At 57.1% G+C, this 56,474-nt stretch carries 50 protein-coding genes, 2 tRNA genes and 3 pseudogenes (2 of these 55 running past the window's edge); 25 read left to right on the top strand and 30 right to left on the bottom strand.

Going from position 1 to position 56,474, the window contains the following annotated elements; translation table 11 throughout:
• From ABQ278_RS10635 to ABQ278_RS10625, 3 genes and pseudogenes are all read right to left on the bottom strand, one after another.
• Positions 1-30: pseudogene (locus ABQ278_RS10635) on the bottom strand (transposase); its annotated part reaches 264 nt to the left of the window's first position; the annotation flags it as partial.
• A gap of 447 nt (positions 31-477) precedes the next feature.
• Positions 478-2,265, bottom strand: coding sequence for a signal peptide peptidase SppA (gene sppA / locus ABQ278_RS10630; RefSeq protein ID WP_349319567.1), 1,788 nt, complete (start codon positions 2,263-2,265; stop codon positions 478-480).
• Positions 2,266-2,412: 147 nt separating this feature from the next.
• Positions 2,413-3,318 carry a rhodanese-related sulfurtransferase gene (locus ABQ278_RS10625; RefSeq protein ID WP_349322145.1) on the bottom strand — a complete coding sequence of 302 codons (906 nt, stop codon included), beginning with the start codon at positions 3,316-3,318 and terminating at the stop codon, positions 2,413-2,415.
• 236 nt (positions 3,319-3,554) lie between these two features.
• On the opposite strand from ABQ278_RS10625, the gene ABQ278_RS10620 reads away from it, so the two are divergent.
• Positions 3,555-3,628 (top strand) — tRNA-Gln (locus ABQ278_RS10620).
• Between the two features lie 25 nt (positions 3,629-3,653).
• On the opposite strand, the gene ABQ278_RS10615 is transcribed toward ABQ278_RS10620, so the two are convergent.
• Positions 3,654-4,733, bottom strand: coding sequence for an IS630 family transposase (locus ABQ278_RS10615; protein ID WP_023447558.1), 1,080 nt, complete (start codon positions 4,731-4,733; stop codon positions 3,654-3,656).
• Positions 4,734-4,906: 173 nt separating this feature from the next.
• The gene (locus tag ABQ278_RS10610; RefSeq protein WP_349319566.1) at positions 4,907-6,265 is read right to left on the bottom strand and encodes an IS1182 family transposase; all 1,359 of its coding nucleotides are present in this window, start codon (positions 6,263-6,265) and stop codon (positions 4,907-4,909) included.
• A 165-nt stretch (positions 6,266-6,430) separates the two neighbouring features.
• On the opposite strand from ABQ278_RS10610, the pseudogene ABQ278_RS10605 reads away from it, so the two are divergent.
• A pseudogene (locus ABQ278_RS10605) lies at positions 6,431-7,732 on the top strand (IS701 family transposase); the annotation flags it as partial.
• Between the two features lie 174 nt (positions 7,733-7,906).
• On the opposite strand, the gene ABQ278_RS10600 reads toward ABQ278_RS10605, so the two are convergent.
• Together ABQ278_RS10600 and ABQ278_RS10595 are read right to left on the bottom strand one after the other, a co-directional pair.
• Positions 7,907-9,334 carry a DUF6880 family protein gene (locus ABQ278_RS10600; RefSeq protein WP_349319565.1) on the bottom strand — a complete coding sequence of 476 codons (1,428 nt, stop codon included), beginning with the start codon at positions 9,332-9,334 and terminating at the stop codon, positions 7,907-7,909.
• A gap of 51 nt (positions 9,335-9,385) precedes the next feature.
• Positions 9,386-10,453, bottom strand: coding sequence for a phosphatidylinositol-specific phospholipase C1-like protein (locus ABQ278_RS10595; protein ID WP_349319564.1), 1,068 nt, complete (start codon positions 10,451-10,453; stop codon positions 9,386-9,388).
• Between the two features lie 240 nt (positions 10,454-10,693).
• Here ABQ278_RS10595 and ABQ278_RS10590 point away from each other — a divergent pair, with 240 nt between their 5' ends.
• Both ABQ278_RS10590 and ABQ278_RS10585 read left to right on the top strand, forming a co-directional pair.
• A complete protein-coding gene (locus tag ABQ278_RS10590; protein WP_349319563.1) occupies positions 10,694-13,432 on the top strand; it encodes a TonB-dependent receptor in 2,739 nt (912 codons plus the stop codon).
• A 91-nt stretch (positions 13,433-13,523) separates the two neighbouring features.
• Positions 13,524-14,666: an aminotransferase class I/II-fold pyridoxal phosphate-dependent enzyme gene (locus ABQ278_RS10585; RefSeq protein ID WP_349319562.1), complete on the top strand. Its 1,143-nt coding sequence runs from the start codon at positions 13,524-13,526 to the stop codon at positions 14,664-14,666.
• Here ABQ278_RS10585 and ABQ278_RS10580 read toward each other — a convergent pair.
• The 7 genes from ABQ278_RS10580 to ABQ278_RS10550 all read right to left on the bottom strand — a co-directional run bounded on the left by ABQ278_RS10580 (position 14,633) and on the right by ABQ278_RS10550 (position 24,359).
• Complete coding sequence (locus tag ABQ278_RS10580; protein ID WP_349319561.1) at positions 14,633-15,997, bottom strand: phosphoesterase; 1,365 nt, start codon at positions 15,995-15,997, stop codon at positions 14,633-14,635. The genes ABQ278_RS10585 and ABQ278_RS10580 overlap by 34 nt on opposite strands.
• A 112-nt stretch (positions 15,998-16,109) precedes the next feature.
• Complete coding sequence (gene alr / locus ABQ278_RS10575; RefSeq protein ID WP_349319560.1) at positions 16,110-17,420, bottom strand: alanine racemase; 1,311 nt, start codon at positions 17,418-17,420, stop codon at positions 16,110-16,112.
• Positions 17,417-18,934, bottom strand: a complete 1,518-nt coding sequence (locus ABQ278_RS10570; protein ID WP_349319559.1) for an amidohydrolase family protein — start codon at positions 18,932-18,934, stop codon at positions 17,417-17,419. The genes alr and ABQ278_RS10570 overlap by 4 nt, the downstream gene beginning before the upstream one ends.
• Positions 18,935-18,969: 35 nt before the next feature.
• On the bottom strand, positions 18,970-20,001 hold the full coding sequence (locus ABQ278_RS10565) for a cyanophycinase (RefSeq protein WP_349319558.1): 1,032 nt from the start codon (positions 19,999-20,001) through the stop codon (positions 18,970-18,972).
• 316 nt (positions 20,002-20,317) lie between these two features.
• Complete coding sequence (locus tag ABQ278_RS10560) at positions 20,318-21,478, bottom strand: carbohydrate porin (RefSeq protein ID WP_349319557.1); 1,161 nt, start codon at positions 21,476-21,478, stop codon at positions 20,318-20,320.
• Positions 21,479-21,567: 89 nt separating this feature from the next.
• Complete coding sequence (locus tag ABQ278_RS10555) at positions 21,568-22,104, bottom strand: N-acetyltransferase family protein (protein WP_349319556.1); 537 nt, start codon at positions 22,102-22,104, stop codon at positions 21,568-21,570.
• Complete coding sequence (locus tag ABQ278_RS10550; protein WP_349319555.1) at positions 22,101-24,359, bottom strand: S9 family peptidase; 2,259 nt, start codon at positions 24,357-24,359, stop codon at positions 22,101-22,103. The genes ABQ278_RS10555 and ABQ278_RS10550 overlap by 4 nt, the downstream gene beginning before the upstream one ends.
• Positions 24,360-24,487: 128 nt before the next feature.
• On the opposite strand from ABQ278_RS10550, the gene ABQ278_RS10545 reads away from it, so the two are divergent.
• On the top strand, positions 24,488-25,372 hold the full coding sequence (locus ABQ278_RS10545) for a serine protease (protein WP_349319554.1): 885 nt from the start codon (positions 24,488-24,490) through the stop codon (positions 25,370-25,372).
• A gap of 7 nt (positions 25,373-25,379) precedes the next feature.
• Here the strand turns inward: ABQ278_RS10545 and ABQ278_RS10540 are convergent, their stop codons facing one another.
• On the bottom strand, positions 25,380-27,137 hold the full coding sequence (locus tag ABQ278_RS10540) for an acyl-CoA dehydrogenase (protein WP_349319553.1): 1,758 nt from the start codon (positions 27,135-27,137) through the stop codon (positions 25,380-25,382).
• A gap of 185 nt (positions 27,138-27,322) precedes the next feature.
• On the opposite strand from ABQ278_RS10540, the gene ABQ278_RS10535 reads away from it, so the two are divergent.
• Positions 27,323-28,585: a YceI family protein gene (locus tag ABQ278_RS10535; RefSeq protein ID WP_349319552.1), complete on the top strand. Its 1,263-nt coding sequence runs from the start codon at positions 27,323-27,325 to the stop codon at positions 28,583-28,585.
• Positions 28,582-29,499 (top strand): L-threonylcarbamoyladenylate synthase, encoded by a 918-nt coding sequence (locus tag ABQ278_RS10530; protein WP_349319551.1) that lies wholly within the window; start codon positions 28,582-28,584, stop codon positions 29,497-29,499. Before ABQ278_RS10535 ends, ABQ278_RS10530 begins: the two co-directional genes overlap by 4 nt.
• On the opposite strand, the gene yaaA is transcribed toward ABQ278_RS10530, so the two are convergent.
• On the bottom strand, positions 29,496-30,287 hold the full coding sequence (yaaA, locus tag ABQ278_RS10525; protein ID WP_349319550.1) for a peroxide stress protein YaaA: 792 nt from the start codon (positions 30,285-30,287) through the stop codon (positions 29,496-29,498). The two genes, ABQ278_RS10530 and yaaA, sit on opposite strands and share 4 nt — an antisense overlap.
• Before the next feature lie 196 nt (positions 30,288-30,483).
• On the opposite strand from yaaA, the gene ABQ278_RS10520 reads away from it, so the two are divergent.
• Complete coding sequence (locus ABQ278_RS10520; RefSeq protein ID WP_349319549.1) at positions 30,484-31,314, top strand: response regulator; 831 nt, start codon at positions 30,484-30,486, stop codon at positions 31,312-31,314.
• Positions 31,315-31,423: 109 nt separating this feature from the next.
• On the opposite strand, the gene ABQ278_RS10515 is transcribed toward ABQ278_RS10520, so the two are convergent.
• On the bottom strand, positions 31,424-32,854 hold the full coding sequence (locus ABQ278_RS10515) for an FAD-binding oxidoreductase (protein ID WP_349319548.1): 1,431 nt from the start codon (positions 32,852-32,854) through the stop codon (positions 31,424-31,426).
• 75 nt (positions 32,855-32,929) lie between these two features.
• Between ABQ278_RS10515 and ABQ278_RS10510 the strand changes: the two genes are divergently transcribed.
• The 7 genes from ABQ278_RS10510 (at position 32,930) to ABQ278_RS10480 (ending at position 39,890) form a co-directional block, all read left to right on the top strand.
• The gene (locus ABQ278_RS10510; protein WP_349319547.1) at positions 32,930-33,355 is read left to right on the top strand and encodes an NUDIX hydrolase; all 426 of its coding nucleotides are present in this window, start codon (positions 32,930-32,932) and stop codon (positions 33,353-33,355) included.
• Between the two features lie 262 nt (positions 33,356-33,617).
• Positions 33,618-33,758 carry a hypothetical protein gene (locus ABQ278_RS10505; protein ID WP_349319546.1) on the top strand — a complete coding sequence of 47 codons (141 nt, stop codon included), beginning with the start codon at positions 33,618-33,620 and terminating at the stop codon, positions 33,756-33,758.
• A gap of 391 nt (positions 33,759-34,149) precedes the next feature.
• Positions 34,150-36,519 (top strand): ATP-binding protein, encoded by a 2,370-nt coding sequence (locus ABQ278_RS10500; RefSeq protein WP_349319545.1) that lies wholly within the window; start codon positions 34,150-34,152, stop codon positions 36,517-36,519.
• A gap of 139 nt (positions 36,520-36,658) precedes the next feature.
• Positions 36,659-37,600, top strand: a complete 942-nt coding sequence (locus ABQ278_RS10495) for an SPFH domain-containing protein (RefSeq protein WP_349322144.1) — start codon at positions 36,659-36,661, stop codon at positions 37,598-37,600.
• Between the two features lie 9 nt (positions 37,601-37,609).
• Positions 37,610-38,098 (top strand): NfeD family protein, encoded by a 489-nt coding sequence (locus tag ABQ278_RS10490; RefSeq protein WP_349319544.1) that lies wholly within the window; start codon positions 37,610-37,612, stop codon positions 38,096-38,098.
• Positions 38,099-38,193: 95 nt separating this feature from the next.
• On the top strand, positions 38,194-39,003 hold the full coding sequence (locus tag ABQ278_RS10485; protein ID WP_349319543.1) for a class II aldolase/adducin family protein: 810 nt from the start codon (positions 38,194-38,196) through the stop codon (positions 39,001-39,003).
• 104 nt (positions 39,004-39,107) lie between these two features.
• On the top strand, positions 39,108-39,890 hold the full coding sequence (locus ABQ278_RS10480; protein WP_349319542.1) for a hypothetical protein: 783 nt from the start codon (positions 39,108-39,110) through the stop codon (positions 39,888-39,890).
• Here the strand turns inward: ABQ278_RS10480 and ABQ278_RS10475 are convergent.
• The 3 genes from ABQ278_RS10475 to ABQ278_RS10465 form a co-directional block, all read right to left on the bottom strand.
• Positions 39,887-40,417, bottom strand: coding sequence for a cytochrome c family protein (locus ABQ278_RS10475; RefSeq protein ID WP_349319541.1), 531 nt, complete (start codon positions 40,415-40,417; stop codon positions 39,887-39,889). The two genes, ABQ278_RS10480 and ABQ278_RS10475, sit on opposite strands and share 4 nt — an antisense overlap.
• A gap of 314 nt (positions 40,418-40,731) precedes the next feature.
• Positions 40,732-41,223: a methylated-DNA--[protein]-cysteine S-methyltransferase gene (locus ABQ278_RS10470; RefSeq protein WP_349319540.1), complete on the bottom strand. Its 492-nt coding sequence runs from the start codon at positions 41,221-41,223 to the stop codon at positions 40,732-40,734.
• 51 nt (positions 41,224-41,274) lie between these two features.
• Positions 41,275-42,255, bottom strand: coding sequence for a magnesium transporter CorA family protein (locus ABQ278_RS10465; RefSeq protein ID WP_018083077.1), 981 nt, complete (start codon positions 42,253-42,255; stop codon positions 41,275-41,277).
• 275 nt (positions 42,256-42,530) lie between these two features.
• Here ABQ278_RS10465 and ABQ278_RS10460 point away from each other — a divergent pair, with 275 nt between their 5' ends.
• Together ABQ278_RS10460 and ABQ278_RS10455 are read left to right on the top strand one after the other, a co-directional pair.
• Entirely contained in the window at positions 42,531-43,037 is a 507-nt protein-coding gene (locus ABQ278_RS10460; protein ID WP_349319539.1) for a response regulator, read from the top strand.
• A gap of 115 nt (positions 43,038-43,152) precedes the next feature.
• Positions 43,153-44,462, top strand: a pseudogene (locus ABQ278_RS10455) (sorbosone dehydrogenase family protein).
• Positions 44,463-44,516: 54 nt separating this feature from the next.
• Here the strand turns inward: ABQ278_RS10455 and ABQ278_RS10450 are convergent.
• The 3 genes from ABQ278_RS10450 to ABQ278_RS10440 form a co-directional block, all read right to left on the bottom strand.
• Positions 44,517-44,777, bottom strand: a complete 261-nt coding sequence (locus tag ABQ278_RS10450) for a hypothetical protein (RefSeq protein WP_018083080.1) — start codon at positions 44,775-44,777, stop codon at positions 44,517-44,519.
• Between the two features lie 60 nt (positions 44,778-44,837).
• Positions 44,838-45,830, bottom strand: coding sequence for a magnesium transporter CorA family protein (locus ABQ278_RS10445; RefSeq protein ID WP_349319538.1), 993 nt, complete (start codon positions 45,828-45,830; stop codon positions 44,838-44,840).
• 80 nt (positions 45,831-45,910) lie between these two features.
• Positions 45,911-47,152 carry a serine hydrolase domain-containing protein gene (locus tag ABQ278_RS10440; RefSeq protein ID WP_349319537.1) on the bottom strand — a complete coding sequence of 414 codons (1,242 nt, stop codon included), beginning with the start codon at positions 47,150-47,152 and terminating at the stop codon, positions 45,911-45,913.
• Between the two features lie 472 nt (positions 47,153-47,624).
• Here ABQ278_RS10440 and ABQ278_RS10435 point away from each other — a divergent pair, with 472 nt between their 5' ends.
• The 3 genes from ABQ278_RS10435 to ABQ278_RS10425 all read left to right on the top strand — a co-directional run bounded on the left by ABQ278_RS10435 (position 47,625) and on the right by ABQ278_RS10425 (position 49,590).
• Positions 47,625-47,930, top strand: coding sequence for a hypothetical protein (locus ABQ278_RS10435; protein ID WP_349319536.1), 306 nt, complete (start codon positions 47,625-47,627; stop codon positions 47,928-47,930).
• 356 nt (positions 47,931-48,286) lie between these two features.
• Positions 48,287-48,739: a hypothetical protein gene (locus tag ABQ278_RS10430; RefSeq protein ID WP_349319535.1), complete on the top strand. Its 453-nt coding sequence runs from the start codon at positions 48,287-48,289 to the stop codon at positions 48,737-48,739.
• A 41-nt stretch (positions 48,740-48,780) separates the two neighbouring features.
• Positions 48,781-49,590, top strand: a complete 810-nt coding sequence (locus ABQ278_RS10425) for an acyltransferase family protein (RefSeq protein ID WP_349319534.1) — start codon at positions 48,781-48,783, stop codon at positions 49,588-49,590.
• On the opposite strand, the gene ABQ278_RS10420 is transcribed toward ABQ278_RS10425, so the two are convergent.
• Together ABQ278_RS10420 and ABQ278_RS10415 are read right to left on the bottom strand one after the other, a co-directional pair.
• Positions 49,587-50,102: a dihydrofolate reductase gene (locus tag ABQ278_RS10420; protein WP_349319533.1), complete on the bottom strand. Its 516-nt coding sequence runs from the start codon at positions 50,100-50,102 to the stop codon at positions 49,587-49,589. The two genes, ABQ278_RS10425 and ABQ278_RS10420, sit on opposite strands and share 4 nt — an antisense overlap.
• The gene (locus tag ABQ278_RS10415; protein ID WP_349319532.1) at positions 50,102-50,908 is read right to left on the bottom strand and encodes a thymidylate synthase; all 807 of its coding nucleotides are present in this window, start codon (positions 50,906-50,908) and stop codon (positions 50,102-50,104) included. Before ABQ278_RS10415 ends, ABQ278_RS10420 begins: the two co-directional genes overlap by 1 nt.
• Positions 50,909-50,964: 56 nt before the next feature.
• Here ABQ278_RS10415 and ABQ278_RS10410 point away from each other — a divergent pair, with 56 nt between their 5' ends.
• The 4 genes from ABQ278_RS10410 to ABQ278_RS10395 all read left to right on the top strand — a co-directional run bounded on the left by ABQ278_RS10410 (position 50,965) and on the right by ABQ278_RS10395 (position 53,221).
• Positions 50,965-51,165 carry a hypothetical protein gene (locus ABQ278_RS10410; RefSeq protein WP_349319531.1) on the top strand — a complete coding sequence of 67 codons (201 nt, stop codon included), beginning with the start codon at positions 50,965-50,967 and terminating at the stop codon, positions 51,163-51,165.
• Between the two features lie 2 nt (positions 51,166-51,167).
• Positions 51,168-51,965 carry a ketol-acid reductoisomerase gene (gene ilvC / locus ABQ278_RS10405; protein ID WP_349319530.1) on the top strand — a complete coding sequence of 266 codons (798 nt, stop codon included), beginning with the start codon at positions 51,168-51,170 and terminating at the stop codon, positions 51,963-51,965.
• 147 nt (positions 51,966-52,112) lie between these two features.
• A tRNA-Thr gene (locus ABQ278_RS10400) sits at positions 52,113-52,188 on the top strand.
• A gap of 163 nt (positions 52,189-52,351) precedes the next feature.
• Positions 52,352-53,221, top strand: a complete 870-nt coding sequence (locus ABQ278_RS10395) for an integrase arm-type DNA-binding domain-containing protein (protein WP_349319529.1) — start codon at positions 52,352-52,354, stop codon at positions 53,219-53,221.
• A gap of 28 nt (positions 53,222-53,249) precedes the next feature.
• On the opposite strand, the gene ABQ278_RS10390 is transcribed toward ABQ278_RS10395, so the two are convergent.
• Both ABQ278_RS10390 and ABQ278_RS10385 read right to left on the bottom strand, forming a co-directional pair.
• Positions 53,250-53,993 carry a DUF3307 domain-containing protein gene (locus ABQ278_RS10390; RefSeq protein WP_349319528.1) on the bottom strand — a complete coding sequence of 248 codons (744 nt, stop codon included), beginning with the start codon at positions 53,991-53,993 and terminating at the stop codon, positions 53,250-53,252.
• Positions 53,994-54,030: 37 nt separating this feature from the next.
• Entirely contained in the window at positions 54,031-54,735 is a 705-nt protein-coding gene (locus ABQ278_RS10385) for a hypothetical protein (RefSeq protein WP_349319527.1), read from the bottom strand.
• A 51-nt stretch (positions 54,736-54,786) separates the two neighbouring features.
• On the opposite strand from ABQ278_RS10385, the gene ABQ278_RS10380 reads away from it, so the two are divergent.
• A complete protein-coding gene (locus ABQ278_RS10380; RefSeq protein ID WP_349319526.1) occupies positions 54,787-54,990 on the top strand; it encodes a hypothetical protein in 204 nt (67 codons plus the stop codon).
• 257 nt (positions 54,991-55,247) lie between these two features.
• Here the strand turns inward: ABQ278_RS10380 and ABQ278_RS10375 are convergent, their stop codons facing one another.
• The 3 genes in view from ABQ278_RS10375 to ABQ278_RS10365 are tightly spaced (each overlapping or abutting the next) and all read right to left on the bottom strand, a layout consistent with a single transcriptional unit that may run on beyond the window.
• A complete protein-coding gene (locus ABQ278_RS10375) occupies positions 55,248-55,580 on the bottom strand; it encodes an XRE family transcriptional regulator (RefSeq protein ID WP_349319525.1) in 333 nt (110 codons plus the stop codon).
• The gene (locus tag ABQ278_RS10370; RefSeq protein ID WP_349319524.1) at positions 55,577-55,936 is read right to left on the bottom strand and encodes a type II toxin-antitoxin system RelE/ParE family toxin; all 360 of its coding nucleotides are present in this window, start codon (positions 55,934-55,936) and stop codon (positions 55,577-55,579) included. Before ABQ278_RS10370 ends, ABQ278_RS10375 begins: the two co-directional genes overlap by 4 nt.
• Positions 55,882-56,474, bottom strand: partial view of an integrase arm-type DNA-binding domain-containing protein gene (locus ABQ278_RS10365; protein ID WP_349319523.1) — the 3' end only. Its footprint extends 826 nt past the window's final position; only the last 593 of its 1,419 coding nucleotides appear in the window; its start codon lies off the right edge, out of view; the stop codon is at positions 55,882-55,884. The genes ABQ278_RS10370 and ABQ278_RS10365 overlap by 55 nt, the downstream gene beginning before the upstream one ends.

Genomic DNA, 56,474 nt, shown 5'->3' with positions numbered 1-56,474 from the left:
GGAAAATTTATTCGTCGTTTTGTTTGTCATAGCCCTATCCTACTATTGAGTTAGGGCCTCCGGCAAACCCGGGGCGGTTCACCCCTCCGGTAGGCGTCGGATGATATTGATGTCATTCTGGTGCTCCATCAAACCGAGGAGGTAGCCATGTCTGAGATTTGTGTTTTGGCAATCGATCTTGCCAAGAGGGTATTTCAAGTTTGTGCGACAGATCGTTCTGGGTCGCCAGTGTTCAACTGTAGTGGTGTTATAAGACATCGGGTGGTCTCCTGATCAGGGGTTGGTCTCAGCAACCAAACCTTCCCATCAGGAGGGCATCACAGCCAACACGCACTCCTCTCCCGCCTCAGCGGGTTCGTTCAATCCTAAAAATATATACCGACAAAAATTCGTCCACACGGCCTAGAAGAGACAATCATAGTAAAAGCGCCCGTGGCTAATGCCAGGGCGCTTTTATTATGCTCTTTGAGCGGGGGCTTACCGTATCGTAGGCTGGTAAGGCTCCGGTGCAAGGATGGTGGCGCCTTGTTCGCGCAGGCGCTGGTCGGAGATTTGCGACATGACGGCTTCGGCCTTCGGATCGCTCATGGCCCAGCCGAGGAACGACAGAGCCTTGAGGCCGCTTATGCCGGCGTGAACGCTGTCACGCGTGGCGCCGAAAAGACCTGGCTGCGTGCCATAGTTCACCAAACGGAAGTCCGCCTTGCTGTCGATCTTGGCCAGCCCTTTGGCAACATCAACGGCGTCGTAGAAACCGCCGAGTTTATCGACCAGTTTCAGCCCCAGCGCCTGTTCGCCGGTCCAGACGCGGCCCTTGGCGATTTCGCGCACCGTAGCTTCGGGCAGTTTACGGCCGGTGGCGACGTGCGTGACGAAACCGTTATAGATCTCGTCGATCCAGCCGGAGATTGCCGCGCGCTGCGTCGAGCTGAAGTTTTGTGACTGGCTGAAGGCTTGGCTGTAATCGCCACCGACCGAGATGTCGCGGCTATCGATGCCAAAGCGGCCCAGGGCATCGCCGATGGCGAACTTACCGCCAAAGACGCCAATCGAGCCGGTGAGGGTGCTTGGATTGGCTACGATGGACGAGGCGCCGGCCGATACCCAATAGCCCCCCGAGGCGGCGTATTCGCCCATGGAGACGACGACCGGCTTGCCGGCGGCCTTGGCGGCCTGCATGGCCTGCGAAATCTGTTCTGATGCCGTATCCGAGCCGCCGGGCGACGACACCCGGAACACGATAGCCTTTACGCTCTTGTCCTTGGCGGCCTTGTAGAAGGCGCCGGCGATCTCGTCCGAGACCATATTAGATTCGCGGCTGGTCAGGCTGTTGCCGCTGCCGGCGCGGCCGGTCACGATCGCGCCTTCGCCATCGATCACCGCGATAACATCGCCACTGTAGGAGGGCGAAATCGTGCGCTCATAATCGGAGATATCCATGATCTTGGCACCATCCCCTGCACCCTTGAGCGCTGCATCCTCGGCTTCCTGAACCTGACCGAGCTTGTCGACCAGACCCAGCTTAAGCGCTTGCTCGGCGGCGTAGGGGCCGGCTTCCAGCGTCGTTTGCAACTTGCCAGCGTCGGCGCGGCGATCAGCCGCTACATAGCCGATCATCGACTTGTAGATGCTGCCCATCCAGCCCAGGGTGGCTTCGCGGTGGGCTGGGGTATAATCGCTGTAAAGATAAGGGTTGACCGCGTTCTTGAATTCGTAGCGCTGCTCATATTCCGCCTTGATGCCATATTTGTCGAAGGCGCGCTTGAGGAACATGGTCGAAGTCGAGATACCGGTGACCTGGAAGGAACTGTGCGGCTGCATCCATAGATTGCCCGAAGAGGCGCCGAGCATGTAGGAGGCCACGACCATGGTGTCAGGGTAAAGGCCCTGGCTGTGGGCAATCACCGGCTTGTTGGCGCGGCGGACGTAGATGATGGCGTTACGGATTTCTTCGGCAGCCGATGGCGACATGCCGCCTTCTGGCAGGCGAATGAACACGCCCTTGACCTTGGCATCGTCAGCAGCGTGATGCAGGGTGGTGACGACATCGAGCGTGGACAGGCCGCTGCCGGTGATGAAGGAGAGGGGCGAGTTTTGGCTTTGGTCGGTCATCTTCTGACGCAAATCCAGCGACAGCACGACGGCGTTCGGCACCGTGGGCTTCGAGGCAGCCACCACCCAGGCGATAAGGCCTATCGGCAAGGCGACAAAGACAAGGGCGAGGGCCGTAACGACCGCCGCCAGCGTGATAAAGAACTGTTTCATGCGTAACCCAAAGCCCCCCGTATCTATTCAACCTTGCAGCATAAACTTTAATGCCCGCAGGTCAAATGAAGTCGCTGTCATACTCGTGTGCGGAAGGGCCCTTGTGACTGTCCTGCATCCCTTATGTAGGGAGAGATACGTGATTGGCTAGAACTTGGTACGGCCGGGATGTTTGCGTGTTGCCGGACGATCGTGTGCATGTTGCGAGTCACCCTGACAGTGAGGACAGGACTGGCCCTTGATGTAGCTCGGCTGTTGCTGGTCGTCGGCCGTCAGGGCGTGGTCGCAATGCAGGCACAAGACTGCGGTTTGTGAGGGCTGAAGTTGGTGATCGACGGCAATGCGCTCGTCAAAAACAAAACATTCGCCATCCCAAAGCGATTGCTCTATGGGCACATCTTCGAAATATTGCAGGATGCCGCCTTGCAGATGATAAACGTCCTCGATGCCCTGATCGATCAGCCATGAGGTATATTTCTCGCAGCGGATGCCGCCGGTGCAGAAGGTGGCGACCTTCTTGCCTTTCAGCGCCTCGGCATTGTCGCGTGTCCATTGCGGCAGGTGCTTGAAATTGGGGATGTTGGGATCGATAGCCTTCTTGAACGTGCCCAGATTGACCTCATAATCATTGCGCGTATCGATAATCACCACGTCGTCACGGCTGATCAGGTCGTTCCAATCCCGCGGTGCCACGTACTGACCGAATTTTTTCATCGAAACCGGTTCGCCCAAGCCGATGGTTTCCTTTTTCAGCCGCACGCGCACCTTACCAAAGGGCTGGTAGGCAGCGTAGGATTCCTTCCAGATGATTTTGGCGCCGATCAGGTCGTTTTGCAGATAGTCTAGAAAGGTGTCGATGGCCTCGCGTGTACCTGCCATGGTGGAGTTGACCCCCTCGGCGGTGATCAGCAGCGAACCTTTGATGCCAAGCGCGCTCAGGCGCTCGAACAAAGGTTCGCGCATGGCTTCGAAGTGCGGGAAGTCGAAGAAATGATAAAAGGCGGCAATGACGAAGGTCGTGTCGCTGTCAGGGTTTTTCGCGGTCTCAAACATGGCGCGCACGTATCACATTTTACAGAAAGCGCCAATCGCCAATGCGTCAGAGCGTTGCGGCCTTCTGTCGCAAACCTGTAAGGCGCAACGGATTTTGAATTTGTTCACATAAAAAGGGCAAACAGAGGCATGTCTCGGCGAAAAAGTTGTTGCAGGGGATTGCTTTGCGTAAAACCTTGCGCTATCTCCACGCCTCTCGCGACGACATACTTTGCTTCGCGGGACCAGCTAGATGCTGGGGAATGGTGTAATGGTAACACTCCGGTTTTTGGTACCGTCATTCTAGGTTCGAGTCCTAGTTCCCCAGCCAATTCTGCTATTCTGAATTACCTGACCTAGTGTTGTGACTCTAACGCCTGTCGCCCCCTGGCGACCTTTTCAAGAATGTCTGTAGCGGATTTGGTCCAAACGAAGGGCTTTGGATCGGCGTTGTGATGATCGAGATAGTCTTGAATTGCGCCTTCGAGTTCGGCGACACTCTTGAACACGCCGCAGCGGATGCGATCGCCTGTTATCAAGCCGAAAAAGCGTTCGACCTGATTGAGCCAGGACGCCGAAGTGGGGGTGAAATGCATGTGGAAGCGAGGATGTTTGGCCAGCCATGCTTTGACCGCCGGATGCTTATGGGTGGCATAGTTGTCGGCGATCAGGTGCAGGTCGAAGCCCTTGGGCGTGCTGCGGTCGATGAGTCGAAGGAATTTGAGCCATTCCTGGTGCCGATGACGTTTCATGCATTCGCCGATCACCCTGCCGGTGGCGACATCGAGGGCGGCGAACAGTGTCGTCGTGCCATGCCGCTTATAGTCGTGGGTCATCGTTCCCGCCCGCCCCTTCTTCATTGGCAGGCCCGGTTGGGTGCGGTCCAGCGCCTGGATCTGTGACTTCTCATCGACCGAGAACACCAGTGCCCGGTCCGGCGGATCAAGATAGAGACCGACGACGTCCGTCACCTTCTCGACGAACTGCTTGTCGTTCGACAGTTTGAACGTCTTGGTCAAATGGGGCTTGAGCCCATGCGCGCTCCAAATGCGCTGTACGCTGGTGTGGCTCAGACCCACCGCCTTGGCAAGCGTGCGCGCGCTCCATTGCGTGGCAGCCGGTGGCTTCTGTCGCAGCGTCATCTCGACCACACGCGCAATGACTTCGGCGCTCAACGGCGTCTTACGGCCAGGCCGGGTCGCGTCGCGCCCAAGCCCATCGACACCCTGCTCAAGATAACGATCGCGCCAGCGGTAGGCCGTCTTCTTGGTCTTGCCCAGCGTCCGCACAATCGACGCCAAACTCGCCGCGTCCGCCCACATCAGCACGATCCGCGCACGCCAAACAAGCTTCTGCGGCGTGTTCCGGTCCGCCACCCAACCTTCCAACCGCACCCGAGCCTCAGGCGACAGCAACAGCCTTTTGTCCATGTCCATCGACACAAACTCGCATATTTGCAAGATCAAGGGAATCCATCCGTTGATTCCGCAACACTAGGAGCCCGTCCGAGTAACCAGTTTTGGGGTTAGGTATTTTTTGATTTGGTTCGGCAATATCGGGCCCGGCCATTTTTTCGTTGCTGCCAGTCTGTTCAGAAGGTGTTTTGTCTTTAGGTTGCCTTGGCGAGCTTCAGGATGTTGTGAACGGTACAGATCATTGCCCATTCGGCGGATACGTTTTCTATGCCTCGCATTAGAAACTGACGAAAGCCTCTGGCGTGTTTGATCTGGCCAAACACAGGTTCTACCGTCTGCTTTCGTAAACGGTATGGACTTTCATAGCCGCCTTCGCGCAATCGTTTGCGCATCTCTTCCGTTTTGGGCGTTTTGGCCCGGCCGCCATCCGCAGCCGGGCTGTTATGCTTTTGACGTCCGGTTGCAATAAAGGCGTCTATTTTCCGATTTTCCATGGCCGCTATATTGGCTTCGGAGCAATAGCCTGCATCAGCCGATAATTCGTCTGGAGCCTTGCCAGTATTGGCAATAATGGCGTCAACCATAGGCACCAACTGGGTGCAGTCGGCGGCGCAGTTGTTTAAGTCATGCGCCAATATGATCTGAGCCCTGGCGTCCACGGCCACCTGGGCATTATAGCCTTGGATAAATCCATCACGTCCCAGCATGATTTTGCTATCAGGGTCAGTGAAGTTCCGTTGTGTCTTATCGGATGGCATACCTTCGGGCGTTTTCGGCTTGGGTCCACGCTTCTTCCCGGATGATGCTGGTGGGCCGTCTGGATCTTCCGGGTCTTTTCCGGACTTTGCCGCTTCAGCCTTTTTGTTCTCAGACTTTGCTTTGGCCTCGGCCTCAAGGGCGGCTCGTGCCTCCTTGATTTTCGCCAGCCTCTTTTCCTTCGAAGTCATCCAGTCTGGCGTTTCATCGCCACGCTTGTCACCAAACTCTGCATCTTCAGCGGCATCTGCAGCTTCTGCGGACTTAAGCCAACGCGCAACCTCAGCTTCCAGGTCAACCTCGGCGGTCTTCATCCGACCGTAGCTCATAGCCTTATTTTTTGACGCATTGGCCTTCATCTTCGTACCGTCCACAGACACATGGTTTAAGGCAACAAGACCAGCCTTACGGCATAGCGTCAACACCTGCAGGAATAGGCCGGACAACGCGCTCAAGTGACGTTTGCGAAAATCGGAGATCGTCCGATGGTCAGGACGGTTCATCGCAGTAACCGCCATAAAATCTAACCGCTCATCACACGACCTTGCCAGGCGACGAGACGAATAAATACCCCGGCTATAACCATAAAGTAGCAGGGCCGTCATCATGCGAGGATCATAAGGTGGATAACCGCGATCCTCGCTGTAAACATCCAAAATAGAAGACAAATCAAGATCTTCCCTAACCATGTCTCGGATAAAGTGAGACAGGTGACCTGCGGGAACGAATTCGTCCACAGAAGGTGGAAGAAGCTGAAGTTGGTCAACTAGCCAGGGCCGGAATGTCTTGGTGCTCATAGGAAATGAGTAAATCACCAAGACACACAACTGTCGACCAAAAACCTCAAAAAGGCTGATTACTCGGACGTGCTCCTAGTCTTACTGAGTCACAAAATTGGGGGGGATTCGCGTTTTGGGGAAATGTGCTAGCCTCGTCGATTCATAGTTTTCAGGAGAGGCTGGATGAGTGACCTTAGCACGCGATTAAGTGAAGCATCGTTTTTGGATTATGTCCATAGTCTGGTTGATGTGATCGGCCATGCCGATCGCGCGGAGCCGTTGAAGGATTACTGCCTTGGTCTGATGCTGCCTGTTGATCGCAAGAGCGTAGAGCCCCTGGCCGCTGTGACTTCGCCTTCGCGGGTTTCGGCGAAACACCAATCTTTGTTGCATTTTGTTGGGCAGGCACCGTGGTCAGACGAGGCGCTTTTGGCGCGGGTTCGCGAGAGGGTGCTTCCGCAGATCGAGCAGCATGGACCGATCAAGGCCTGGATCATCGACGACACCGGCTTTCCCAAGAAGGGGAGGCACTCAGTTGGCGTAGCGCGGCAATATTGTGGTCAGCTCGGCAAACAGGATAACTGCCAGGTCGCCGTCAGCCTGTCGGTTGCGAACGCTGCGGCCAGCCTACCGATCGCCTATCGGCTTTATTTGCCTGAGACCTGGTGCGATGATCCAGAGCGGCGGCGTAAAGTGAAGGTCCCTGAGGAGATAGGCTTCCAAACAAAGCCGACTATCGCACTTGATCAGGTCCGCACCGCTAAGGCCGCCGGTGTTGCGCCTGGGGTGGTATTGGCTGACGCTGGCTACGGAGCGGATGGCACCTTCCGCGCTGGCCTGACCACGCTTGGCCTCACCTATGTCTTGGGTGTACAGCCGACACTCAGTGTCTGGCGTCCAGGGCAAGCTCCTTTGCCTCCAAAACCTTGGAGTGGCCGGGGACGACCACCGTCGTTGCTGCAACGTAATCCCGACCACGCGCCCATCTCGGCAAAGGCGCTGGCACGGGAGCTGCCGCCCGAGGTTTGGAAAACGGTCTGCTGGCGAGAAGGTACGAATGTGGACCTGAGTTCACGCTTTACCGCGCTTTGGCTGCACCCGGCCTCCCGCGACCATAAGCTGACAGAACCCCGCCCTGAGGAATGGCTGCTGATCGAATGGCCTGAAGGCGATGAAGCGCCGCTCAAATACTGGCTTGCTACCTTGCCAGCAGACACGTCACTCGAAGATCTCGTCAGCACCGCCAAATTGCGGTGGCGAATTGAGCGAGATTATCAGGAACTCAAGCAGGAACTAGGCCTTGGCCATTACGAGGGTCGAGGGTGGAGAGGCTTCCATCATCATGCAAGTCTCTGTATCGCCGCCTACGCCTTCCTAATCTCCCGACGGGAGGCCATTCCCCCCTCAGGGCCGAACATTGCCAAGAACCTCAAAAAGCTTGACCTTCCCCAAGGTTATCGACCCCGTGGATCCCCCAATCAGGCCGGAACGCCACGTCAGGGATTCGATTGCGACCATCCGACGATGTTTGACAGTCGCCCTCAGTCGAACCCTGCAGCGATGTCCATGTTGCACCAAGCCAACAATACCTGAGAATGCCACTTTATGACGCAGTAAGACTAGCTGACCTGTTTTATTCAGCTTCCTATTAAAAGGTTGTCAGGGCAGTGCTTTCCAGAAAGCGGTGCGACGTCCATAGAGGTTGCCGAGTTTTTTCAACCATGTCTCGTGCGTATCAAAACGTCCGAAATCATCGACATGACGCGCCAGGCTTTCAGCCTCCAGATAGGTGAGGCCGGCGGCGGTGTGGGCCGGTTCGCTGAACGATATCAGACTGGCTTCGACGATCTGCCGGTGCAGCAGCAGGGCGGCCAGCGGATAGCGTGACGACAAACGGTCGGCGGCAAAGGTCACGGCTTCTGCGCTGTTACCGTCTATCTCGGATAGGCGATTGATCACGAGTTGCGCCGCGCGTTCCAGCGAGGGCCAGCGCACCAGCAGATCAAGCGCGGCATTGGCGTCAGGGAACGCCTTCGCCCCGTCAAGCGCTTCATCCTCAGCTTCGATATCATCGAAATCGGGCAGGCGTTTCAGGTAGGCGCGCAGGTAACCGCTGTCGAGCGTCTGGCGGAATTGCTCCAGCCGCAAGACTTGCGCCTCATCTTTGTAGTCCAGCACCTCCAGGGTTTGCAGACGTGCTTCTATCCATTCGGCCGGCGGCAGACCGCGACCTTGTCGTGCGCCATCTAACGCTTTGAGCGCGTCGTGCGGACGTTCGGCTTTCAGCAGACGGTTAGCAATCTGCGCGGCAGTAGCTGGCACATAGGCATCGCTCATTAGGGCGATGAAGGCGTCGACATCGCCCGCCGCGTCGGCGATAGCCAGCAGGGCAACACGCACGGATTCGGCGCGTGTCCGTTTGCGCAGGCTTTCCGACGCGGCCAGCACACGCTTGCGCCAGCGCTTGGCCGTTCTTGGTTTTGCGGTGGACGTCGCTAAGGGCTCCCTGGCTGCCGTCATGATCCTGTCGCGCAGTTGCATGAGTTGGTCGCGGTCAAGGTTCGGCGCCAGCAGGGCAATGATCTGATCGTTCTGGCCGTAGGTGTTGTTTATCTGGGACAACGCGATCTGATGCAGCAGGCTTTCGATATCGGCCTTATCGCCAGAAACAATGGTGCCTATATTCTGGCAGGCCTCCTGGAATATCTCGACCACGCCACCTGAGGCATCGCTGGTGCGCTCGATCACTGCATCGCCCAGAGCGATAAACTGCCACATCAACTCGGCGGCGTCCTGGGGCGAGGCGGTCTGCACCTGCTCGGAAATCAACCGGCGCTGCGTGTTTAGGTCACCGCGAAAGCCTTTCAGGCTGCGCCAGCCGACATTGGCGGTGGCTGCGCCTATGGCCATCAGACGTTTGCGGATCTCGTTGGTCAGCTTGCCAGGGCTTTCGCTGCCGGCCAGTTCGAGGCGCAGCCGCCGTTTGGCATTGGCATTGCCCTCGCTGATATCCATCAGAAGCTCGGCAAGGTGAGCGGCGCCGAGCGCTTCAAGGTTTTTGGCGTTGAGCGTGGTTTTGGAGGCCATGCCCTGTTTTACGTGGAGCGGCTTTTGAAAAGCAAGCGTAACCGCGTGAACTTAGCGCAGCGGATTGCGTCTGGCCGGGGCATCGGCTGGCAAGGCGATGGTGTAGGGGCTGAAGTCGGTGCGCGGGGTCGGGTAGTCGGTTGAGATATACTGCGCGCCCGAGGCCAGCGCCTTTTCAAAGCGGGTATGGTCGTTGCTGCGGGCCTCGGTGGTGGAATTGTCAGCGCGCGTGCGGACGATAAAGCCGGCCCTGACGTCGGCCTGAATGCGGTCGAACTGTTTCACCGGATCATTGAGCGTGAGGTAAGCGGCGTGATCGGCCTCCTCGCTGATGGCGTTGACGAAGATCGGTAGCCCTTCGAGCGAGGCATGGCCCCGCATATAGACTGCCACCTTGGCCGGGCCTTCATCGAGCGCGAAGAAGACCTTGCCGCGCGCTGCTTGCAGCGTGGGCCAACCGCCGGCCAGAACACCGCCGCGCAGGGTTTTGGCCGTGCCACGTACATCATCGGGCGTGATCAGCTTGTCAGGACCGAAAACCGAACGGATTTCCGCATCAAGCGCATCGAAGGCGGCGGCGTCATAGGGCAGGGGCGTGACGCCGCCGTCCGTGCTGGCCTTGCCGTCCTTAGCGTTCATCATGATCAGGATCGGCACATGATCCGGGTGATCATCCGACCAGTCGCGGATCTGCGTCAGGCAGAGGATGAAGGTGGCGCAATGGCTGCGCACATCGACGTCGGGCATATGGAGAACCTTGAAGCCCGGCTTATCCATGCCGGTGGCATCATAGGCCGCACCGCTCTTTTGCGGCAGAAGCGGGTGGGCGTAACGGCCACCTTCGGGGTCATAAAGGAAGTCGATTTCGAGTTGGCGCATGCCGAGATTAAGCTGTTGCGCCAGTGGCAGGTGTCCGTAATCGAGCGATTTGGCGCCATCCTCGGATTTGGCACGGATCATCGCCAGTTCGAGTGCGGGGATAGCTACCTTGTAGCTGTTGTGCGTCCCGACCACTTGCAGATCGTTCATGTGCAGGCCTTTGGGGGCTGCGAACTCCAGAGGCTGCGCCACGGCGGATTGAGCCATGAGACCAAGAAGCAAGAAAAGAGGGTGGCGCATGAGAACTCCGGCACGATGATGATCCGCCATAGCACTTGATCGTGACGTTATGACAAAGGCGATATGAACGGTAACTTGTGGCCGTTATGCCGACTTATAAAGTCAAAGTGTTGCCGGTAGCTATAAAAGCCTTTACGGTCGTGAAACCGTTACAAAACTGCCAAGCAGGTTTCACAAACGACACCTAACCGCGCTCCATCCCGCCAAACCTCCCCTTGGCGGCTTTTTGGAGTTCAATCTATGTCAAATCATAACAAATGGCTTCTGACGGGCGTGGCCCTCGGCGCCATGAGCCTGTCCATGCTGACCACCGCCACCCAGGCGCAGGAGACTGAAACCGCCGTCTCGGCTCCCGCCGATGAGGTCATCCAGGAAGTCGTGGTGCGCGGCTTCCGCAAGTCGCTTGGCATGGCGCGCAAACTCAAGAAAGAGTTCAACATCACCGCCGACAGCATCGTTGCGGAAGACATGGCCAAGTTCCCTGATCTGAACCTGGCGGAATCGCTGCAACGCCTGCCGGGCGTGGCGATCAACCGTGAAGGCGGCGAAGGCCGCCGCGTGTCCTTGCGCGGTCTCGGTCCTGATTTCACCCGCGTGCAACTGAACGGCATGGAAGTGCTGGGGAATGTCGACTCGCCGATGGACAGCCGCGGCCAGACCTCGCGCGATCGCGCTTTCGATTTCAACATCTTCGCCTCTGATCTGTTCAGCCGCGTTGACGTCAACAAGTCGTTCTCGGCCGAGCAGGACGAAGGCGGTATGGCGGGCACAGTCGGCCTCTATACGTCTAAGCCTTTCAACTACAGGGGCCAGAAGGCGGCCTTCTCGCTGCAAGGCGGCACCAACTCGGCCACCAAGGATTTCCAACCGCGCGTCGCCGGCATGTATTCCTATAACTGGGATGACAAGTTCGGCGTCCTCGTTTCGCTCGCCTACGGCAAGCGCAAGACCGAAGAGCAGGGCTATAACACCTATGGCGCCGGCACCCAGAAAGCCACAGCCGCCAACGTCGCCAATCTAAGCGCGGCCGATCAGGCCAAGGCGATGAATGGCGAACTGATCTTCCAGCGCGGCAACCGTCTGTCGGTCTGGGGTTCCGATCAGGAGCGCCTCGGCCTGACCACGGCCCTGCAATGGCGTCCAGTCGAGAGCCTGACCCTGACGCTCGATGCGCTCTACGGCAAGTTCACCAATGACCGTAGTGAAAACCATCTGGCGACGCGTGGTTCGGTCGGCTCGACCATCCTCGGCACGTCGATGGCGCATTCCGGTAAGAAGGCCTCGGATTTCGCCCCGCCGAGCCTGGTGTCGATCCAGTATGATAAGAACAATTCGGTCATCTATGCCGATGTCAACAACACCGTCTTCGCCACCGAAACCCGCCGTCAGGAAACCGAAAACACCTTTAATCAGGTGGTGCTGACCGGTGAGTGGAAGCCGACCGACAAACTGACCATAGAAGGTCATATCGGCAAGGAAACCTCCGACTACGATATCCCCATCTCGGACAAGTTCTATACCGAAGCGTTCGGTGGCCTAATCACCGATTATCGCGTCAGCCCTTATGAAGCGCACAATACCTACAAGTGGGACACGACCGACCCGAACAACTACCGCGCCCACGAAATCGACTTCTCGGCCACTTACCAGACGACAGAACTGGAAAACGCCGAGCTTAACGGCGCCTATGCCTTCAATGACAACCTGACCCTGAAGGCAGGTGCATCCTTCCGCGGCTTCATTAATTCGGGCTACCAGCAGGCCACGGACGACCTTCTGAAGACCGAGTGGGAAAAGGGCACGGTCGATGATCACGTCACTGATTACTACAAGGTCTTCAATCAGCATGATGATCAGTCGTGGCTGATCGTCGATTGGGATAAGGCGCTGGCGCATTACAACGTTACGCGCACGCTCGGCGCGCCGAAAGCCATCTATGAAGTCAAGGAAGATACGACTGCTGGCTATATCCAGCTCGACTGGAAGGCTTCGCTGTTCGGTAAGCCGGTGCGCGGCAATATTGGTGCGCGCAGCTATGATACCGAACTGACGTCATCGGGTACCATGGCCGTCAAGGGCATCAACACGCCGACCACGGCCACCAAGACCTATTCGGGCGTTTTGCCGGCCTTCAACGCTGTTCTGGAAGTAAGCGATAACTTCCAGATCCGTGCCGCTGCCGCGCAAAACATCAATCGTCCGTCGCTGGCCGCCTACGCCATGAACGGCTCGGTGTCCGTCGATAACGGTTACGTCAAGGTTTCGACCGGCAATCCGAACCTCAACCCCTACACCTCGGACGAGTTCGACCTGTCGGGTGAGTGGTACTTCGGTCGCGTTGGTATGCTGACGGCGGGTGTGTTCCACAAAAGCATCGACGGTTTGGTTGTCAGCCGCACCGATTATGACGTGTCCTATGCCAGCACGGGCTTGCAGGAAGGTCTTTATGAGGGGGTTACGGCCTCGACCAATGTCGATGAGTATGTCCGCTCCGTCAACCTGAATAGCGCCAAGCTGAATGGCCTGGAACTCAGCGCCCAGACCGAATTCTTCTTCCTGCCGGCGCCGTTCAACAATTTAGGCGTTGTGGCCAATGCCACCTTCATCGACTCCGAGACGATGAACGTGGTCAACAACAAGAACGTCAAGAGCCCGATCTATGGCATGTCTGACGTCAACCATAACGTAACGCTCTATTATGAAACCTCGACATGGGGCGCGCGCGTATCGTCGAACTTCCGCTCGGACTACACGATCGACAGCGGAGGTTTCAACTCGACCCAGTATATCGACGCCGCCGCCTTCTATCAGGTCACGCCGAAGATCCGCCTGACCATCGACGCGATCAACCTGACGGACGAGCGCGAAGAGCAGTATAACAGCTTCAACAACGGTTATGGCGAAGCCGGCGCCCGTCGCCTGTGGAATTCCACCACCAGCGGACGCACCGTCTTTGTCGGAGCGAACCTGCAGTTCTAAGATTTAGAATCTGATTGAAAGAAACTCCTCCTGGCGACAGGAGGAGTTTTTTTGTCTGGTGATGCGTGAACACTTGGCCTAATCAGTACGGATGCAAAGTGACATCGACCCGTTCCGCGCCATCGAGATCAGCCGTCTGGCCCACAGCCTGAAGGCCGAAGGCCGCTCGATCATTCATATGGAATTCGGCCAGCCCTCGACCGGCGCGCCGCAGGCCGCCATCAAGGTGGCGCATGAGGTGCTCGACACCGACGGTCTCGGCTACTGGGAAAGCCCGGAGCTAAAGCAGCGGCTGGTGCGGCATTATCTTGATACCTACGGCGTCAGCGTCGAGCCCGAACAGTTCATCCTGACCTGCGGCGCGTCGCCGGCGCTGGTGCTGGCGCTGATTTCGAGTTTCTCACCCGGCGAGCGCGTCGCCTTGGCGCGTCCGGGCTATGTCGCCTACCGCAACTCACTCAAGGCGCTGCATCTGGAGCCGGTGGAAATCCCGTGCGATGCCGCCATGCGGTTTCAGCTTACCGCCGAAAGCCTCGCCGTGCTCGATCCGGCGCCGGATGGCGTAATCATAGCCAGTCCGGCCAACCCAACAGGCACTATTTTGCCGGCGGGTGAACTGGCGGCGATCGCCGAAGTCTGCCGTGCACGCGGCATCCGTATCATCTCCGATGAGATTTACCACGGTCTGAGCTATGTCGGACCGGCGCATTCCATGCTCGAATACGCGCCCGAAGCGCTGGTGGTCAACAGTTTCTCCAAATATTTCAGCATGGTGGGCTGGCGGTTGGGCTGGCTGCTGGTGCCGAAAGACCATGTGCATCGTGCCCGCGCCTTTGTCGGCAACCTGTTCCTGACCGCGCCCTCGCTCAGCCAGCACGCCGGTGTGGCGGCGCTCGATAGCCATGACGAACTGCAGGGGCATGTCGCCGTCTATACCCGTAACCGCGAGTTGTTGCTGGCGGCCCTGCCGGCGATGGGCCTGACCACTATCGCGCCGCCTGATGGCGCATTTTACGTCTATGCCAGCATTGCTCGCCTGACCGATGACAGTCTGGAATTCTGCAAGCGCTTGCTGCTGGAAACGGGCGTGGCCACCGCGCCCGGCGTCGATTTCGATCCGGACGAGGGCCGCCGCTTCATCCGCTTCAGCTTTGCGGTCTCGACGCCGGAGATCGAAGAGGCGATCCGCCGTCTGAAGGTCTATTTCACCTCTATAAACACCGGATTGGCGTAGACCCACAGGTCGGGCCACGGGTTTTCGCCGATCGGATCTTCCTTTGGTTCCAGTTCGTCGGTCGAGGTACCGCGCAGGCGGATATAAACGCTTCTGCTGGCCGTGAAGCTGTAGCTAAGCGTGATGATCTCGCCGTTCTGTTGCCAGTCGGCAGACGTAAAACGCCTGACCACGCGGGTGGTCGGATGGCTGTCAGCGGGCTTCCCGGTGATATCGCCCATGATCAGGTCGATGCGCTTCAGGGCCGCCTTATCACCATTGGCGTTGCTACCGGCCGGATCGCGCAGGCGGACCTTCACCGTTACTGTCTGGCTAGGCTTGACCTTGGCCGTGCCGCCGATATCGGCGCCGGAGACGTCCATATCCAGTTCGCTGACCAGATCGCCGGTGGTGAGGAAAACCCGGCCATGCCGCAGACCGTCCAAAATATCCTGGGGCGTGCGGCGTGCCAGAACCCAGGTCTTGGCGTATTGACCGGGCCAGAAATCTTCGCCGCCATCGGCGATATTGCGGTGCGAATCCGACGAGGCGGTGATCCAGAAGCGTCGGCCTTCGCCCAGCAGACCGTCCCAGACGCCACCGACTGTGGCGGTCATGGCATCGAAGCCGCCGAAGGTCGGTGATTTGACGTAGTAGCCGCGTTTGCGCAGGGTTTCCTGCGTGACACCCGGTTTGAGCGATGTGCCCTGATGGCCGGGTGCGCCTTCCATGCCGACGGCGATCTCTGGCGCCGTATCGTTCCAGGCACGCAATTCAGCCGGTGTATGGCCGTTATAGTCGGTCAGTCCATTGGCGGAACGCGACGGATGGTTGGCGATCACCAGCGCTTCGGGCGTCAGGGTGCGCATCTCGTGCAACATGTCGAGCATCTTCGCCGTGGTGTCGCGCGCGGGATCATCGACCTCGTCCTTGGCGTAGGCGCTCTCCAGATGGCGTAAGGTCTCGCGCTCGCGGTTGTCCAGCGGCATGATTAGGCTGGCATGGTCACCACCGGGTGTGTCCAGTTCCATGCCGTAGAACTGGATGACCTCAGGCACGGAGACCCGTGCCGCCGCCAGTTCCGGCCAGGCCTGTTCGAAGCGCTGCTTGGACAGGTTAAGGCCGCCGTGATCGATCGCCGCCATCCATGACAGGCCATAGGTGCGCGCCATCTCGGCATTCCTGGCCATGGGATAGATGCCATCGGTGCCCAGTGTGTAGACGCCGTCTTTGTAGCGGCCGGAATAGCGGCTGTGGACGTGGTGATCGCCGGCCAGCCATTGGCGCTCTTCAGCGTGGGCCGTCATGGCCATCAGGGAAGCGCCCAGCAGCGCGATCATCAAACGGGACATGGACTTCCTTTGATACAAAAAGGAATTTGTAGGCCGCGCCTGTTACAGCTATGTGACGCGTCATAACAAACGCGGCACCAAGCCTGCGTGGACAAGGCTAAATCTCAGTTTATCAAGTGGCAGGTCGTGTGTCGTCTTTGGCAAGCGCACTTGGTTTAAGCACACGGGGCAGGGCGGCGCCCAATATGCCCAGCATCTCAGGGCCATAGGCCGAACCGTTGGCTTCGAATTCAGCCTGGGTGATGCGCTCGTGGCCTTGCGCGCCGAAGAGCACGACCTCATCGTCCAGATGCAGCGCATTCGGTCTGTCGGTCACATCGACCATCATGGTGTTCATTGTCACCCGTCCAACCACGGGGAAGCGCCGGCCGCCGATCAGCACCTCGGTGTGGTTCCGGCCTTCGGCAGGAAATTCGGCCCTGTTGGCATGGCTGAAACCGCGCCGGTAGCCGTCCGAATAACCGAGCGGAATATTGGCGAGCCAGCTTTCCCGTTCCAGCCGATAGGTGCGGTCATAGTTGACCGTCTGGCCTGCCGGATAATGGTTGATCGCGGCAACCCGTGACTTGATCGTCATGGTGGGGAGGTAGGCATTTGTCTTTACAGAACCGGGATCGCCGTAGAGAAGCCCGCCGACGCGCACCATGTCCAGCCATGTGTCCCGGTGCTCCAGAGTCGCAAAGCTGTTCGCCGTGTGGCGTATCAGCTTGCCGGATTTCACGCCCTGAGCGTTCAGCCAGGCGAGATCAGCATGATAATGTTGCAACTGACCAAGAATGTCGGCAGCGTCCTCACTGGGATAGTGGGTCATGGCGCCCGCTATCCGAAGTTTGTCGCATGAGGTGATGGTCCGTGCATCCTTCTGGCCATAGTCCGTGGAAAGCTCAACGCCGTTTCGTGACATACCACCGCTGTTCAGCGCCAGATGTACCGGCAGGCTGGTTGGCCTGGTCTGCTTTTTCGCCAGGGCCTGTAGGAAGGCGGCGGAATCAGGATTGCCGATCAACTCTTCAATGGCGAAGGGCAGTCCATCCTCCATTTCGTCAGGTGTTGCCGTGCGGACCCGGATCAGACGGCCCTGATAGCCGAGTTCGCGGGCAACCCGCGCCTCATCATTGGACGTGATGGCGACATCGCTGATCTGCTTCTTAATGATGGATGGCATCAAAAGCGCGATACCGTTGCCATAGGCATCCGCCTTCATGACGGCGCAAAGGCGCACCTGACCGAGCAAGCTATTAACAGTGTCGATATTGGCCTCGAACGCATCGGCGTCGATTTCAATCCAGCCGTTCCGGCGCCTGGCCTGTTCGAGGGTCAGGCCAGAATTGTTGGCAGTGAGAACCGGGGCGGCAGCGGCCCGCACCGCCGTGAGCGCAGTGAGCCCCGTCACCCCCGCCAGAAAGGATCGCCTCTGCATCATTGCCCCTCCCGCTTGATAAACTCTCCGGGATAGTTGCCGGTCGGCTGAGCCTTGCGATACACCAGCACACCATTCACCATCACATCGGAAACACCGACAGCCAGGGCGCCCGGAGTCTCCACCGTGGCCCGGTCTGCGATCTGATCGGGATCGAACAGCACCAGATCGGCCTTGTAGCCCGGACGGATCAGGCCGCGTCCCTTCAGGCCCACATTCTCCGCCGCCAGCGAGGTCATCTTGCGGATCGCCTCGGTCAAGGTGAGCCGGTGCTGCTCTCGAACGTAAACCCGCAGCATCTTGGCAAAGGCGCCGGCGCCGCGCGGATGGCGCGAAACGATCATCCCGTCCGAACATAGATTGCTGTAAGGCCAGGCGATGAAGTCAGCGACATCTTCCGGGGCCATCGCGGTGCCGATCACTGCTTCGACAGGTTCTATGCCGGGGTGGGCCGATCTCCAGGCCTCAGCGGTCTGGATCAGCCAGAGATAGGTGGCGGCCGGTTCCTCGTGTCGCTGCGCCGAGATCTCGGCGATCGTGTGCCCCACCAATGACGGGTCGGGCGCGTAGACGCCAAGCCGCATGCCCTCAGGCGTTGTGAGGTGGGTGAGGGCGAAGCGCGCTGCCGAAAGATCGGTGAAATCGCGCTTGGGAAACAAGACCGTCAGGGTCGACTGCCAATATTCGTAGGGGTAGACGTCGGCCGTGACCTTGATGCCGCGCGCACGCGCGGCGTCGAGTTTGGCCAGCACGGTCTTGGCGTCGCCCCAGCGATCGACGATTCCCAGCTTGAGGTGGGAAATCTGGACCGGGATACCCGTCTTTGCGCCTATGTCGAGCAACTCATCAAGCGCCGCGTCGAAACCCGTGTCTTCGCTACGCATATGGCTGATATAGCGGCCCCCGTCGGCTGCGGCCGTTCGGGCCAGTGCCACCACTTCGTCGTGGTTTGAGTAAATGCCGGGATCATATTCCAGACCTGTCGACAGCCCGAGAGATCCGGCCTTCATGTCCACGTCCAACAGGCGCTGCATTGCCTGTATCTCTGACGAGGTGGCCACCCTTTTGAAATCCGTCCCCATCACCTGAGAGCGCAGATATCCATGGCCGGTATAGGCCGCCACATTCACCGCTGCGGGGCGCGTCGTGAATTGCTTCGAAATGTCGGCAAAAGCGCCCGAACTCTCGCCGTCCTGACCGACAACAATAGTCGTGACGCCTTCCGCCAACAGTTGTGGCATGGCGCGATCCGCGTAATCGCCGCGATCATGATGGCTGTGGCTGTCGATGAAGCCCGGCGCCAGTGCCAGCCCCTTCGCCTCGATCACGGTTTCCCCTTTGTGGGGGCGCAGTTTGCCGATAGCGACAATGCGATCATTCTCAACCCTCACAAATTCCTGCCTGGCAGGGGCACCGGAACCATCATAGACCATGGCGCCCGTAATCAGGGTAGAGGCCGCTGCGGGGTTGCCTAAAAGAAGAAGTACCGCGGCGGCGAGCCCGGATCCTCTCAGCATGGCGGAACGCGAAAAGACGTGCAAAGGCAGGGCCATCATGGTGCTACGGCCTCATCGCTGGAAAGAACCATCTTGCCGCCGCTGACAGAGTAGTTGCGATCAAAAGACGGGCGCTCGACCTTGCCGTCTGGCAGATGAAGCAGGGATTGATGTCCAATGCCGATAACATGGATGCGTGGCACTTCCAGTGGACCGGGCTTGTTGGGCACGCGCAATGAGGCGCCATCCACCAGCCAGGCGCCGCCGTCTGCCTCAGTGGCGTAGATGCGTGCTGAACCGTCCGGTTCGACGGCGAGGGCGGCACTTTCGTCGACGCCCAGGCCCAATAACGGGGTGGCATCGGCCGGCCGGCCGAGTTGCGCCTTGGCCAGAAAGGCAAACAGTCTGCCCAGTCTGTCGCGCTCCTTGAAATGGGTGTCGGTCAGCACACCTTTGAGCAGGGCGAGATGGAGGAAATCGCCTTCGATCGTGTTACGAGCGCTAAAAGGATCAGCCAGACCTTCCGGTGAGGTCAAGCTGGTGCTGTCCATGCAGCCATAGAGCATTTCCCCCAAAATCGCGAGACCCGCGCTGGTGCCGGCGAGCGGCTTTCCGGCCAAGACATGTGCGTCCATAATGTCAGCGACCGGCGTACCGCGCCACATTTTGACATAGTCCGACTGGTCACCACCCGAGATGAAAATGCCATCCGCGCGCTTCAGGGCGTCAATGACTTTCGGATCGTAGGCCGCGTCGCGAGTCTTGAACACGAAGGTTTCCGCGGAAAGAATGCCGCCGACCTCGCGCTTGAATTCCTTGCCGATTTCGGGGCCATAAGCCGCGCTCAGGATAACGATGTGACCATGCCCGGCCTTGGCAAAAAACCACTTCATGGCATCGATGTTTCGATCACCACCGCCCATGAGGAGCAGGCCGCCAGATACCGGATCCGGAGTCGGCGCTTTCAAATCGCCAAGTTCATAATGCTTATAGCCGGTGGGCCTTGCCTGTGCCGCGAGCGTTCCTATAAAACTGGCAGCTAAGCAGGCGACAATCGCCATCAGAACCCGGGTGTGGGGTTTAAGCATGTCTCGGCTCCATCAGATGTGTGAATGATGTTTTCTACTTACGCATACCCTTCCAACAGAAAGCAAATTTCACCAAAAGGAAAGCAAAATGTTATAAAATTGAGGCAAAATGTACGTGCTGGATAATATTTTGATTTAATGGCCTTTATAGCCACCCGTCTGTCGCGTAACCGCCCTGGTGAGCGAGACGCTAGTCATGCGAATGGCTCGCCTTTGGCGGCAATAGTCCTAAATCGGGCGATCAAACGTGGTGCCGATCAACTTATTTCCGCCGCCTAACGCCTCGCCTGCGGTGCAATAACGCTGCCTTAAGGCGTCACCGAAGCTCGGCTTTCATCCGCACGCCAATGACCAGGGCGTCATCTATATCGCTGCGACCGAACGGATTCTGAACATATTGGACGTCGGGCTGGATCGACAGGCCGTCGCGGATATCCCAGCGATAGGTCAGTTCATAAGTGACTTCGCGCTTCAGGGATTCGCTGACAGACGCCTGATACGGCGCGCCGAAATGCGAGGCCGCGATAGCGAAGCCCAGTTGGTCGGTATCATGGCCTTTGAGCGGGCCGGTATAGACCAGACCGCCGCCGATATAGTCGGCTATGGCCATGAGCTCGTCATTGGCGGTGCCGGCACGGACCCAACCTTTCAGGCCCTGCTCATTTTCAGACGCTTCTTGTATAAGCGTAAAGCCGAGCTGGACGTACGCCCCGCTATTATCCTTGGAGGTGTTGGTGCCGTCCAGGCGATCGAGCGTCGCCGTGTTTTTCCAGGCGCCCAGTTTCACGAAACCGCCCTTGAAATCATACTGGTATTCGCCGATCAGATGGCTACCTTCTTCGGCGGACAGCTTGATATAAACGAACTTCGTGGTGTCGTAGGGATCGCCCGGCACGCCGTCGAACGTCCCGGCGCGCACCGACTGATGCGCACTTAAACGCCATTCGCCTACGAGACCAAGACCTGTGGTCGGGAAGATGGACGGGCCGGTCTGCGAATAGTCGATGCCGATGCCGTGCGAGGCATTGAGAAAGACGGTCGCATTGTCCTGGACATCGAAAATGCCGTTGAGATTGATCAGGCCGGCCATCACGTAACCGCGGTCATCGCTAAAGTTCTTTTTGCCGTAGGCCTCGAACAGTCGCCAGCCATCCGGACAATCGATATTGGAGGTCACCTGCACGTCGCCGACGCGATTGGCCGAGAAGTCATCACCGAAATCACCCAGCACGTAGCCGAAGGCTTCCCAGCCGTTATCACCTTGCCAATGGGCCGTCAGATCGAGATTGCTGAGCGAACTGCTGCCGACATTGAGGCCGCCTTTGACGACAGAATTGACTTCCGTCGTCAGGACGGCGCCGGTCTCGAAACTGTCGGCGCGCGCCTTGGTGGTCACGACCGCCCCCAGAACGAGCAGACCGACGAAACCAATAAAACCGATGGAGGAAGACTTGCGGTGTGGGTGTAGAACGGACATGCACAAACTCAGGTAAGCTGTTACTTTCCCTGATATTATTCCACAAAAGCACTACCATAAAGTGAACGGCGTTATCTCGATTGGGGCGGTTAGTCGTCCCAACCATCCCCTTCCGGTGTCAGTGTAAAAGGCAGGAGGTCGCGGGTCATGAAGACGACATCGAGCCAGCGCCCGAACTTGAAGCCAGCGCGCGGCAGATGGCCGGTATGTTCGAAGCCGAGAGAACGATGAACGGCGATGGAGGCGAGATTGTCGCTGTCGCCAATCACCGCGATCATGCTGTAGAGACCGCGTTCGGTGCAGAGGTCTATCAGTCTTTGCAACAGCGCCTTGCCTAGGCCGCGACCGGTGGCTTGCGGCGCCAGATAGATGCTGTCCTCGATACCATACTTATAGGCTGGTCGCGTGCGGAAGGGAGCGGCATAGGCATAGCCCAGAACTTCCCCCCCTTCGACCGCTACAAGGTAAGGCAGGCGCAAGCCCGTGACGTTATGAAAACCGGCCAGCATCTCCTCGCGTGACGGGGCTTCGAGCGCGAAGGTGCCGGTGCCGTTATCGACGTTCCAGGCATAGATGGTGGTGATTGCGGTGAAGTCGTCTTCCGTCGCCGGACGTATATCGATCATGTCAAAGCCTTCTGCTCCTGCGCCCAGATAGCGAAGGCATAGTCGAAGGCAATTTCTTTAAGAAAATCGAAGCGGCCGGAGGCGCCGCCATGACCGGCCTCCATATTGATTTTGAGCAGCATCGGGGCATCCGATGTCGATTTTTCGCGCAGGGCGGTGATCCATTTCATCGGTTCCCAATAGGTGACGCGCGTATCGCTCAAGCCTCCCGTGGCCAGCACCGGCGGATAGGCCTTAGCGGTGATGTTGTCGTAAGGCGAGTAGGAGGCGATGTAGCTATAGGCCTCTTCGTCTTCCAATGGATTGCCCCATTCCGGCCATTCCGGCGGGGTAAGGGGCAGGGAGGTGTCGCTCATGGTGTTGAGCACGTCGACAAACGGTACGGCCCCGATAACGCCGGCCCAAAGGTCAGGTCGCAGGTTGGTGACCGCGCCCATCAGCATGCCGCCGGCCGATCCGCCATAGGCGACAATCTTGCCCCGCGTGCCGTAACCGGCGTCGCACAGGCTTTCGGCGCAGGCGATGAAATCGGTAAAGGTGTTCATTTTCTTATATTTACGGCCATCGAGGAACCAGCCGTAGCCTTTTTCCGAGCCGCCGCGGGTATGGGCGATGGCGTAGACCCAGCCGCGATTGACGAGGCTAAGACTACGAATTGAGAAACCGGGGTCCATCGGCATACCGTAGGAGCCATAGCCATACAGTAACAACGGGGCGGAGCCATCGAGCCTGGTGTCGGCCTTCATCAGGACGGTGATTGGCACCTGCTGGCCATCGGGCGCGGTGGCATAGAGCCGGCGGGCGATATAGTCCTTTGGATTGTGACCGGACGGGATGATCTGCGTCTTGCGCAGCACCTTGTCGCGCGTCTCCATATTGTAATCGAGCGTCTGGGCCGGTGTGGTCGGCGAGGTGTAGGTGTAGCGGATAATGTCGGTGTCGTACTCATAACCACCCGAAGCGCCGAGGGCATAAGCTTCCTCAGCGACGTCGATGAAGTGCTCGGTCATATCGGCCTTACGCGTGATAACGATGCGCGTATTGGCGTTTTCGCGCTCAACACGGATCATATGGCGCTTGTAGACGCCGGAACCGGTGACATAGATGCCCGGGCGGTGTGGCACCAGATCGCTCCAGGTGGCGCGGGCAGGTTTGTCGGCGGTCGAGACCATCAGCTTGAAATCAATAGCCTCGTCGGCATTGGTGCGGATGATAAAGCGGTCATCCCAATGGTCGATATCGTACTGGATGCCTTCGTGACGCGGTTCGACCACGAACGGCAGGGCTTCGGGCGTGGCGGCGGGGATGAGCCAGGTTTCCGAGGTCTCGTGATTGCCGGCACCGATGCTGATGAAGGCGTCGGAACTAAGCGTGCCGATGCTCAGGAAGAAGCCGTCGTCCTTTTCATCATAAACGAGCACATCCTTGCCACCTCTGGCCAGGCGGCGATACACCTTGGCCGGGCGAGAGTTTTCATCGCGCCAGGTCCAGAAGATGTACTTGGAATCGGGCGAGAAGGTGAAACCGCCATCGCAGCTCTCGATCGGGTTGGGCAGGATGTCGCCGGTGGCTAGGTCCTTGACGTAAACCTTGTAATATTCCGAGCCTTGCGTGTCCTCGCCCCAGGCGAAAAGCGTGTGGTCGGGGCTGTGCTGGGCGTCGGAGGTTTCGTAAAAGTCGCTTGTCTTGGCGCGTTCGTCCTCATTGAGCAGGATCTGCTCTTGCGCGCGGGTGTCGTCGGTAGATGGAATCGCGGCGTCAAAGGCGCCTTTGGTGCGTGGACGGCGGGCGATGATCGGGTGCTGGGCGCCTTTTTCGAAGCGAGAATAATATTCCCAAGGGCCATCTGCGGTTGGCACCGAGGCGTCGTCCTCCTTGATGCGTCCCTTCATCTCGTTGAAGATCTCGTCCTGCAAGGCCTTTGTGCTTTCCAGCATGGCGGCGCTATAGGCGTTTTCATCGATCAGGGCAGCCTTGATGTCGGCACGGATCAGGCCGGGATCGCGCAGCACGGCCTGCCAGTTATCGTCCTTCATCCAGTGATAATTATCGATGCGCTTGTGGCCCAATTGCACGATTTCAAACGGCTTGCGGGCGGGTGAGGGCGCGACAGGCTGGGTGGCGGCTTTGGCTTGTGCGGGCAATGGAGGCTCCTTGAGCGTCTCGGAAGGTGTGGCGGCAAAACCAGCCTGGGTCATAAAACTGGCACCAAGCGAGGTCAAAATGAAAGTTCTGCGGTCGGCACGGCTTTTCATGGCTGAGTTCGCCTGACAGATTGGAAAGGGCCTTTGCGGCGCGCGATTGGGGTAGAGGATTGACCCAATCCGGAAATGCCGTCAAATGGCTTTAGGGTTTCGAGAGCCGAAAATGGGGGATATGGGTGATGATGGATGTTGACCTGACCGTGGCGCTGATCAAGGCTACCGTCCAGATCGATCAGCCGATCAGTGAGGCCAAGCGCATGGTCGGCACGGGCTTCCTGATTTCGGTGCCAAAGGCCGACGGCACGACGCAGATCGTGTTGGTCACCGCCGCCCATGTTTTTGAAAAGATGCCGGCGGCCGATGTGCGTATCGGCTGGCGCGTTCAGGGGGCCAAGGGCAACTGGAGTTATGTCCCGTCCAACATGACCATTCGCTCAGCCACGGGGCCGGTCTGGTATCAGCATCCGGCGCAGGATATCGCCGTCATTCCGGTCAATGTGCCGGAATCGTTGCGTGATTCCGCCATTCCCGTCAGTTGGCTGGCCGACGACACCACCTTCATTAACGAGCGCGTGGTGGCTGGCGATGAGATGGTGACGCTGGGCTATCCGCATGGACTTTCGGCCAATGTGGCGGGCTTCCCGATCTTGCGGGCCGGACGCCTGGCCTCCTATCCGATCTCGCCTTCCAGCACCTATCCGACCTTCCTGATCGACCTGACGGCGGTGCCGGGTAATTCCGGTGGTCCGGTTTTCATGACCAGCCAGGGCGGCAAGGGCCATACCTTTATCGCCGGCGTGCTGATCAAACAGGTCGAGGACGACAATCAGCGCCTGGAACTGGGTGTGGTGACCGACGCGATCTTTGTGCGCGAGACCATCAATATCATGCTGAAGGCGCAAGCCAGCGGCGCGCATCCTTCGGTTAACCTGCTGCCAACCGCGCCGGCGCCGATGCGAACGCCGGGCGGCCCGACCACGGACACACAAGACATGACCCGCCGGACCAATGCGCGACCGTCGGAAGGCGAAGGCGGTCCGATCGGCGACACGCCGTCAAATTAATCGAAACTTAATCGAGGCTGAGCGTCAGACCATCAAGAGCGCCATACCCTGACTTGATGGCGGCGAGGTGCGCCGGTGCGTGGCTGAGCGTATGGGCGCAGAACAGGCGCGCCAGCTTGATGCGGTCATTCAGCCAGGCAGCATCGCCCGTCGCCAACTGGCTTTGCGCCACCAGAGCCCCTTTAAGCAGCAGCCAGCCGCCGATCAGATCGCCGCTGAGTTGCAGATAGGTGGTGGCGCCGGTTGCAACATCGAGCGGTGCCTTGGTCTTTTGCGTCAGCAGATGATCTGAGGCCACCGAGAAGGCGGTGACGGCAGCATGTAGAAGCTCAAATTCCGCTTTAAAATCGGCTTGCAGGGCATTGATTTCCAAGAAGGAGCGAATATCGGCTTCGAGTTCACGCGCGGCCACGCCATCGCTGCCGAGCTTGCGCCCAACCAGATCGGCGGCCTGAATGCCATTGGTGCCTTCGTAGATCGGGGCTATGCGGGCGTCGCGGTAATATTGCGCCGCGCCGGTCTCTTCGATGAAGCCCATGCCGCCATGGACCTGAACCCCGAGGGAGGCGACTTCGACAGCGCGATCCGTGCTCCACGCCTTGGCGATGGGCACGAGGAAATCCTCGCGGCGCTTGTGGCGGGCGTTGTCTTCATCCACCTTGGCGGCGTCGATGGCCGCGGCGGTTGCCATGCAAATGGCGCGGGCGGCTTCCGTCTTGGCCTTCATCTGGGCCAGCATCAGGCGGACATCAGGGTGATCATAGATCGGCGCGTAGTCCTGACCGGTGATCAGCGACTTGCCCTGACGGCGATCGAGCGCATAGGCCTGCGCTTTTTGCCAGGCCGCATCCGCCAGACCGACGCCTTCAAAACCGACGGCGAGACGCGCGGCGTTCATCATCGTGAACATGGCAGCGAGGCCACCATTGGGCGGGCCGATCAGTTCGGCTTGCGCGCCTTCAAACGACATGACGCAGGTCGGTGAGGCATGGATGCCGAGCTTGTGCTCCAGCCCGACGCACTTGACCGTGTTGCGCACGCCCTTATTGCCTTCGGAATCGAGCAGGTATTTCGGGCACAGAAACAACGAGATGCCGCGCGTGCCTTTGGGGGCGTCGGGCAGGCGCGCCAGCACCAGATGGATGATGTTGTCGGCGCCATCATGCTCGCCCCAGGTGATGAAGATCTTCTGGCCGGTGATGGCGTAGGTGCCGTCGCCATTGGGTTCGGCTTTCGTGGTGAGCGCCGCCAGATCGGAACCGGCGCCGGGTTCGGTCAGGTTCATGGTGCCGCACCAAACACCTGAGATCAGTTTGGGCAGGAAGAGGTCCTTTTGTGCTTGCGATCCGTGGGCGTGGATGGCTTCGATCGAGCCCTGACTAAGCGTCGGCAGCAGGGTGAAGGCCATGTTGGCGCCGTGGAACATGTCGAAACAGGCCTGTTCGAGCATTTTGGGCAGGCCTTGTCCGCCAAAGGCCGGATCGGCCGCCAGGCCATACCAGCCGCCTTCGGCATAGGCCTTGATGGCGTCGAGGAAGCCCGGCGCGACCACCACGCGATCACCATCAAGCTTTGTGCCATTCAGGTCGCCGACACGATTAAGCGGCGCCAGCACATCACCGGCCAATTGACCGGCGGCGTCCAGCACGGCATCGCGCAGGGATTCGTCAAAATCCGGGAAGGCGGAAGTGTTGTAGCTGTCCGACATGCCGATCACATGATCGAGGCAGAAGGTGATGTCTTTGATGCTCGGGCGGTAAGTCATGGCGAGTCCCTGTATTTTCGCTTAGTCTATGACGGTAAGGGACGTGTCGCAAGTTTAATTTACGCGAACGTCAACTTTTAAATTGCAGCGAGCGCTTGAATTGTGCTTGCAGCTGTTACATATAATTTCGCATGACGTTCCGATGCCCTTGGTGTATGCAGGGTTTATCTGAGGAGAGTGCCCACATGAGCGACCTGACCCCGACCAGCTATAATCGCTACAGCCGCTATATCCACTGGCTGATGGCCTTTCTGATCCTGTTCATGGTGTTCCTGGGCTGGCGTTTCGAAGACAAGGACACGTTGCTGTTCAATCGCGCCAACCTGCACAAGTCGATCGGCATCCTGATTTTCCTGCTGACCTTTCTCCGTGTAGGTTTGCGTTTCGCCTACAAAGCGCCGCCCGAACCGCCGATGCCAAAATGGCAGGCCCTGGCGGCGCAAGCCCTGCACGTCGCGTTCTACGTTGTCATGATCGCCCTGCCGCTGTCGGGCTGGCTGATGGTCTCGACCTCGGCGCGCGAAATTCCTTTTTTCGGCATAGCTTGGCCGCATCTGCCGGTGCCCCAGACACACGATGCGCATGAAACCTTTGAAGCGGCGCACGGCCTGATCGCCAAGCTGCTGTTCTATGCCATGATCCCGCTGCATGTTCTTGCCGCGCTCAAGCACCAGTTCGTCGACAAGGATACGGTGGTTGAGCATATGGTGCCGGGACTGAAACCTCGCCCGATCCTGAACTATCGCTGGATGCTGCCAATCGGCGTTGTGGCGCTGGCCGTAGCCCTCGGTTTCGGCATCATGCGCGGCACGCCACTGGAAACCGGCGAACCCGCTGCGCCACCCGCAGAAGTGGGAGATGCAAGTGCGCCGGCGGAAGCAGCGGCCACGGAGTTTGCTTCGGCATCTGCCTCAGCCTCACCGTCACCCTCACCGGAAGCGGTGGCGATCACGACCTGGAGCGTCGATAAGTCCGCCACCAGGATCGCCTTCTCAACGACGTTTTCGGGCGAAGCGGTCAATGGTGGATTCAGCGCCTATAGCGCCAATATCGCCTTTGATCCGGAGCAACTCGATAAGTCCCGCGTCAGGGTGACGATTGATCTCGCCTCGGTCAATTCTGGGGATAACGACCGCGATGGCACGCTGAAGAGCGCGTCCTTCTTCAATATCGCAAGCACGCCAAAAGCTGTCTTTGAAGCGGCAAGCTTTACCAAAAAAGATGCGACACATTTTGTCGCCAAGGGCAAACTGACCCTTCACGGCAAAACGCAGCCTCTTAGCCTGCCGTTCACTCTGACCATCAAGGACGATATCGCTACTATGTCTGGCAATGTTGATCTCGATCGCACAGCGTTCGGTGTCGGGTCTGGCGAATGGGCCGCCACGGATTCCATCCCGGCCAAGGTGTCGGTCGCCATCAGCCTGAAAGCCAAAGCGTCTAAATGAGTGTTGTCGACGCGGCTGTCCGTGCCCTGCGTGAGGGCGGTCTGATCCATCTGCCTACGGAGACGGTTTATGGATTAGGCGCTTCTGCGTCCGATCCGGAAGCGGTGATCAAGGTTTTTGAGGCCAAGGGACGGCCGCGTTTCAATCCGCTTATCGTCCACGTGGGGGACATGGCGTTGGCTGAGCGCATCGGCATCTTTGATGACCGCGCCCGTACGCTTGCGGCGGCCTTCTGGCCGGGATCGCTTACCCTTGTCGTGACGGTGCGCGATACCGATCTGGTCTGCGATCTGGCGCGCGCTGGCCTCGACAGCGTGGCCCTGCGGATGCCGGATCATAAGGTGGCGCTGGACATCCTGCGTGGTTTTGGCGCGGGCGTGGTGGCGCCCTCGGCCAATCGCTCCGGTCGTCCGAGCCCGACTACGCAACGAGATGCCTTTGAAGAAACCGGCGCCTTTGTGCAGGTATCGCCCGATGGCGCCGATTGTCAGGTTGGTGTGGAATCAACCGTTGTCAGTTTGCTGGGAGACGTGCGTTACCTGCGCGCTGGCGCCGTGACGCGAGCGCAGATTGAGGCCGTTGTCGGGCCATTGGCGCAGGATGAAGCCGACGGGCATAGGTCACCTGGGCGGATGGCACTGCATTATGCGCCCGATGCGCCGGTAAAAATCAATGTTGAAAATCCAACGGCCGGCGCGGCCTATCTGGCCTTCGGCCCTGTGCTTCATGACGGGCCGGTGATCCAGTTGAGCGCCACGCGCGACCTGCATGAAGCCGCGGCCAACCTCTTCAAGGCGCTGCGGGAAGCCGATCGCTTCAAGCCGCCTGTCATCGAAATCGCACCCATGCCTGAGGACGGTATAGGCGAGGCGATCAACGACCGCATAAAGCGTGCCGCTGGCTTTGTCGGTTAGGCCGCCTTCTTCGCCTTGGTCAGCAGTTCGGGCTGCGTGCGGGTGAACACCCAGTCATCATCCTTCGATAGATCGGCGCGGAAGCTGTAATCGGCGATCTTGAAGTCCTTCAGACCCTCGATGCGATCCACGCGCTGATCAATCATGTAACGCGCCATCAGGCCACGCGCCTTCTTGGCGAAGAAGGACACGATCCTGGCCCGATTGCCTTTGATCTCCAGAAAACGTGGACTGACAACCTTGGCTTTCAGCGCCTTGGTCAGGGCGGCGCGGGCATATTCCTGGCTCGCCAGATTGACCACGGTGTCGCTGCCTTGCTCTTGCAATTCCGCCGTGAGGCTCTTGGCGAGACTATCGCCCCAGAACTGATAAAGCGTTTCCGCTCGACCGACTTTCAGGTGTGAACCCATTTCCAAACGGTAGGGGCGTATGAGGTCGAGTGGACGTAAGATACCGTAAAGACCGGACAGGATGCGGAGATGCGTTTGCGCCCACATCGCGCCTTCTTTATTCAGGGTGCGCGCTTCAAGACCGGTATATACATCACCATCGAACATGAAGACGCAAGCGCCTGGCGTCTGATTTTCAAAGCCCTGATAACGCTCGTAGTTCAGGTCGCTCAAGGCTTTGGAGATATCCATCAGTTCGGCGATGTGCTTGGGCTTCAGGCGCTTAAGGGCGGTTAGAAGCTTTTGGCTCTGGTCCGGAAAGCGCGTTTCAGTAGGCGCCAGGCCGATGTCAAATGGTGTCAGGTCGAGCGATTTGGCGGGGGAAATGAGGGTCAGCATGATCGCTCTTTTAACTTTGTCGGCTTGCAGGGGCGTATGGATGTTGAACATAGGGATGTTCGAGGTGCAAGGCAATCATACGGATGGTCTTTGCTGTGACTGATTAATACGCGCTAACCTTTAAACTTACGGGGTTTTTAAGGCTTTTTAACTTAACAAGGGCCTGTGTTGTATAGCGTCTGTATCTGGTGTCCGTATGAGTTTAGGTAGTGTGCTCGTCATGGATCAGAACCGTGATCAGGCGCAGCGCATCGCCACGATGCTGCATGATCAGAAATGGACATCTGTTCTTAGCTTTGATCAGCGCATGGCCATGCGTATGCTGAAGTCCAGTCGCTTCCATCTGTTGTTGTTTGATTCCCAAGGCGAACGCGGCACGACGATCGACCTGCTTGGTGAAATTCGCCAGGACGCTCAGGATGCACCGCTGGCCATCATGTCCAATGGCGTCCGGCGCGATGGCAAGATTGATATCTCAAGTCATGCAGGGCAGGGCGGCAGCGCCGATTTCGTACTGCAGAAACCGTTCAATCCTGAAAAACTTAAAGGTCTTCTGGCCGATACCAACGCATACCACCGGGCGCGTGCAAAAGATCACCACGTTCTGGTCATAGAAGATGACGAACTTCTGCGTCATGATGTCTGCGCTGTGCTCAGGCAGGTCGGCTACAAGGTGTCCTACACTTCAAATATGGAGGACGCCTTCTTCGACCACAATCTCGGCATGATCGATGTTGTGGTGACGGCTGTCCTGATTCCCGGCATTGGCGGCATTGAGGGGACGGCGCAGATCAAGTCCGACTTTGGTCACGTCAAGGTCGTTGCCATGTCGCAGGGCGTTGACAGTACGATTACCGCCGTGCATGTTCTGGCGGCAGCAAAGGCCGCCGGTGCTGATGCGCTGCTGCCGAAGCCCTTCACCATGCACGATCTGCTCAAAACCATGAACGGCGTCATCCGCGCCAAGGAAGACGATCCGGAAATAGATCTGGCGCAAGCCGCCGTTGACGCTATTTTCGCACGTTGATCCATGCCATTGACCGCTAAGACCTTCCTGCCATAGCCGCCTGCCCTGATGGGCTTGGAAACGACTCTATACCGACCCAAAAGTTGTTGTGAACTTCCGTGAGTAGAGTCTAAAACAATACGTGCGGGTTCATGATGCGCTTCGGGTCCAGCGCTAATCGCAGGGCCTGCATGGCGGCGATAGCCACCGGGTCTTTATAAAGCAGGGCTTCCTGCGTTTTCATACGGCCCAGGCCATGTTCAGCGGAAATCGAACCCTCATACTGATGCACCAGGTCGTGGACGACCTTGGCGCCTTCGTCGCGCATGGCGTTGAAGGTAGCAGGATCCATCCCGACCGGCACGATGACGTTAAAGTGGACATTGCCGTCGCCGACGTGGCCAAAAGCTACCAGGCGCGCACCCGGCAGGAAGGCCTCGATCGCTTTTGCGCCTTCCTCCATATATTCAGCCATGCGTGACAGCGGCACAGAGATATCGTGTTTCCAGGCCGCGCCCTCCACCTTTTCGGCGGCTGAGTGATCTTCGCGCAGGCGCCAGAATTCGGCGGCTTGGGTTTCGTTCTGGGCGATAACGGCATCAAGCACCAGATCTTCCTCGAAGGCCGCTTCGAGCAGGCGTTCCATCGAGGCGGAGGCGCCTTCAGGATCGCCGGACGCGACCTCGATCAGGGCGTACCACGGATATTCGGCGCCCAGCGGTTCGCGGGTATCAGGAATATTCTTGAGCACCAGCGAAAGGCCGTAACGCCCCATCAGCTCGAACGCCTCGACCTGACCGCCGGTTTCCTGCTTGGCGCGCACCAGCAGGTCGATAGCCTTCTGTGAGCTTTCAAACGCCACAATGGCGGTGGAGCGCGAATTCATGATCGGGAACAGCTTGAGCGAGGCTGCGGTAATAATGCCGAGCGTGCCCTCGGCACCTATGAACATGTGTTTGATGTCGTAACCGGTATTGTCCTTGCGCAGGCGCTTCAGGCCGTTGAAAATTTCACCATTGGGCAGCACCACCTCAAGCCCTGATACCAGATCGCGCGTCACGCCATAGCGCAGCACGGCCGTGCCGCCGGCATTGGTCGAGATGACGCCGCCGACTGTGGCGGTGCCTTCGGCGGCCAGAGAGAGCGGGAAATAGCGATTGGCTTTTTCAGCGGTCTGTTGGGCATCCAGCAGGGTCAGGCCGGCTTCGAGCACCATGGTGTCGTCGGTCGGGGCCACGTCGCGGATCGCCTTCATGCGTTCAAGCGAGATCAGGATTTCACCGAACGGAATTTGGCCGCCGACCAGCCCGGTATTGCCGCCCTGGGGGGTGATGGCCACGTTGTTATCGTAGCATATCTTGACGACAGCCGCGACTTCCTCGGTCGATTTCGGCAGGACCAGAAGGGGCGTATGCCCTTTCCATTTGCCGCGCCATTCGGTCAGCTTCGGATCGACCCGCATTGCGTCTTCGCTATAACCGGCCTCACCAACCACAGCCTTAATCTGGGCGATGACATCTGGAGCGACTGGCGGGGCTTCGGCGAAAGCAGACGTGGACATGGTGACCTCTGTTGAGACTCGGCACATAAGGCGAAGGAACGGAACGCGGATTGCGTTAAGCGAGAGAGGCCGCAAGTGCAAGACACAAAACCTAATCCTTCAGGTCAGCCTGGCTTATATCCTGTACCTGCGGTGGGCGTAGTGTGCTGGCGTGGCGAAGAGGTGCTGCTTATAAAGCGGGGCTGGGCGCCCCGTTTAGGAGACTGGTCGATCCCTGGTGGCAAGGTTAATCTTGGTGAAAGCCTGCATGCTGCGGCGCTGCGAGAGCTTTATGAGGAAACTGGCGTTGTTGCGGAAATTGGCCCTTTACTCGCCGTTTACGAGATAATTGAGGCGCAGTTTCACTACGTGCTTATCGACTATGCGGCGAATTGGAAAAGTGGCGAGGCCCACGCTGGCGATGATGCGGCGGAAGCGCGTTTTATGTCTCTGGATGAGGCTATGTCTTTGATAAATAAGGACGATATGCGCGATGTGTTGATGCGTTCCAGTCTTTATTAAAAACTTGCAGGTTGAGCAAAACGACTGTGATCGTCATGGCGCAGTTACCGCTAAAATGATCAAATACTGAAGGTGACAATAACTTCATCGTTTTCGCGCCTTGTGCGAAATCCGAAAATATGATTAATGCTCGGTTAACGCTAATGAAGGGTTAAAATCCTTATCTGGTCGTTGCGGGCGAGGCTTGAGTTTTTCTGAGCGTTTCAGTGTGAACTCCAGACTGTGTCCAGTTTTGGTTTGGTGTATATTCAGGAGTAAGCCTATGAAGAAGTTCGCAATTGCCATCGCCGCCGTCGCTCTCAGCGCCAGCGCCGCTTTCGCCGTCAGCCAAGCCGTCGCGCACCAAATGCCGACCTGCAACTGCTCGCCGAAGTTCGGTTGCGTTTGTGGCGGTGCTAACTAGCACTGCGGTTAAGCAACGCGATGGAGCGCATTAAATTGCGCTCTAATATCTGCAAACGCCCCGCTTAATGCGGGGCGTTTTAATTTTTTAGCCTCCGTTTACCGCACACTTAAGCGAATACTAAGGTCTTTGTGGCTTTACTATTGGTAACTTAGGTATGGGAGACGGCATGGGTCGCTCTGGTCTGACTATGAGCTCTGCGGCCAAAAGGCATTTGTTTGCCTTGGGGAGCGCGCTGGTTATTGGCTGGGCTGCAAGCGCTGCACAGGCACGCCAGGACGAGCCTGCTCCGCGTCATGACAAGCTGGTCGCTGTCTATAATCTTGTTTCGGCCACACCCTTCATTTATGCGCAAAATGAAATAGATCGATATGGCGAAAGTGCCATCAGGATGACCGGGGACGCCCGCATATATGCCCTTTGGCGTGTGCTCTATGCTTACAAGACCGATCAGAACGAAGACAAGCTGACGGCCTGGCACGACCGCATCCTGAGGCTGGCGCAGAAGGAAAATGACAGCAATCTCGATCTTCTGGCGCGCTTTATGTTTCAGGCCTATGCCAGTGAAAGCCACGGCTATAACGGTTTTAATGACCGTGAATGGAACACCTATCTGACAACGCCTGACCGCGCTCTCCAAGGGATCGTTATGGTTGAGCGCGTACGTCACTTGCAACATTTTGAGCAGTGGGCCGATGCCATTGATTTAGGTGATAAGCTGATCGTGCGCTTGCAGGCTGAGGGGGCGGCGGCTGAACCCGTGCTTGAGGCCGCACACCAGGTCATAGCTTTTTCTTTGAGTGCTGTTGGCGACTATGATGCCTACGCCGGTCATATGCTTTCTATGGCGCAGTTGTCGCAAAAAAATGCTTTCTTCTCGCAAAAGATGGACATCGTCTACGATCTGGCGCTTTGGGCAGCGAAAGAGAACGATATGCCGGTGGCCGAACAATTGCAAAAGCTGCATGCGTATTATGTGCGCAAGTACAACGTCGAAGATTTAAAAACTTGGGATGAATATCTCTGCGCCACCATTGAAGATCAGGCGCAGAAGTATCAGGCCGTGAAAGAGTGTCTCAAGGATTCCTATGTCATGAAGGGCGTGACGGGGAACATGCTGGATGTGTGGAAGCTGCGTTTACTGGCGCGCGCCTATGCAGACGGACCAGATGTATCGCGCGCGCGCTTTTTCCTGGCGAAATTACGAGCTGTGCCGGATAGCATGAGCCCGCGTGACACTGTCTTTGAAGAACGTGTTGAAGCCTATATATTACATGCGGAAGGGCGTCATTCCGAAGCTTTTGTGAAGATGGACGAATGGGGGCGGCATAAGTCACTCTATTATGAGTACGCCAAGGTCTGGGCTGTAGAAGGCATGTATAAGGCCCTGCGTAAGGAACTCGATTCCAAAACGGCCGAAAGCCGTTTGCTGGTCAAGCAGGTGCAGATGCGCAACCTGCTGCTGGGTGCAGCCGTACTTATCGCCTTCCTGCTCATCGTCATTGTTATCGGCGGCGCGCTTTGGGTGATGCGTATGCGCCGGATGCAGTGGCATCTCAAGGATGCACATGAGCATGCCGAGGCGGCCAATGCGGCCAAGTCGCGCTTCCTGGCTGTCATGAGTCACGAATTGCGCACGCCTCTTAATGGCGTACTTGGCATGGCGCAGGCGCTAAAAAAGGATGAACTGAACGACACCCAGCGCGAGCAGGTCGATATTCTCGTCGACTCTGGCAAGACCTTAATGGTCTTGCTCAATGACGTACTGGACATGTCCCGTATCGAAGCCGGTAAGATCGAGCTGGCGCCTACGCCTTCGACCATGAAGGACATGATTGAGCGCGTTATCAATACCTACGGCTCAATGCTTGATGGCAAGGACGTGATGTTGCGCTATGATCTGGCCGAAAGCGCCACAGCACCGATGACTTTCGACGTGCTGCGTGTCTATCAGTGCCTCTCCAACCTCGTGTCCAATGCACTTAAGTTTACCGAGAAAGGAACGGTGCGCATTCTCGCCTCGGCGGATCATCACGATCAGGGCGGCTACAAGGTGCGTGTTGAGATACGTGATACCGGTATCGGCATGAGCAAGACCACGCTCGATAAGCTGTTCGAGGCCTTCACCCAGGCTGATCCGATCACAGCCCGCAAATATGGTGGCACGGGGCTGGGCCTCAATATCAGCCGCCGTCTGGCAGAACTGATGGGGGGCTCTCTCAGCGTAACCAGCGAAGAGGGAGTCGGTTCATGTTTTGTCATGACGTTCGAAGCCGGCGAGGTCGTCACAACACCGAACGCAATGGAAGCCTCGGATGTGAAAGTCACACCGAAACGCGACGATGACGCCGACCTGCCGGGTATGAAGATCTTGCTGGTCGATGATCACCCGGTCAATCGCAAGGTGGCGCGTCTGTTCCTGGAACCGTTTGGCTTCGTCATCACCGAGGCGGTTGATGGCCAGGAAGCCCTGGACCTTGATATGTCGCGTTATGACCTGGTGCTTATGGACCTCAACATGCCGCGTCTGGGCGGGCTGGAGGCCACACGCATCTTCCGCTCGCAGGAAGCCGAAGGGCAGCATGTGCCGATCATCGCCCTGACGGCTGATGCCATGCATGATCAGATCGAAGCCTGCCATGCCGCCGGTATGGATGCGCACATCGCCAAGCCGATCATTATGGATACGCTGGTCGATACAGTGGCGCGCCTCTTGCGCCTCAAGGACGAGGAAAACGCGCCTGCCCAGGAAGTTGCGTAACTCACGCTGATTTTACAAAACTATTCCGATTGCCCTAGAGCATGAGCGCAACTGGCTGTATAGTTGCGGCTGTGAAAAGATACCCCATCTACGGAAGGTATTTTTATCGGGGGAGGCGCAGCTTATGCAATCAATATCTATCTTTGGTCCATTGACCTTAATCGTCGTGGCTCTTGGCATTATGCTTTTGTTCAGCATCGTCAAGATTGTGCCACAAGGCTATGAATTCACGATAGAAAATTTCGGACGCTACACACGCACGCTTAAGCCCGGTATCGCCTTTCTCACACCTTTTGTTGAGGCCATTGGCCGCAAGGTCAACGTTATGGAGCGCGTGTTTGATGTGCCGCAACAGGATGTCATCACCAAGGACAACGTGAACGTTAAGGTGGATGGCATTGTTTTCACTCAGGTTATGGACGCGGCCCTTGCGGCCTATCGTGTCGATAATCTCGACAACGCCATCACGCAACTGGCCATGACCAACCTGCGCACCGTCGTCGGCGCCATGGAGCTTGACGAGGTTCTTTCGCAACGCGACGCCATTAATTCACGTCTGCTCAGCGTCATCGATCACGCCACGAGCCCCTGGGGCGTCAAGGTCAACCGCATCGAGATCAAGGACCTCAAACCGCCGCACGACATTACCGATTCGATGGCACGCCAGATGAAGGCTGAGCGCGAGCGCCGCGCCCTGATCATCGAAGCCGATGGTGAAAAGCAGGCCGCCATCGCCCGCGCCGAAGGTCAGAAGCAATCCGCGGTTCTGCAATCCGAAGGCCGTAAGGAAGCCGCCTTCCGTGACGCCGAGGCGCGCGAGCGCTCCGCCGAGGCCGAAGCCAAGGCCACCGACATGGTGTCTCAGGCTATCGCCAAGGGCGACATCAACGCCATCAATTACTTCGTGGCGCAGAAATATGTCGAGGCCTTCGGCAAGTTTGCTGAATCGAACAATACGAAGACCCTGATCATGCCGGCGGACATGTCGTCGCTGGCGGGCATGGTTGGCGGCGTGTCAGAACTGATCAAGACGGTCAGCGGTACGGATGCGCCCAAGTCGCCGCCCGCTAAGAAAGTATAGGAGGTGCTGATGGATTTATCATCTGTCTTCCAGATGGGCCCGTTTGGCATCAATGCCTTCTGGATATGGTTTATCTTCGGTCTGCTGCTGCTGGGCGTGGAAATTTTCATCGGCACGCAATGGCTCTTGTGGTCAGCCGCCGCGGCTGGCGTTGTGGCTGTGGTCTGCCTGACCGGCTTGCCGTTTGGCCTTTTCTTCCAGGCCCTGACCTTCGCCATTTTGAGCGTCGTCATGGGCGTGCTGACGCCTAAGTTTTTGAAGGTGGCCTCACACAGTCCGGACGTCAACGATCCGCATCGTCGCATGGTGGGCAAACAGGCCGAGATCCTGAGCGGCTTCGAGCCGGTTGTAGGGGGAGAGCGCACCGGGCGCGTGGTGTTCGATGGTGTTGAGTGGCCGGCTGTACTTAATGAGGTCTCTGAGGGCCATCTGGCCGTCAATGATCGCGTCCTGATCGAGCGTGTTCATGAAGGGCGTATTTTCGTCAAGCGGATCTAATTTCCCTTACGTCACTTAGGTTTGCGTAGAAAAATTTCATTTGCCATCGCCTGAAATCGGGTTTCCTATGCCATCAAAAGCAGAGGAAACCTAAAATGGCTCACGATGATCAGGCCCCCATCCGCGTCGATATGTCCGATGTTGAATGGAAGGCGCGTTGCGATCTGGCGGCGCTTTATCGTTTGGCCGCGCTCTATGGCTGGGATGATCTGATCTTCACCCACATCTCGGCGCGTATCGCCGCAAAGGATTCGTGGGTGAAACAACCGGATGGTGCTTATGCACCTTCGGAGACCGATCATTTCCTGATCAATCCTTATGGTATTTTCTTCAACGAAATGAAGGCATCCGATCTGGTTAAGGTCGATATTGCGGGCAAGATGGTGAGTGATGTGCCGGCCATGATTAATCCGGCGGGCTTTACTATCCACAGCGCTATTCATGGCGCTCTGGCCGATGCCCATTTTGTTCTGCACTTGCATACCGACCACATGACGGCTGTTTCTGCGCAAAAAGAAGGCCTGTTGCCTCTGACGCAAAACGCCCTGCTGCTGCGTCCGCAACTGGCCTACCATGACTATGAGGGGGTGGCGCTGGAACTGGAGGAACGCGCACGTCTTGTCGCCGATATCGGTCAGAAGCGCATCCTGATGCTGCGTAATCACGGCACCCTGACCTGGGGTACAACGGCGGCCGAGGCATTCACCATTATGTATTTTCTCGAACAGGCCTGCCGGCAACAGGTCATGGCCTTAAGCGTGGGGCGTGACGGTGTTCTGGAGGTGGGACAGGCGGTTCAGGACAAGGTGGCGCCGCTCTCAGGTGGCATAGGTTTTGTTGGCGGCCTGGTCTGGCCAGGTCTTATGCGTAAGCTCAATCGCGAAGCGCCGGGCTATGACGCCTGAGTTATAAATACAATCCAGGCGGTTATTTCTCCGGACGGACTTGCGTAAAACGAGAATATTTGTCTTGATGCTCCGGCAAGTGGTTGTGCTGTCGGGGGGACACGATGAAACTCATCCTGAAATTTGCGATACTATGTTTGTGTCTCGCCTTACCCTCCGTAGCTCAGGCGGGCGCATGGCCACAGGCGCCGGGCGATACGCAGGTTATTATCAGCTACGAACCGGGTCATGCTGACCGGGCGTTTGATCTTTCCGGTGATAAAACTATCAAGCTGAACACTTGGGACCAGACGAACCTTTCGCTCTTTGTCGATCATGGCGTGAGTGAGCGTTTTACCCTCACAGCCAAGGTCAACTTGCAGGATTACAAGGCGGAAGTTTCTGACTTTTCCGGCCTGGGATCGGTTGAGGTTGCGGGGCGCTGGACTGCGCACAAGGGGCGTGATGTCGTTCTGGCTTTTGGCGGCAGTATCGAAGGGCTGGGGCAGGGACGTCGCAGCGATTTCGATGCCTCAACGCAGCAAGGCACGGATGTTGATTTACGGGCCTATGCCGGCAAGAGCTTCCAATGGCTCGGTAAGGATGCCTTTGTTGATCTGCAAGGCGCGCGCCACTTACGCCAATATGAAGCTGATCAATGGCGCGTCGATGCCACAATCGGTATCAAGCCATCGCCGCAATGGATGGTCATGGCGCAGGTTTTCGCCGGTCAGACCGACAAGGCAAGCTGGGGGCAGGCGAAATGGATCAATGCAGAAGTGAGCGTGGTGCGCCACTTCGGGCCAAAGCTCGACAGGAGCGTGCAACTCTCCGTGCGCCAGACCGTAGCTGGTCGTAATGTGCCCGTCGTCAAGGCTGTGATGGTCAGTCTGTGGAAGACTTTTTAGGGCGCGGACGACGTTGAGGCAGAGGTCGGCAAAGGAGGCACATAAGGCGTCGTTTCGAGCTTGAGATAGGCCAGCAGGTTATGGCGCTCGGTCTCGTCCTTGACGCCCTGATAGCCCATCTTGGTGCCCTTCACGACCACTTGCGGCGCGGTGATGTAGGCGTCTAGCGTGTCGAAATCCCAGGTGACATTATGTTCGGTCATGGCTTCGGTGAAAGTATAGCCAGGTCCGGTGCCGGACTTACGCCCGAAGACGCCATAAAGATGGGGCCCGGTCAGGTTCATCTTGTCCGGTGTGATGGTGTGGCAGGAGCGGCACTTGGTGAACAGTTTTTCGCCGGCCGCCAGATCGGCGGTATTATAGGGCGCAGGGAAGGTGGCCTGAATGGCCGCTTTTTCGGAGTTGGTGTAGTCGTGCGGCGCGGCGACGGAGATATCCTGCCCGTCGTCATTATCGGCGGTACGTGGCGCGTTACAGGCGCTAAGAGATGCCGCCATAGCCAGTAAAAGGAAAACCGTCTTTTTCATGTGTCAGCCCCTTGCGATATGTCACCCTTAAGTGAGGCGGAGCGTTTTGGCGACAGCAAAAATGTCGCACCGTTACGATGAAGCGCTGCTGTCGGCCGGCGCGGAGGCCGGTACTTCGCTGGGAGCGGAATCACCCGGTCCGTCATTACAGGCGCTAAGCATGACACAGGACGCAAGGACTATCAGCAAAAGGCGTGCGGGCATGGGAGGCTCCATATAAGAGGCTTTAGTCCACCATATTCCACACTTGCCCTAAGGGCATATGACAATCTTGACTCTGCGCTTTTATGCCGCAACGCTGTGGCAAAACCACCTCAGAACAAAAGCGGCGTCTCGAAATCGAGGAGCTTCTGTTTGAGAGGCAGACCACCGCCATAACCTATCAGAGTTCCGTTTTTGCCGATGACGCGGTGGCAGGGAATGATCAGGGCAATCGGATTTTTGCCGTTGGCGGCGCCAACCGCTTGAGTGGCCTTGGCATCGCCGATGGATATGGCGAGTTCCTGATAAGACCACGTTTCGCCGAAGGGAATAGTGCACAGCGCCTGCCAGACCTTCTGCTGAAAAGGCGTGCCTTTCGGCTTCATGTTGAGATTGAAGCTAGTACGCTTTCGGTCAAAAAAATCATGCACTTGTTGCGTGACATGTCTTAGCTTTTGTGGCGCATGTTCAGCCTTATCGGCGCACGCCATATGGTTTGACATTTCGCCATTGAGAAAGGTGAATTCCAGCAGGGCGCCGTCATCGTCCACCGCGGCGGCGGCCATGCCGACAAGCGTATCAATGTGTGAAAAATAGATTCCCATGAAACGAGCGTCTCATGCAGGCGGGCTGTTCTCAAATCAACACTTTGAGAGCTAGAGCCAGCGTTTATACCGGAAAAAGAGGTACGGCATAACCGCGAACATGATCATGACGGCGATGGCGAACTGATAGCCGTGCGTCCAGTGCAGTTCGGGGATATTGTCGAAATTCATACCGTAGAAGCCGACCACCAGGGTAGGCGGCAGGAAGATGAGTGCCACTACCGAAAATATCTTGGCGATCAGGTTTTGCTCAACATTGATCATGCCCAGGCTGGTCTCAAGCTGGAAGTTGATCTTGTCGTTTAGAAAAGCGGTTTGCTCGGAAAGGGAGCGCGCATCCTTAATGAGGCGCCCGGCGGCGCGGCTTACGGCTGGATTGTCGGGGGAATGGTCATCGCGGAAATAGGTCAGCAGGCGGATCAGGCTATGCACGCTCTCGTTGATTTTGCCGTTAAGATCGGCGCAATGGCCGAGTGACTTCAACACGTCACGCATGATGAGCGAGGGGTTGCCTTTGCGACCATCGAACGCATGGTCATCGAAGATGCGACCCGACAGGCCATCGAGCCCCTTGATGACGCGATCATGGTCAACCGCCACGTCGGTAATGACCAGTTCAAGAAGGCCCTCAAGTATAGACAGGCTGCTGGTGAAGCGTTTTGGATTGAGCAGCAACAGTTCCTGTACGCGCAGAAACGCAGGCGGATCTATATCGCGAATGGTGATCAAAAAATCAGGCGTCAGGATGAAGGTGACCGCACTGGTGGCTGCCTTGCCTTTAGCGGTATCATCGATCAGGACGGCGGTCATGTAGGAACTGCCATCGCGGGTATACATGCGGTTAAGCGCATGGTTGCGCCATATTTCCTCACGCGAGGGCAGGGCGATGTTGAGATTTTGCGGCAGGAGGCGAAGTTCGTCCTCGGTCGGATTGATCAGATCGATCCATATGGGTTCATCGGGCACATCATGCGAAGGATCAAGTTGAACCTCGGCGATCTTACCGCCTACCATATAGAAAACTGTGATCATGCCATGAACCCTGCCCATATCTGTCTTGAGGGCAATCTACAACATAAGGATTTATCAGGCTTTAAGGTTCCTAAAAAGGACGAGGTCCAGAGTGGTTTTGAAAGACTAAGTTGTCCATGTTTTAGCGAATAAGTAATCCACCTGAGGGTATGTTGCTGAAAAATGACCGCTTGAGTTTATGATGCCGCCGCGATTGGGTTGTTTATGATCGCCCAGCGCTGGCTTGCCATCTGTTCATATCAGTCGTTTAATTTAGTCTGCTTATGGATCAAGTCATGCTGCCAGATACGACTGTTCGATGCGCCGCCCCTGAAATCCTGACTCCGGAAACAGCGGCGCCTGAAATATTGGCCAATGTTCTTCTGGTCGATGATCGCAGGGCGGATATCGAGCTGACGCGTGTTTTTCTGCAGGTGCGTGACAAAATACAGTTCAATATGTCCGTGGCCCACAGCGCGCGCGAGGCACTTGAGGCTTTAAAGCAGGTGCATGAGCGCGGAGAGAAGGTCGATCTTTTGCTGCTGGATATCAACATGCCGGGCATGGATGGTTTCGAGATGCTGGCCTGCCTGCGAGGTGATGAAAGCCTGAACAAGGTGGCGGTGATCATGTGTACCGGTTCAACCTGTGATCTGGATCAGTCGCGGGCCCGCGAACTGGGAGCCTCCGGCTATATGGTCAAGCCGGCCTCATTGGTGCAACTTAAGACGATACTGGCAACCCTAACGACTTTCAGGCTTACCCACACGGGCGAGGCAGTGCGCCTGACGCGCGTCGCCTAAACGCCATACCCTATCCTTATAAAGGGTGACACAATAGGCCGTGCATCCTCATGGTCCAAGGCGGTTAATAGGTTCGTACAATAACCGTAACCATCAAACCCGGATTGGCCGCCAAATGAAACTCAAACCCTTCCACCTGCTCGCTTTGAGCCTAGCCCTGACCGCCTGCGGCGAGACGGCAAAATTACAGGTGACGGATGGCGTGGGCGCCAATCCTAAGTTGCCGCAACCGAACAAGACTTGTTCCCAACGGTGAAAATCGCCGACGCTGTGGGCTGGCCTGAAGGTGTAGCGCCAAAGCCGGCGGCCGGGCTGAAGGTCGTGGCCTACGCCCGTGGCCTGGAGCATCCGCGCTGGCTCTATGTCTTGCCCAACGGCGACACGCTCGTCGCCGAGACCAATGCGCCGCCCAAGCCTGACGACGCCAAGGGGATCAGGGGCTTTTTCATGACGATGATCATGAAAAAGGCCGGTGCCGGCCCCGAAAGCCCTAACCGCATTACTCTGTTGCGTGACAGCGATGGCGATGGTGTCGCTGAAACGCGCACGGTCTTGCTGAAGGGGCTCAATTCGCCCTTTGGCATGGCGTTGATCGGCGATCAACTCTATGTCGCCGATACGGATGCGGTGTTGCGTTTCCTCTACCACACAGGTGATACGCTCATTACTGTGCCGGGTATCAAGGTGACGGATTTGCCGGCGGGCACGATCAATCACCACTGGACCAAGAACATCATTGCCCGTCCCGACGGCACCAAGCTTTATGCAACGGTCGGCTCCAACAGCAATGTGGCCGAAAACGGTATGGCGGCAGAAACCGAGCGCGCCAATATTCTCGAAATCGATCTGGCGACCGGCGCGAAACGCATTTTTGCCAGCGGCCTGCGCAATCCAAACGGGATGAGCTGGCAACCGCAAACCGGCGCCTTGTGGACCGTGGTCAATGAACGCGATGAGATCGGCAGCGATCTTGTACCTGATTATATGACCTCTGTAAAAGATGGCGCCTTCTATGGCTGGCCTTACAGCTATTATGGCCAGCACGTCGATGTGCGTGTGAAACCGCAAAGTCCGGAGAAGGTCGCTAGTGCGATAGCGCCTGATTATGCGCTGGGCCCGCATACGGCTTCGCTGGGCCTTACCTTCTATAGCGCCAGCCTTTTGCCGGTCCACTATGCCGGTGGCGCCTTTATCGGACGCCACGGATCGTGGAACCGTAATCCACCAAGCGGTTATGACGTTGTTTTCGTGCCCTTCGACAAAGGTATGCCTTCGGGCAAACCGGAAAGTATCCTTACGGGCTTCCTCGATAAAGAGGGCAAGGCGCAGGGGCGACCCGTTGGCGTAACCATCGATAGCAAGGGTGGGCTGCTGGTCGCCGATGATGTCGGCAATGTCATCTGGCGTGTAACGCCGGCCAGTTGATATAAAAAGGGCGCATCAAACCCATGATGCGTCCTTAGCTTTTTAGTCTGTTGATCAGGAGCGACGATAGCTCTGGTCGGGATCAACGAGATCATCGTTCATGACTTCTTCCGAACCGTCAATAAACACATGTACCGAACCATCTTCCTGATCCTCGACGCGATCGACAATGGCTGGTGCGCCATAGTGTTCGTGCAGTACGGCATCCTGAATGCGATGATTGGGCAAGGGGCGGTCAGCGAACTGAAAATCCGTTGAGGCGAAGACCTCTTCGCCGGTGTTCTTGTCGATCAGATGATAAGCACGAGGGGTCATGATGTTTCTCCTTGGTGAGTTTTAAACTTGCCATGCGCGCCATAAAAAGAAGATACGGAGTTACAGCCAGCCGCGCCGCTTGAAGTAGATATAGGTTATGGTGGAGACCGCGACCATGAGACTAAGCGCCACAGGATAACCGACCTGCCAGTGCAGTTCGGGCATATGGGCGAAGTTCATGCCATAGATGCTGGAAATCAGAGTGGGCGGCAGGAAAAAGACCGCCACGGTCGAGAAAATTTTCGAGATCAGGTTTTGCTCGACATTGATCATGCCAAGCGTGGCGTCGAGCTGGAAGTTGATCTTATCGGCCATAAAGTTGGTTTGGGACAACAAGGCCTCGGCGTCGCTGATCAGCATGTCGAGATCTTCCTGCAGCTCGATCTGATCAGGCCGCGCCGTCTTGCGGGAGAAGATCAGCATACGTTCGAGGCTTTGCAGGCTTTCATGTATCTTGGAATTCAGATCGGCGAGGGAGCCCAGCTTTTGCAGGACGCGGCGCATCAGGATTGACGGATTACCCTGCTTGTTTTCGAAAGCGTGGTCATCAAAAATCCGGCGTGATAGATCATCGACGCCATCGACCAGCAGTTCCATATGCCAGGCCACACGCATGAACATTTCCTGCAGCAGGCCTTCCAGCACATCCGGTCCATTCATGAAGACGGCGGGGTTGTTGAGAAGGCGTTGCTGGAAATGGCTGAAAGAGGTGGGGGCAATGTGACGTATGGTCACCAGACAGCGTTCGGTCAGTATGAAGGTAACCGCACTCGTTTTGGGATGAGTTGAATTGATCTTGTGCAGGATCGCCGCTGTCATGAAGGTCGTGCCGTCTTCCTTGTAAAGACGGTTTAGCGCCTGATTACGCCAGATTTCACCCCGCGTGGGTATAGCTATGCTCAGATGTTCTTTGAGATAACGCTCTTCTTCTGGCATCGGATTTTGCAGATCAATCCACACCGAAGCCCTGCATATGGCGGCACGGTTGTCCTTGGCTCGCGCCAGCAAGGCAGTCTTGAGCGCGCCATCTTCATGATAATAGGCGGTCATCATAGCGCAGGAACCCGAGCGTCAGAACGGCGCAGGTTCAGGTATAGGATCGGAGCTTGAAGCTTTTACGACGCCGCCGGACGTCAGGCCTTGTTCAGGCCGAGGTAAGCGATGCCGAGGCGGCTGGCCTCGGTGCGCAGACCCTTTTGTGCCCCTGAAAAGCCGGGCGCGCCGCCGCCATCGCTGTTGTAGAGGATGGCCACGGTCAGTTTGTTGTCGGTGAAACTACGCAAGTGGCCGGTGAAGCCGTTGATGCGGCCGCCATGTGAGGCCACCTTCAGGCTGTCAAAGGTGCCAAGGCCCTGGCCCAGGCCATATTCCAGCGCTTCGACACCACGCCGTTCATAGGCGGGTGTGCCATTTTTCAGCAGGGTCGGGGTCAACATGGCCTGCAGGCTGGCCGGTTTCAGCACCTTGCCTTCGAGCAGAGCGCAATGCCACAGGCAGAGGTCTTCGGTCGTTGAGCGGATGGCGCCCGCACCACCGGCGAAGCTTGGCGAAATTGGCGTGGCCAGGTCGTACTTGGTGGGCGCGCGAAAATTGGGGCGATAGCCGTTGCAGACCGCGGCCGCCGTGCAGGTCTTGTCGATCTTCGTTTGCGCCAGACCGGCCGGAATGAACAAGCGCTGCTGAAAGAAATCAGCCAGTGCCAGACCTGAGAGCTTTTCCACGATCAGGCCCAGAATGGTGAAGGCGCTGTTGCTATAGAGCCAGGTGGCGCCGGGTTGGGCCTTGTAGAGGGGCTGGCGCGCGCTGATGATCGCCATCAGTTCACTGGCGGTATAGTCACGGCTCTGCGCTTCGGTCAGGATGCTTTGCGCCTGCCCATTGATGTAGTCGCCCATGCCAGACGTGTGGCTGAGCAATTGGCGCAGGGTGATATCGGTGGCGCGTTGGAAGTCCGGCATGAATTTCGCCAGACTGTCATCGACGCTTAAAAGGCCGTCTTCGGCCAGCAGCAGGATAGCGGCAGCGGTGAATTGCTTGGTGATCGAGGCGACGCGGAATTCGGTCTGGGGCGTAACAGCGGCGCTGGTTTCCACATTGGCCATGCCGAAGCCTCTGGAATAGAGCAGAACGCCTGCGCTCATGACGCTGAGCGACAGACCAGGGGTCAGCTTTTTGTCGACCATGGTCTGCGCCAGGGTATCGAGGGTGGGCCATTGCAGGAGGGGGGGCGCCAGCTTCCTGGGTGCGATCGCAGCGATGGTTTCGGCTGTTTTGATCAGGGAAGGGCCGGCGGCATTTCCAGCCAGCGCAGCCAGCATCAAAGCGAGTGTGGAACGGCGTGTCAGAAGCGCCGGATTTTCATGCGTTGCGGTCATAGGCTTACAAAACCAGTAAATATTTCCCAAAATCGCGGACGGTCGTCCTGCGCTTTTGCAAATAAAAAATCGATGGCGAATCCGCCGTCTATACGGAAGAGTTTACGTTAAACGGTAAATAGTTTCAAAATGGTTTTGGTAAACGACAAATTTACGACGGTCATATTTTTGTGAGTGAATACAGGAAGAATGTCGCTATTCAAATTTTGAAGGTCTTGGTGTAGCTTCCTGGCATCTGAGGCGGCGGGAATGACAACGAATGTCCCTGTTATTAGGGCTAAAGGCTTTCAAGGCGCGCCTTGCGCTTCGTGCTGGCGATCGCGATGTCAGCTAAGATGACCTGGCTGACCTGGCAGGTCAGTTTGCAGAGCGATTATCGAGCAGGCGAAGCCTTGTCTTCCTGGAAGTCGGGCGGGATATTGCTTCTGTCGTCGCCTATCTGGGCTGCATTCAGGCCGGCCATGTCGTGCATATGTTTTCAGAGTACGCCGATAGCCAGTTGCAGGCACTAATCGAACGTTACGAGCCGAACTATGTCATCCGGCAGGGTGATCTTGCCGGGGAAGGCTTGACGGCACGGCACAGCCGGACGCTGGGACTTCATCCTGAGCTTTGCCTTCTCCTGTCGACCTCCGGCTCTACCGGCGCACCTAAATTTGTTAAACTGTCCCGGCGCAATCTGGACAGCAACGCTGCCTCTATCGCAGACTATCTGAGCATAGGCCCCGATAACTCTGTCCTGCTCAATCTCAGGCTCAACTATGCTTACGGCCTGTAAGTTCTGAACAGCCATTTGCTGGCAGGTGCGCGGGTCGTTCTCAGTGATACTTTGGTGACGGATGAGGCTTTCTGGGATATCCTGAAAGCGCAAAAGATCACCTGCTTTGCTGGTGTACCCTATAGCTTCGAAGTCATTGCGCGCAGTGATCGTTTGCGCGATTTGCCGGATCTGCGCTATGTCACACAGGCGGGCGGGCGTCTTGATCCAAGACTTGTGCGGCATTTCGCCAATCTAGGCGGCCGGCAAGGCTGGCAATTTTTTGTCATGTACGGCCAGACAGAGGCGGCGCCGCGGATCAGCTATCTGCCACCAGAACAGGCGATGGAGAATGCCTCCTGCAAAGCCTGCCGGACATGGCCCGCAGTTACCATCTGCCCGAGACCCTGTTGCGTGTATATCAGGTCGAAACTGTGCCGCGGCTGGCGAATGGCAAGACGGATTATCAAGCGCTGAACGCTCTGGTTCTGGAAACGACGGGCACCAAGGGCTTGGCGAGAAGCCTCAGTCTGGGTGATGCGGTCAGCCTTGTTTTTTCGATCGCGTTCGTAAAGCGGTTTGGCAGCGAAATGCTTGCCCTGCTCGGTTTCAAACGCACTGATGATATGTCCTTCCGCACGCTTTACGCCGAACTGTTCGGTAAAGCCGTCAGTGAGGCGGATAGTTTTAGATCCCTGGCAGGCGATTCCCTTTCCTATGTGCAGGTGAGTCTGGCGCTCGAAGAGCGGATTGGCTTCTTGCCGGCGGACTGGCAGACGGCCACCATCACAGACCTTCAAAATCGGTATGGCCATGCAGAAACTGTTTAATTACCGCATCCAGACCGATATTCTGCTCCCTCTGGCGGTTCATGTGGCAGATCTTTTGGCCGGCCATGGCGCTGATCCTGTTGGTGTTCGCGCTAAAACGTCAATTTGTCTGGAGCGAGTTCTTCTTCGTCAGTCATTGGTTTACCGCCGACAGCTTCTTTCCCCCCTTTATGCCCTACTGGTATATCCAGGTCATGCTGCAGATATGTCTGGGGCTGATGATACTGTTTGTCGTGCCTGTCGTGCGCGATCTTATCGTTCGTCACCTCTACACAGCGTCATTGTTGTTCTTGCTGGTGTCCGGCATGGTAGTGGTGATTTTCCCTGACATATGGGATACGAGCGCACTCTATGACTGGCTCCCGCATCTTCAGTTGTGGAATTTTGTGATCGGCTGGTTCATCCATGCCAGCCTGGAACGCGCGCAAGGTCAACATGGCTGGATATACCGCCTGACAGCTACCGTAATGGTGCTTCTCTGTGGCTTTAGCCTATTGTGGGGCTCATGGAGTCAATGCCTCATATTTGTCCTGGGCGGTGTACTGCTGTGCTGGGCATCCAGTGTGCCTATTCCGAGGATTTTCTCGCGGCCGGTCATGCTGTGCAGTCAGGCGATTTTCACCATCTACCTGTTGCATGCAATAATGCCGGCCTTAAGTCAAAAGACCTTGTATGCATGGTTCCATATCGACCAACCACTGCTGGATGGCGTTTTGGCCATGATCAGTTGTATAGGGCTGTGGGCGGCCTGGACGGCCGCGAAGCGTGCGTTCCGCGGGCTTGCTTTGCAGGCTGGTGACTTTACCAATCTAAACAAGGACGCTAATGTAAAGCCTCGTTTTACAGCCTAAATCCGCTCGTAAATTTTCAGGGTAAAGTCGTGATCGTCGTTTTCCGTTTTGGCGAATGACTCTTCCGAGGTCACCTTCCAAACTGAGGGATCGATTTTTGGGAAGTGGGCATCGCCCTCGACATCGGCATGGACATGGCTGACATAGATCCGATCGGCCTTCGGCAGGGTCTGTTCATAGACATTGGCGCCACCAATGACACAGATCTCATCGGCACCATCGTCGGCCGCATGTTCGCGAGCGATGTCGAGCGCCTCGAACAGGCTGTTGCAGATAATGCCGCCGTCAGCCTCCATACGCGGATCGCGGGTCAGCACGATATTGAGACGGCCGGGCAGAGGCTTTTTGGGTAAAGAATCCCATGTGGTCGAGCCCATAATGATAGGCTTGAACTGGGTGATTTCCTTGAAGCGCCTGAGGTCTGAGCGCAGGTGCCACGGCAGGCCGCCGTTTTTGCCGATTACGCCGTTGTCGCTCATGGCAACCACGAGGGCCAGTCTTACCTTCGCCATCAGACAGCCACCTTAGCCTTCAGCGCGCCATGCGACTGATAGTTTTCGACAGCAAAATCGGCATAATCGAAGCCGAACAGATCGGTTTTGGGCGTCATAACCAGTTTGGGGAAATCGAACGGCGTGCGCTCAAGCTGGGTCTTCGCCTGCTCCATATGGTTGGTATAGAGGTGGACGTCGCCGTAGCTGTGGACGAAATCGCCGGCTTCCAGCCCGACGGCCTGCGCCACCATATGGGTCAGCAGGGCATAGGAGGCGATATTGAACGGCACGCCCAGAAAGATATCCGCCGAGCGCTGGTAAAGCTGGCAGCTCAGTTTTCCCTCCGCGACGAAGAACTGAAACAGGCAATGACACGGTGGCAGGGCCATGTCGTCGACCTCGGTCGGGTTCCACGCCGAAATAACATGGCGGCGCGAATAGGGATTGGTTTTGAGGTTCTCGACTAGGTTCTTCATCTGGTCGATGACGCGGCCGTCTGGCGCTGCCCATGAGCGCCACTGTTTGCCATAAACCGGGCCCAGGTCGCCCTTCTCATCGGCCCATTCATCCCAGATGGTGACGCCGTGGTCGTGAAGATATCTGACATTGGTATCGCCGCGCAGGAACCACAAAAGCTCGACCGCGATCGACTTGAAATGCACCTTCTTGGTGGTCAGGAGCGGAAAGCCCTGCGACAGATCGAAGCGGATCTGACGGCCGAACAGGCCCAGCGTCCCCGTGCCGGTGCGATCCGAACGGGCAAAGCCATTGTCCATGATGTCGCGCACCAGATTGAGATACTGATATTCGGGGTGATCAAACATGGCGCTTACTTTATACAGATGACGATTCTGAATTAGTATAGCCGAGGTGCGCTGCCATGTCCTTAACCGTTTATCACGATCGTGACTGCGACCTGTCAGTTATCCAAAGCCGTAAGGTGCTGGTGATTGGATATGGCAGCCAGGGCCGCACCCAGGCGCTCAATGCCCGCGATTCCGGCGTGACGCAGATCAGGGTGGCGCTGAAGCCGGACTTAAGACCCGCGCAAAAGCCGAGGCCGATGGTTTCGAGGTGGTGACGGTGGCGGAAGGGGTAAAATGGGCCGATGTCCTGGTCATACTGACCTCGGACGAGGCACACCAGAAGCTTTTCCATGACGAGATCAATCCGCACCTGCGTGCGGGGCAGGCGCTCATTTTCGCCCACGGCCTGTCGTGCAATTTTGGGCTGGTGACGCCGCCGGCCGATGTCGATGTGCTGCTGGTCTCGCCCAAGGGCATCGGGCCGCGTATCCGCGACATCTATGTGGCGGGGGAGGGCGTCTTCTGCCTGTTCGCCATCCAGCAGGACGCCACCGGTGACGCAAAGGCGCTGGGCTTGTCCTTTGCCGCCGCGCTTGGTTGTGGGCGCAAGGGCATCCTTGAAACCACCATGAAGGACGAATGCGAAAGCGATCTTTTTGGAGAGCAGGTCGTGCTTTGCGGGGGCACGCGCAATCTGGTGAGCGATGGCTTTCAGACGCTGGTCGACGCCGGTTATCCGCCGGAGGTGGCGTGGTTCGAAACCTGTTATGAACTCAAGCTGGTGGTCGATCTTTTGTGGGAGCTTGGCATGTCCGGCGGCTTCGAGAAGATCAGCAACACCGCCGAGTACGGCGCCTATCTCACTGGCCCGCGTGTTATCAACGGCGCCAGCCGCCTGGCCATGCAGGATGTGCTGAAAGACGTGCAGTCCGGCGCTTTCGTTCGCCAGCTTATGAGCGACTATAACGCCGGCAGTCCTGACCTACTTGGTCGCCGCACTGGCCTGAACCATAATCTGCTCGATCAGACCAAGCGTTATCTCGATGGCGTGGCGAAGGCGGCGAACGACTGCTGACACTCTTCCACGATTAAATCTCAAAAAGCGCGTATTTTTAGAATTCTGCGCTTGGCATCTGAAACAGGTGTGTGTAAGGAACGGTCACGTTTGTGCAGCCTTGCGCATTTGTTGTCGCGAGAGGTTTCTGCCTCGCGGAAGTTCCGGGCCGCTTTAGCTCAGCCGGTAGAGCACCGCATTCGTAATGCGGGGGTCAGGTGTTCGAGTCACCTAAGCGGCACCACTACCTCGTTCGCCGAAGTGCGCCGAAGGTTGAAAAATTCAATAAAATCTGGTAGTTTTGGGTATAGTTGGCCGTCAGTGTGCGCCCCTGTCCGCTCGCATCCGGGCGATTTGGGGGCCTCGGTGGGGGCCTTTCGCAAATGGCGAAAATGAGAGGCCCCCAAATGGCACTTACGGATATCGCGCTGCGCAACGCTAAGCCTATGGCGAAGCCCTACAAGTTGGCAGATGAAAAAGGCCTATACCTCCTCGTGACGCCATCGGGTGGCCGTCTTTGGAAGGTGAAATTCCGAAATAATGTTGGAACCGAGAAAAAACTCTCTCTCGGGACGTATCCTGAGGTTGGCTTAAAGAGCGCGCGTGAGAGACGTGACGAAGCGCGGCGTTTGCTCGCAAATGGCGTAGATCCCGCCGAACAGAAGCGCCGAGATAAGCATGCTGCCATGATCGGCGCGTCGAATACGTTCAGGGTGGTGGCGAAAGCGTATATAGCCAAAAACCAACGCGATGGCTTGGCTGAAGCGACAGTTCAAAAGCGCGAGTGGTTCGTGCGCTTGGTCGATAAAACCCTCGGTAACCGGCCTATCGCAGAAATAGCTCCCTATGAAATTCTGGATGCGGTTCGTCCGTTCGAGGCATCAAAGAATGACGAAAAGGCTCACAGGACATTGCAGTTCATTGGGCAGGTCTTCCGATATGCAGTCGCCAATCAGCTTGCGCCATCCGATGCGACCCGTGATCTGCGCGGCGCATTGGCGAATCGCAAACCCAAGCATCATGCCGCCATCCTCGACCCCAACAAGGCAGGCGAAATGCTGCGAGCAATTGATGGCTACGAGGGCCATCCGTCTACGCGCATTGCTTTACAGTTATCTGCGCTGCTGTTTGTTCGCCCTGGCGAGCTTCGCCGCGCGGAATGGGCCGAAATTGATCTTAATTCTTATGTTTGGCGCATACCAGCAACGAAAATGAAAGCGCGTATGGAACATGCCGTTCCGTTGTGCCATCAGGCCCTAGTCATTCATAATCCGTGATGGCTTGTTCGGGCGAAGCGAAACGCTGTCATTGATTGGATTGTAAGCCAGGAAGCCAGTGTTTTATTGCATTTTGCGTAAGCACGGCGATCAGGAAGCTCCAGCCGAAGCTCATGAAAGTGCCGATTATGATATATTCCGTAGACCTGCGTTGCGTAGAGTTTTTAACGTCCCCAAAGCGTAGGATTGATTTGGCAGTTATTAAGAAGCCGACGCCAGCCGGCTGATTGATAAGGATAAATAGCATTACCAAGCCGCGCTCGAGCAGGCCGATATAGTAGCCGCCTTTTTCCAGCCCCCGAATGTTATCGCGGATCTGTAACGTAAATTGGGTCGTCATTTTCCTGATCAGAATTGCGCCAACGAGCAGATTCAGAATGATCCCTGAAGCGAGGCAAAGGCCGGCCAGGTAATATGGCAATTGACTTGTCGCAAGCCAGTGCGGCCACCACCAGTCGTGGAAAGTCGTAGGGTAGAGCCAGCATAACCCAACTATTACGATAAGGTGAGCGAGCTGGTCTGCTAAGAAAGAGCGCAGGCTGTCTTTTAATAGGTGAGTTTTTATCGCATCCACAAAAAGGTGGGTGACAGCTAATATTGCCAAAATTGGTATAGGCGTGCCACCTAAGGTGACCGCCGCAGCCACCACCGTGATCGCGATATGCAAGAGTAGAATGGCCGGCTCTTTTTTTCTGGCAACCATCCATTCGGTTTGCAGAAAAAAGTCTGAGATCAGGTGTGCCGTCAAAAGTGCCAAAAATGTTGTCAGCATGGTTTGTCCCCGGGCAGCCGCATTTGGGTGTCTATGCTCAGACAGCCGAACTTGGCTGTTTGTTCTCGACCATAAAGATCGCGTTCCAGTCGGCTCTTTCAAATGCTTTTAAAGCGCTGGTTAAAGCCCGCCAGTTCGCCGCCTGCAGAGCCTTGCTTACGGTCTGTTTGGCTACAGGCGGTATGAGAGCATTCGCAATTTCTTCGTGCTCTGGCTGCTTCATGACAAGGGCTTGAGCGACAATCTCCGACTGCCGACGCGTCCAGTTTCGCATAATTGCACCGCAAAGTTGGAAGGTCAGCGGTACCCAATCCTCTATGGCCCCCAAACCTTCAGCTGTGGCGCCGGTCAACTGGAAATAGGTTCCCATTTCGTCGAGTGCACGACCCGAAACGGTGAAAGCTTCACCTGTGGAAAGCGAGATTTTGGAATGTTCGATGTTGCTAGTGTAACCGATACCAATAGCGATGCGCGTGTCGACTTGCAGCACAGCACGTAGTTTCGATCGTAGAAGTACCGCTAAGCGTAGTGACTGTTTGGGATCGGCAAGGAGGAGTTGCCAGGAGTTGCCGCGGAAAAAATCCAACTCACCGATTATGACATCTGGCCATAAGGCGTGAAAGCTATCCACCGTTTCCGCCAAAGTGCGTCTGACCGCCCCTAGAGCCTCGGGAGAGAGCCGGGAGGAATTGATAATATCGCCCGTTAAAACGGCGCGTCGGGTCCAACGAGGATTTGCCATATGTGCTTCCAAGACAGCCGTTTTTGTGTGTCTGTCTTAGGACAGCCGAATTTGGCTGTCAAGGACACGATTTCTAAACGTAGGGTTGCCTTTATGCTGCCTCAGGCGTCGATGTTGCAACGAATTTTAGAAAATGACGGATCCCTACAACGCTTGAGCCTGGCTGATATGTCGGATGCCTCTGCCTTTACACCAGGTTCAAAACAAACCCCGCCGGATGTTATGCCTGTTTGGAAATCCTCCAATGAAAGCTAGCACCGCACATTTGTAGAAGCAGCAGCAGGGTCTCGACGTCAAAATGGCTAAGTCTGCCTTTTAATAAATCTGCGGCCTGACTTGCAGTAACACCCAAAGCTTGGGCGGTTTGTCTCTCATTCATCCTGCAGTCTTTAATGTGGTTACAAATCGTCGCCATCAGCTCTGACCGAAGCATCATAATTTGCGCATTGCCGCGCGAGCCGCTGATCGCGTCCCAAACAGTACCAGTCCATGGTCTGTCAGAGGGGGATGGCTCAGGCAGCATCAGGTGAACCGATCGCTGCGAAATTGCTGATCACCACATCGCCCTCTGGGAATTTCGCAACAACTTCTAACTCGCCGCCAAGCGCCTTTACGTAACCGCGCAGGCTGCTTACATACATATCGACACGCTTTTCCATCTTGGCGACGGCAGCCTGGCCAACATTCAAAGTGGCGCTCATTTGTTCCTGGGTGAGCTTTCGTGCTTGGCGCAACTCAGCAAGGGTCAACTCATCGCGCAGCGCCGCGACCTTGGCGTCGATTATGGCTCTGCGCTCAGGAGAGAGTTCGCCAACCAGGTCTTTGAACGCAAGGTGTCCAGTCATGTCAGGCCTTCCTTCTTCAATTCTTCCAGATGCACATCATAAAGGGCGTCAGCAACGGGAACCATTTTCCTGTAGAACCGGTCGTCGCCAGTCTTATCGCCGGCGGTCAACAGGATCGCGTTTCGAAGCGGATTAAAGGCGTCGAAAATCCTTATGGGAGATCCGCCGCTTTGAACCCGCAATTCTCGCATATGCGCATGACGCGACCCTTTTATTCCCGACGAATGCGGAAAGCCAAGGCGTACATCATGAGCCGCAAGAAGTTCGACGTATGCAATGACGTCGTCTTTCTCCGCGAGAGTTAGGCCGTGGAACCAAGACCCGAACTCGTCGGTAGCTTCGACTTCACATGCCATGAGGGGAATATTCCATAGAGGGCATAATTTGTCAATCCATCTGAGTGAGTGGCTAGAGAGTGCGAATACGGCGCTTCATTAATTGGAACGGCACACGGTCCTCGCATCTCGTTCAGGGTACGTGGCTTAGCAAGAGCAGTTTGGATCGAAATAACCGTGGCCCCATGCCGCAACCTATCGAGATGGTCGGACCACCACTGTGCCATCTTCACTCGCTCATCCCAGTGCTTGCCCCGGTGATAGGCGGCACGCACCTTGTTGGTCTCCTTGTGCGCAAGGGCGTGTTCAATGGCATCAGCCGACCACAGGCCCAATTCGTTGAGAAGGGTGCTGGCCGAACTACGGAAGCCATGGGCCGTCATCACGTCATGGCCGTACCCCATACGCCGCAACATAGCATTGATGGTATTCTCAGACATCGGCACGCTATTCGATCGGATCGACGGGAAAACGTATCGACTGGTCCCTGTCAGTTGGCTGACCTCGGCCAGGATTTCGATGGCCTGGCGGGAGAGGGGAACGTGGTGCTCGACCCGTT

The organism is Asticcacaulis sp. MM231, from assembly GCF_964186625.1.
Taxonomy (GTDB): Bacteria; Pseudomonadota; Alphaproteobacteria; order Caulobacterales; family Caulobacteraceae; genus Asticcacaulis.
Note: the sequence above shows the minus strand (reverse complement) of the source record. Positions and strands in the feature narration are given on the sequence as shown.

Excerpts from the sequence above, each read along its gene's own strand:
- ABQ278_RS10615 (WP_023447558.1), bottom strand. The coding sequence starts at position 4,733 with ATGGACATGGACAAAAGGCTGTTGCTGTCGCCTGAGGCTCGGGTGCGG.
- ABQ278_RS10570 (WP_349319559.1), bottom strand. The coding sequence starts at position 18,934 with ATGCTGAGAGGATCCGGGCTCGCCGCCGCGGTACTTCTTCTTTTAGGC.
- ABQ278_RS10420 (WP_349319533.1), bottom strand. The coding sequence starts at position 50,102 with ATGGCGAAGGTAAGACTGGCCCTCGTGGTTGCCATGAGCGACAACGGC.
- ABQ278_RS10385 (WP_349319527.1), bottom strand. The coding sequence starts at position 54,735 with ATGGCAAATCCTCGTTGGACCCGACGCGCCGTTTTAACGGGCGATATT.
- ABQ278_RS10410 (WP_349319531.1), top strand. The coding sequence starts at position 50,965 with ATGTCCTTAACCGTTTATCACGATCGTGACTGCGACCTGTCAGTTATC.
- ABQ278_RS10595 (WP_349319564.1), bottom strand. The coding sequence starts at position 10,453 with ATGCGCCACCCTCTTTTCTTGCTTCTTGGTCTCATGGCTCAATCCGCC.
- ABQ278_RS10375 (WP_349319525.1), bottom strand. The coding sequence starts at position 55,580 with ATGACTGGACACCTTGCGTTCAAAGACCTGGTTGGCGAACTCTCTCCT.
- ABQ278_RS10415 (WP_349319532.1), bottom strand. The coding sequence starts at position 50,908 with ATGTTTGATCACCCCGAATATCAGTATCTCAATCTGGTGCGCGACATC.
- ABQ278_RS10530 (WP_349319551.1), top strand. The coding sequence starts at position 28,582 with ATGAGTGTTGTCGACGCGGCTGTCCGTGCCCTGCGTGAGGGCGGTCTG.
- ABQ278_RS10435 (WP_349319536.1), top strand. The coding sequence starts at position 47,625 with ATGTTTTCAGAGTACGCCGATAGCCAGTTGCAGGCACTAATCGAACGT.
- yaaA (WP_349319550.1), bottom strand. The coding sequence starts at position 30,287 with ATGCTGACCCTCATTTCCCCCGCCAAATCGCTCGACCTGACACCATTT.
- ABQ278_RS10600 (WP_349319565.1), bottom strand. The coding sequence starts at position 9,334 with ATGGCCTCCAAAACCACGCTCAACGCCAAAAACCTTGAAGCGCTCGGC.
- ABQ278_RS10580 (WP_349319561.1), bottom strand. The coding sequence starts at position 15,997 with ATGTCCCGTTTGATGATCGCGCTGCTGGGCGCTTCCCTGATGGCCATG.
- ABQ278_RS10485 (WP_349319543.1), top strand. The coding sequence starts at position 38,194 with ATGGCTCACGATGATCAGGCCCCCATCCGCGTCGATATGTCCGATGTT.
- ABQ278_RS10555 (WP_349319556.1), bottom strand. The coding sequence starts at position 22,104 with ATGATCGATATACGTCCGGCGACGGAAGACGACTTCACCGCAATCACC.
- ABQ278_RS10585 (WP_349319562.1), top strand. The coding sequence starts at position 13,524 with ATGCAAAGTGACATCGACCCGTTCCGCGCCATCGAGATCAGCCGTCTG.
- ABQ278_RS10560 (WP_349319557.1), bottom strand. The coding sequence starts at position 21,478 with ATGTCCGTTCTACACCCACACCGCAAGTCTTCCTCCATCGGTTTTATT.
- ABQ278_RS10565 (WP_349319558.1), bottom strand. The coding sequence starts at position 20,001 with ATGCTTAAACCCCACACCCGGGTTCTGATGGCGATTGTCGCCTGCTTA.
- sppA (WP_349319567.1), bottom strand. The coding sequence starts at position 2,265 with ATGAAACAGTTCTTTATCACGCTGGCGGCGGTCGTTACGGCCCTCGCC.
- ABQ278_RS10425 (WP_349319534.1), top strand. The coding sequence starts at position 48,781 with ATGTGGCAGATCTTTTGGCCGGCCATGGCGCTGATCCTGTTGGTGTTC.
- ABQ278_RS10480 (WP_349319542.1), top strand. The coding sequence starts at position 39,108 with ATGAAACTCATCCTGAAATTTGCGATACTATGTTTGTGTCTCGCCTTA.
- ABQ278_RS10465 (WP_018083077.1), bottom strand. The coding sequence starts at position 42,255 with ATGATCACAGTTTTCTATATGGTAGGCGGTAAGATCGCCGAGGTTCAA.
- ABQ278_RS10475 (WP_349319541.1), bottom strand. The coding sequence starts at position 40,417 with ATGAAAAAGACGGTTTTCCTTTTACTGGCTATGGCGGCATCTCTTAGC.
- ABQ278_RS10535 (WP_349319552.1), top strand. The coding sequence starts at position 27,323 with ATGAGCGACCTGACCCCGACCAGCTATAATCGCTACAGCCGCTATATC.
- ABQ278_RS10625 (WP_349322145.1), bottom strand. The coding sequence starts at position 3,318 with ATGTTTGAGACCGCGAAAAACCCTGACAGCGACACGACCTTCGTCATT.
- ABQ278_RS10430 (WP_349319535.1), top strand. The coding sequence starts at position 48,287 with ATGGCCCGCAGTTACCATCTGCCCGAGACCCTGTTGCGTGTATATCAG.
- ABQ278_RS10520 (WP_349319549.1), top strand. The coding sequence starts at position 30,484 with ATGAGTTTAGGTAGTGTGCTCGTCATGGATCAGAACCGTGATCAGGCG.
- alr (WP_349319560.1), bottom strand. The coding sequence starts at position 17,420 with ATGATGCAGAGGCGATCCTTTCTGGCGGGGGTGACGGGGCTCACTGCG.
- ABQ278_RS10395 (WP_349319529.1), top strand. The coding sequence starts at position 52,352 with ATGGCACTTACGGATATCGCGCTGCGCAACGCTAAGCCTATGGCGAAG.
- ABQ278_RS10610 (WP_349319566.1), bottom strand. The coding sequence starts at position 6,265 with ATGAGCACCAAGACATTCCGGCCCTGGCTAGTTGACCAACTTCAGCTT.
- ABQ278_RS10540 (WP_349319553.1), bottom strand. The coding sequence starts at position 27,137 with ATGACTTACCGCCCGAGCATCAAAGACATCACCTTCTGCCTCGATCAT.
- ABQ278_RS10505 (WP_349319546.1), top strand. The coding sequence starts at position 33,618 with ATGAAGAAGTTCGCAATTGCCATCGCCGCCGTCGCTCTCAGCGCCAGC.
- ABQ278_RS10445 (WP_349319538.1), bottom strand. The coding sequence starts at position 45,830 with ATGATGACCGCCTATTATCATGAAGATGGCGCGCTCAAGACTGCCTTG.
- ABQ278_RS10390 (WP_349319528.1), bottom strand. The coding sequence starts at position 53,993 with ATGCTGACAACATTTTTGGCACTTTTGACGGCACACCTGATCTCAGAC.
- ABQ278_RS10450 (WP_018083080.1), bottom strand. The coding sequence starts at position 44,777 with ATGACCCCTCGTGCTTATCATCTGATCGACAAGAACACCGGCGAAGAG.
- ABQ278_RS10460 (WP_349319539.1), top strand. The coding sequence starts at position 42,531 with ATGCTGCCAGATACGACTGTTCGATGCGCCGCCCCTGAAATCCTGACT.
- ABQ278_RS10490 (WP_349319544.1), top strand. The coding sequence starts at position 37,610 with ATGGATTTATCATCTGTCTTCCAGATGGGCCCGTTTGGCATCAATGCC.
- ABQ278_RS10590 (WP_349319563.1), top strand. The coding sequence starts at position 10,694 with ATGTCAAATCATAACAAATGGCTTCTGACGGGCGTGGCCCTCGGCGCC.
- ABQ278_RS10545 (WP_349319554.1), top strand. The coding sequence starts at position 24,488 with ATGATGGATGTTGACCTGACCGTGGCGCTGATCAAGGCTACCGTCCAG.
- ABQ278_RS10500 (WP_349319545.1), top strand. The coding sequence starts at position 34,150 with ATGACCGGGGACGCCCGCATATATGCCCTTTGGCGTGTGCTCTATGCT.
- ABQ278_RS10440 (WP_349319537.1), bottom strand. The coding sequence starts at position 47,152 with ATGACCGCAACGCATGAAAATCCGGCGCTTCTGACACGCCGTTCCACA.
- ABQ278_RS10550 (WP_349319555.1), bottom strand. The coding sequence starts at position 24,359 with ATGAAAAGCCGTGCCGACCGCAGAACTTTCATTTTGACCTCGCTTGGT.
- ABQ278_RS10470 (WP_349319540.1), bottom strand. The coding sequence starts at position 41,223 with ATGGGAATCTATTTTTCACACATTGATACGCTTGTCGGCATGGCCGCC.
- ABQ278_RS10515 (WP_349319548.1), bottom strand. The coding sequence starts at position 32,854 with ATGTCCACGTCTGCTTTCGCCGAAGCCCCGCCAGTCGCTCCAGATGTC.
- ABQ278_RS10370 (WP_349319524.1), bottom strand. The coding sequence starts at position 55,936 with ATGGCATGTGAAGTCGAAGCTACCGACGAGTTCGGGTCTTGGTTCCAC.